The sequence below is a fragment of the Paenibacillus hubeiensis genome (assembly GCF_032334105.1).
Lineage (GTDB): Bacteria > Bacillota > Bacilli > Paenibacillales > Paenibacillaceae > Paenibacillus > Paenibacillus hubeiensis.
Map to the genome: position 1 here is coordinate 57,672 of NZ_JAVYAE020000005.1, position 57,671 is coordinate 115,342.

General features: G+C 49.2%; 51 protein-coding genes (2 of these 51 cut by a window edge). 14 read left to right on the forward strand and 37 right to left on the reverse strand.

Annotation, left to right across the window (positions count from 1 at the left end; all coding sequences use genetic code 11):
* Nucleotides 1-661, reverse strand: the start of a protein-coding gene (locus tag RSX24_RS15560; RefSeq protein WP_343261104.1) for a methyl-accepting chemotaxis protein. It extends 815 nt beyond the left edge of the window; only the first 661 of its 1,476 coding nucleotides appear in the window; its start codon is at nucleotides 659-661; its stop codon lies off the left edge, out of view.
* 308 nt (nucleotides 662-969) lie between these two features.
* Here RSX24_RS15560 and RSX24_RS15565 point away from each other — a divergent pair, with 308 nt between their 5' ends.
* On the forward strand, nucleotides 970-1,569 hold the full coding sequence (locus RSX24_RS15565) for a hypothetical protein (RefSeq protein ID WP_343261105.1): 600 nt from the start codon (nucleotides 970-972) through the stop codon (nucleotides 1,567-1,569).
* 38 nt (nucleotides 1,570-1,607) lie between these two features.
* On the opposite strand, the gene RSX24_RS15570 is transcribed toward RSX24_RS15565, so the two are convergent.
* Both RSX24_RS15570 and RSX24_RS15575 read right to left on the reverse strand, forming a co-directional pair.
* Nucleotides 1,608-2,015: a hypothetical protein gene (locus RSX24_RS15570; protein ID WP_343261106.1), complete on the reverse strand. Its 408-nt coding sequence runs from the start codon at nucleotides 2,013-2,015 to the stop codon at nucleotides 1,608-1,610.
* Between the two features lie 95 nt (nucleotides 2,016-2,110).
* Nucleotides 2,111-2,752, reverse strand: coding sequence for an SMI1/KNR4 family protein (locus RSX24_RS15575; RefSeq protein WP_343261107.1), 642 nt, complete (start codon nucleotides 2,750-2,752; stop codon nucleotides 2,111-2,113).
* 281 nt (nucleotides 2,753-3,033) lie between these two features.
* Here RSX24_RS15575 and RSX24_RS15580 point away from each other — a divergent pair, with 281 nt between their 5' ends.
* A complete protein-coding gene (locus RSX24_RS15580; protein ID WP_236415748.1) occupies nucleotides 3,034-3,411 on the forward strand; it encodes a PilZ domain-containing protein in 378 nt (125 codons plus the stop codon).
* 148 nt (nucleotides 3,412-3,559) lie between these two features.
* Here the strand turns inward: RSX24_RS15580 and RSX24_RS15585 are convergent, their stop codons facing one another.
* The 4 genes from RSX24_RS15585 to RSX24_RS15600 form a co-directional block, all read right to left on the reverse strand.
* Nucleotides 3,560-4,012 (reverse strand): collagen-like protein, encoded by a 453-nt coding sequence (locus RSX24_RS15585; protein WP_236415747.1) that lies wholly within the window; start codon nucleotides 4,010-4,012, stop codon nucleotides 3,560-3,562.
* 220 nt (nucleotides 4,013-4,232) lie between these two features.
* On the reverse strand, nucleotides 4,233-6,128 hold the full coding sequence (locus RSX24_RS15590) for a beta-glucoside-specific PTS transporter subunit IIABC (RefSeq protein ID WP_343261108.1): 1,896 nt from the start codon (nucleotides 6,126-6,128) through the stop codon (nucleotides 4,233-4,235).
* A 130-nt stretch (nucleotides 6,129-6,258) separates the two neighbouring features.
* Nucleotides 6,259-7,110, reverse strand: a complete 852-nt coding sequence (licT, locus tag RSX24_RS15595; protein WP_236415745.1) for a BglG family transcription antiterminator LicT — start codon at nucleotides 7,108-7,110, stop codon at nucleotides 6,259-6,261.
* Nucleotides 7,111-7,585: 475 nt separating this feature from the next.
* Nucleotides 7,586-9,043, reverse strand: a complete 1,458-nt coding sequence (locus RSX24_RS15600) for a glycoside hydrolase family 1 protein (RefSeq protein ID WP_236415744.1) — start codon at nucleotides 9,041-9,043, stop codon at nucleotides 7,586-7,588.
* Between the two features lie 723 nt (nucleotides 9,044-9,766).
* Between RSX24_RS15600 and RSX24_RS15605 the strand changes: the two genes are divergently transcribed.
* From RSX24_RS15605 to RSX24_RS15615, 3 genes are all read left to right on the forward strand, one after another.
* Nucleotides 9,767-10,831 (forward strand): suppressor of fused domain protein, encoded by a 1,065-nt coding sequence (locus tag RSX24_RS15605; protein WP_236415742.1) that lies wholly within the window; start codon nucleotides 9,767-9,769, stop codon nucleotides 10,829-10,831.
* Between the two features lie 17 nt (nucleotides 10,832-10,848).
* Nucleotides 10,849-11,604 (forward strand): LuxR C-terminal-related transcriptional regulator, encoded by a 756-nt coding sequence (locus RSX24_RS15610; RefSeq protein WP_236415741.1) that lies wholly within the window; start codon nucleotides 10,849-10,851, stop codon nucleotides 11,602-11,604.
* 112 nt (nucleotides 11,605-11,716) lie between these two features.
* Nucleotides 11,717-12,535: a hypothetical protein gene (locus RSX24_RS15615; protein WP_236415740.1), complete on the forward strand. Its 819-nt coding sequence runs from the start codon at nucleotides 11,717-11,719 to the stop codon at nucleotides 12,533-12,535.
* A 157-nt stretch (nucleotides 12,536-12,692) separates the two neighbouring features.
* On the opposite strand, the gene RSX24_RS15620 is transcribed toward RSX24_RS15615, so the two are convergent.
* A complete protein-coding gene (locus RSX24_RS15620) occupies nucleotides 12,693-14,438 on the reverse strand; it encodes an ABC transporter ATP-binding protein (RefSeq protein ID WP_339273997.1) in 1,746 nt (581 codons plus the stop codon).
* 146 nt (nucleotides 14,439-14,584) lie between these two features.
* Between RSX24_RS15620 and RSX24_RS15625 the strand changes: the two genes are divergently transcribed.
* The 4 genes from RSX24_RS15625 to RSX24_RS15640 all read left to right on the forward strand — a co-directional run bounded on the left by RSX24_RS15625 (nucleotide 14,585) and on the right by RSX24_RS15640 (nucleotide 20,034).
* The gene (locus tag RSX24_RS15625; protein ID WP_236415738.1) at nucleotides 14,585-16,027 is read left to right on the forward strand and encodes an ABC transporter permease; all 1,443 of its coding nucleotides are present in this window, start codon (nucleotides 14,585-14,587) and stop codon (nucleotides 16,025-16,027) included.
* 12 nt (nucleotides 16,028-16,039) lie between these two features.
* Entirely contained in the window at nucleotides 16,040-17,554 is a 1,515-nt protein-coding gene (locus RSX24_RS15630; RefSeq protein ID WP_339273999.1) for an ABC transporter permease, read from the forward strand.
* Nucleotides 17,555-17,670: 116 nt separating this feature from the next.
* Nucleotides 17,671-19,500, forward strand: a complete 1,830-nt coding sequence (locus RSX24_RS15635; protein ID WP_236415736.1) for an ABC transporter substrate-binding protein — start codon at nucleotides 17,671-17,673, stop codon at nucleotides 19,498-19,500.
* Between the two features lie 333 nt (nucleotides 19,501-19,833).
* Complete coding sequence (locus RSX24_RS15640; protein ID WP_236415735.1) at nucleotides 19,834-20,034, forward strand: hypothetical protein; 201 nt, start codon at nucleotides 19,834-19,836, stop codon at nucleotides 20,032-20,034.
* 226 nt (nucleotides 20,035-20,260) lie between these two features.
* On the opposite strand, the gene RSX24_RS15645 is transcribed toward RSX24_RS15640, so the two are convergent.
* From RSX24_RS15645 to RSX24_RS15660, 4 genes are all read right to left on the reverse strand, one after another.
* Nucleotides 20,261-20,998: a cyclase family protein gene (locus tag RSX24_RS15645; RefSeq protein ID WP_343261109.1), complete on the reverse strand. Its 738-nt coding sequence runs from the start codon at nucleotides 20,996-20,998 to the stop codon at nucleotides 20,261-20,263.
* Between the two features lie 323 nt (nucleotides 20,999-21,321).
* Nucleotides 21,322-22,536 (reverse strand): cation:proton antiporter, encoded by a 1,215-nt coding sequence (locus tag RSX24_RS15650; protein WP_343261110.1) that lies wholly within the window; start codon nucleotides 22,534-22,536, stop codon nucleotides 21,322-21,324.
* A 3-nt stretch (nucleotides 22,537-22,539) separates the two neighbouring features.
* A complete protein-coding gene (locus RSX24_RS15655) occupies nucleotides 22,540-23,046 on the reverse strand; it encodes a cation:proton antiporter regulatory subunit (RefSeq protein ID WP_343261111.1) in 507 nt (168 codons plus the stop codon).
* Nucleotides 23,036-23,509 carry a GreA/GreB family elongation factor gene (locus RSX24_RS15660; protein ID WP_236415729.1) on the reverse strand — a complete coding sequence of 158 codons (474 nt, stop codon included), beginning with the start codon at nucleotides 23,507-23,509 and terminating at the stop codon, nucleotides 23,036-23,038. Before RSX24_RS15660 ends, RSX24_RS15655 begins: the two co-directional genes overlap by 11 nt.
* Before the next feature lie 392 nt (nucleotides 23,510-23,901).
* Between RSX24_RS15660 and gdhA the strand changes: the two genes are divergently transcribed.
* Nucleotides 23,902-25,278, forward strand: coding sequence for an NADP-specific glutamate dehydrogenase (gdhA, locus tag RSX24_RS15665; RefSeq protein ID WP_236415727.1), 1,377 nt, complete (start codon nucleotides 23,902-23,904; stop codon nucleotides 25,276-25,278).
* An 831-nt stretch (nucleotides 25,279-26,109) separates the two neighbouring features.
* On the opposite strand, the gene RSX24_RS15670 is transcribed toward gdhA, so the two are convergent.
* The 4 genes from RSX24_RS15670 to RSX24_RS15685 form a co-directional block, all read right to left on the reverse strand.
* On the reverse strand, nucleotides 26,110-28,047 hold the full coding sequence (locus RSX24_RS15670) for a beta-glucoside-specific PTS transporter subunit IIABC (protein ID WP_343261112.1): 1,938 nt from the start codon (nucleotides 28,045-28,047) through the stop codon (nucleotides 26,110-26,112).
* An 87-nt stretch (nucleotides 28,048-28,134) separates the two neighbouring features.
* Complete coding sequence (gene eutH / locus RSX24_RS15675) at nucleotides 28,135-29,232, reverse strand: ethanolamine utilization protein EutH (protein WP_236415723.1); 1,098 nt, start codon at nucleotides 29,230-29,232, stop codon at nucleotides 28,135-28,137.
* A gap of 2 nt (nucleotides 29,233-29,234) precedes the next feature.
* Nucleotides 29,235-30,278: a Gfo/Idh/MocA family protein gene (locus tag RSX24_RS15680; protein WP_339274005.1), complete on the reverse strand. Its 1,044-nt coding sequence runs from the start codon at nucleotides 30,276-30,278 to the stop codon at nucleotides 29,235-29,237.
* A gap of 66 nt (nucleotides 30,279-30,344) precedes the next feature.
* Nucleotides 30,345-31,619, reverse strand: a complete 1,275-nt coding sequence (locus RSX24_RS15685) for a glycoside hydrolase family 140 protein (protein ID WP_343261113.1) — start codon at nucleotides 31,617-31,619, stop codon at nucleotides 30,345-30,347.
* 309 nt (nucleotides 31,620-31,928) lie between these two features.
* On the opposite strand from RSX24_RS15685, the gene RSX24_RS15690 reads away from it, so the two are divergent.
* Nucleotides 31,929-32,972 (forward strand): LacI family DNA-binding transcriptional regulator, encoded by a 1,044-nt coding sequence (locus tag RSX24_RS15690; RefSeq protein WP_236415717.1) that lies wholly within the window; start codon nucleotides 31,929-31,931, stop codon nucleotides 32,970-32,972.
* A gap of 47 nt (nucleotides 32,973-33,019) precedes the next feature.
* On the forward strand, nucleotides 33,020-33,898 hold the full coding sequence (locus tag RSX24_RS15695) for a pentapeptide repeat-containing protein (RefSeq protein WP_343261114.1): 879 nt from the start codon (nucleotides 33,020-33,022) through the stop codon (nucleotides 33,896-33,898).
* A 582-nt stretch (nucleotides 33,899-34,480) separates the two neighbouring features.
* Here the strand turns inward: RSX24_RS15695 and RSX24_RS15700 are convergent.
* The 3 genes from RSX24_RS15700 to RSX24_RS15710 all read right to left on the reverse strand — a co-directional run bounded on the left by RSX24_RS15700 (nucleotide 34,481) and on the right by RSX24_RS15710 (nucleotide 37,888).
* Nucleotides 34,481-35,458, reverse strand: a complete 978-nt coding sequence (locus tag RSX24_RS15700) for a diaminopimelate dehydrogenase (RefSeq protein WP_343261115.1) — start codon at nucleotides 35,456-35,458, stop codon at nucleotides 34,481-34,483.
* Between the two features lie 437 nt (nucleotides 35,459-35,895).
* Nucleotides 35,896-36,885: an alpha/beta fold hydrolase gene (locus RSX24_RS15705; RefSeq protein WP_343261116.1), complete on the reverse strand. Its 990-nt coding sequence runs from the start codon at nucleotides 36,883-36,885 to the stop codon at nucleotides 35,896-35,898.
* 247 nt (nucleotides 36,886-37,132) lie between these two features.
* Entirely contained in the window at nucleotides 37,133-37,888 is a 756-nt protein-coding gene (locus tag RSX24_RS15710; RefSeq protein WP_343261117.1) for an exodeoxyribonuclease III, read from the reverse strand.
* A 778-nt stretch (nucleotides 37,889-38,666) separates the two neighbouring features.
* Here RSX24_RS15710 and RSX24_RS15715 point away from each other — a divergent pair.
* Nucleotides 38,667-39,035, forward strand: coding sequence for a VOC family protein (locus RSX24_RS15715; protein WP_343261118.1), 369 nt, complete (start codon nucleotides 38,667-38,669; stop codon nucleotides 39,033-39,035).
* 382 nt (nucleotides 39,036-39,417) lie between these two features.
* On the opposite strand, the gene RSX24_RS15720 is transcribed toward RSX24_RS15715, so the two are convergent.
* The 5 genes from RSX24_RS15720 to RSX24_RS15740 form a co-directional block, all read right to left on the reverse strand.
* Complete coding sequence (locus RSX24_RS15720; protein WP_339274010.1) at nucleotides 39,418-39,930, reverse strand: hypothetical protein; 513 nt, start codon at nucleotides 39,928-39,930, stop codon at nucleotides 39,418-39,420.
* Nucleotides 39,931-40,247: 317 nt separating this feature from the next.
* The gene (locus RSX24_RS15725; protein ID WP_339274011.1) at nucleotides 40,248-40,538 is read right to left on the reverse strand and encodes a YfzA family protein; all 291 of its coding nucleotides are present in this window, start codon (nucleotides 40,536-40,538) and stop codon (nucleotides 40,248-40,250) included.
* A gap of 336 nt (nucleotides 40,539-40,874) precedes the next feature.
* On the reverse strand, nucleotides 40,875-41,957 hold the full coding sequence (locus tag RSX24_RS15730) for a nucleotidyltransferase domain-containing protein (RefSeq protein WP_343261119.1): 1,083 nt from the start codon (nucleotides 41,955-41,957) through the stop codon (nucleotides 40,875-40,877).
* A 156-nt stretch (nucleotides 41,958-42,113) separates the two neighbouring features.
* Nucleotides 42,114-42,380 (reverse strand): CD3324 family protein, encoded by a 267-nt coding sequence (locus tag RSX24_RS15735; RefSeq protein ID WP_236415708.1) that lies wholly within the window; start codon nucleotides 42,378-42,380, stop codon nucleotides 42,114-42,116.
* A 307-nt stretch (nucleotides 42,381-42,687) separates the two neighbouring features.
* The gene (locus RSX24_RS15740) at nucleotides 42,688-43,566 is read right to left on the reverse strand and encodes a hypothetical protein (protein ID WP_343261120.1); all 879 of its coding nucleotides are present in this window, start codon (nucleotides 43,564-43,566) and stop codon (nucleotides 42,688-42,690) included.
* 125 nt (nucleotides 43,567-43,691) lie between these two features.
* On the opposite strand from RSX24_RS15740, the gene RSX24_RS15745 reads away from it, so the two are divergent.
* Nucleotides 43,692-44,633: a zinc-binding dehydrogenase gene (locus RSX24_RS15745; protein WP_343261121.1), complete on the forward strand. Its 942-nt coding sequence runs from the start codon at nucleotides 43,692-43,694 to the stop codon at nucleotides 44,631-44,633.
* A gap of 373 nt (nucleotides 44,634-45,006) precedes the next feature.
* Here the strand turns inward: RSX24_RS15745 and RSX24_RS15750 are convergent, their stop codons facing one another.
* The 13 genes from RSX24_RS15750 to RSX24_RS15810 form a co-directional block, all read right to left on the reverse strand.
* Nucleotides 45,007-45,375, reverse strand: a complete 369-nt coding sequence (locus RSX24_RS15750; RefSeq protein WP_343261122.1) for a hypothetical protein — start codon at nucleotides 45,373-45,375, stop codon at nucleotides 45,007-45,009.
* A 65-nt stretch (nucleotides 45,376-45,440) separates the two neighbouring features.
* Nucleotides 45,441-45,956 carry a nucleotidyltransferase domain-containing protein gene (locus RSX24_RS15755; protein ID WP_343261123.1) on the reverse strand — a complete coding sequence of 172 codons (516 nt, stop codon included), beginning with the start codon at nucleotides 45,954-45,956 and terminating at the stop codon, nucleotides 45,441-45,443.
* 117 nt (nucleotides 45,957-46,073) lie between these two features.
* Nucleotides 46,074-46,649, reverse strand: a complete 576-nt coding sequence (locus RSX24_RS15760) for a GNAT family N-acetyltransferase (RefSeq protein WP_343261124.1) — start codon at nucleotides 46,647-46,649, stop codon at nucleotides 46,074-46,076.
* 414 nt (nucleotides 46,650-47,063) lie between these two features.
* A complete protein-coding gene (locus tag RSX24_RS15765; RefSeq protein WP_343261125.1) occupies nucleotides 47,064-47,693 on the reverse strand; it encodes an SDR family NAD(P)-dependent oxidoreductase in 630 nt (209 codons plus the stop codon).
* A gap of 248 nt (nucleotides 47,694-47,941) precedes the next feature.
* A complete protein-coding gene (csaA, locus tag RSX24_RS15770; RefSeq protein ID WP_343261126.1) occupies nucleotides 47,942-48,274 on the reverse strand; it encodes a chaperone CsaA in 333 nt (110 codons plus the stop codon).
* A gap of 95 nt (nucleotides 48,275-48,369) precedes the next feature.
* Nucleotides 48,370-48,693: a putative quinol monooxygenase gene (locus RSX24_RS15775; RefSeq protein ID WP_343261127.1), complete on the reverse strand. Its 324-nt coding sequence runs from the start codon at nucleotides 48,691-48,693 to the stop codon at nucleotides 48,370-48,372.
* Nucleotides 48,694-48,810: 117 nt separating this feature from the next.
* Complete coding sequence (locus RSX24_RS15780) at nucleotides 48,811-49,902, reverse strand: FAD-dependent monooxygenase (protein WP_343261128.1); 1,092 nt, start codon at nucleotides 49,900-49,902, stop codon at nucleotides 48,811-48,813.
* A 49-nt stretch (nucleotides 49,903-49,951) separates the two neighbouring features.
* Nucleotides 49,952-50,803: an SDR family NAD(P)-dependent oxidoreductase gene (locus RSX24_RS15785; protein ID WP_236415694.1), complete on the reverse strand. Its 852-nt coding sequence runs from the start codon at nucleotides 50,801-50,803 to the stop codon at nucleotides 49,952-49,954.
* Nucleotides 50,804-51,140: 337 nt separating this feature from the next.
* A complete protein-coding gene (locus tag RSX24_RS15790) occupies nucleotides 51,141-51,716 on the reverse strand; it encodes a TetR/AcrR family transcriptional regulator (RefSeq protein WP_236415692.1) in 576 nt (191 codons plus the stop codon).
* Nucleotides 51,717-51,951: 235 nt separating this feature from the next.
* Nucleotides 51,952-52,299: a winged helix-turn-helix transcriptional regulator gene (locus tag RSX24_RS15795; RefSeq protein ID WP_343261129.1), complete on the reverse strand. Its 348-nt coding sequence runs from the start codon at nucleotides 52,297-52,299 to the stop codon at nucleotides 51,952-51,954.
* Nucleotides 52,300-52,459: 160 nt separating this feature from the next.
* Nucleotides 52,460-53,206 carry an SDR family NAD(P)-dependent oxidoreductase gene (locus tag RSX24_RS15800; protein WP_343261130.1) on the reverse strand — a complete coding sequence of 249 codons (747 nt, stop codon included), beginning with the start codon at nucleotides 53,204-53,206 and terminating at the stop codon, nucleotides 52,460-52,462.
* Between the two features lie 460 nt (nucleotides 53,207-53,666).
* Nucleotides 53,667-56,579 (reverse strand): beta-galactosidase, encoded by a 2,913-nt coding sequence (locus RSX24_RS15805; protein WP_343261131.1) that lies wholly within the window; start codon nucleotides 56,577-56,579, stop codon nucleotides 53,667-53,669.
* Nucleotides 56,580-56,683: 104 nt separating this feature from the next.
* Nucleotides 56,684-57,671: the 3' portion of a glycoside hydrolase family 30 protein gene (locus RSX24_RS15810; protein WP_343261132.1), read on the reverse strand. It continues 506 nt past the right edge of the window; 988 of the gene's 1,494 nt are visible here — the last part of the coding sequence; its start codon lies off the right edge, out of view; the stop codon is at nucleotides 56,684-56,686.

Consider the following 57,671-nt stretch of genomic DNA (forward strand, 5'->3'; position numbering starts at 1 on the left):
CGCCTCTCGCCACTTCGGTGAAACCGATGGTCACCTCATTGGTGATGGAGCCTGTTTCTTCGACCTTGCGTTTCAACTGCTCCGTAAAGGTCGACAGACCCGATACGGCGCTTTTGACATGCTCCAGCATTTCCTCCACCCGCTCCCGGGATTGCTGCATTTCAGCCCAGCGTTGCTCGCTTTTCAGAAATAATCTTTGATTCAAGTGAGACACCATGAACAGAATAGCTCCCGTTATGGCAAGCAGGCCCGCGTTAATGGCATTACCGGTCCATTGATCTGCCGTAGCCGTCGGAACGATCAACAATTGAAGAATGTTGCCTGCAAGGGCAACCACAAAACCGACCGCAAATTTTTTGTTATCCGGATAGATCAACAGAATGGACGAGATCAGAATGCTGACCAAGGGATCATTGCTTCCCCATCCGGCAAATACGCCGCTTAACGATATAAGAACGGTAACCAGCCAGGGAATCAGATGGATATGTTTTTTCTTGGCGTTCGCATAGGTGATCCATGCCGTGAACAGAATCACGACAACGCTGGAAACGATAAGTTTCGGTTCCATAAAGGCGAGCGAGGCTCCCAGAACCAGGACGATCCATAGGATGATGGCGATTATTTTGTTTCTTTTCAAGATGATTTCATCAAAACGATTCATTCAAACCCCGTCCTTCTGGTAAAATTGAAACTGCGATTGTAGGACGCTTTCCCTTACATCGGTTGACCTAGGCCGATTCGCACGTTCCCTGCTTCTCCCGAATCAGTCCGTATTTCTTAATCGTCTATCGTTACTTCACAAAGATGAAAGCAGCGCTACATACCTAATATCGGAATGTGATTCGCAAAAATCAATATTCTGCCAAAAATCACTTCTACCCATAGCGAAAAGGAACAAGCTATCTGAGAATTGGCCTGTTCCTTTCTAAAGTTCAATGTTTATTCAACTTATTTCTGGAGCTGATATTCATGAGATTTCAAAGAAGCATTATTTGTTTGATTGCTGTTTTTTCTATCGCTGTTTCAACAGGATGTGGTCAACAGAGTGAAAGCCTTCAGGGTCACAAAGAGACTACTTCTAATGACATGCAAACAGAGAACCCTACTGCTGCTTCAACAGCCGACAAAGTTGGTAGCAAAACTCTTCTCTATTCGAAAGAGTTTAATCAACAAAAGCCTGAGCTCTCTAATTTCAAAGAAGGGATCTCGTTTAACTTATCCGAGCATGTCGAGGATTTCTTCACAGCTGACCTATCTAATATGATTAACAACAACATGGAAGCAATCGTGAATCACGACGAAAAAAAGTTTAAAGAAAACATGCTCGATGCGGATTCCATTACATTTAATATGGATTGGTTCAATTATAAATATGAAGAAGGTGTCAAATACGAATTTAAAGAACTAAATGAAATCTCTTTCGATGAAGATGCCAAGCGTATCCAAGTTGTGGTGACTTTCGATAGAAACATAAAAAATGAAGAAATGGAACAGGGAATCATGACTTACTCTTTATTAGAAGACGCAGGTAGCGGAGATTGGAAAATTGCAACTATGGATGGAAGTTGAATGTTAGTGCGGAGCATGGCTTGGGACGATGCGCGATTCTACAAATTGCCTTCCACATCGATCCCGTCCGCCGTCTCAAGCGTTTTCGAGGCCCATGCCACGAATCGGTCCATGAACGATCGCAAATCCGGTTCCTCGAACGTTTGCAGGTTCAGTTCGTCCAGCACGCTGAGCCATACTGCTTTGCTTATCGGATTATCGAAACAATGGTCGAAGCTTTCCATCATCTCTCCGCGATGCATGTCCTCCAGCGGAAAATATCGTTCCAACACCTCCAGAATCGGCACAAAATCTTCCGCGTAGATAAACAACATTTCTTCTTCTACCACCTGGGACTGAGCCTGTTCATCCATATACAATGGGGAGAGGGTATAACCGATATTCCTGCCAGGTCCCTCGTAACGGTATAAAAGTACAGGTATTTGCTTCTTTGATTGCCGTGTCATGGGCAAGTCCCCCCCCCTATCTCCGAGTTTTAACCGTATGCCTAGTGTCGCATCCACAATCAATGGATCGCTTTAACTGACCCTATCACAGCTCATTACGGCTCTTCAACAGCCACATTTTCGTCTTCTGTCATTTCTTTTAGCGAGCGGTCCAGCCATAGCTCATACCAGTCCAAAAATCCAAGCCGCTCCGCATTGCCGAAATAATGGTCAGGATAAATGCCATTGCTGTTGCCGCGGTCATCCGTCCAGATCTCGCCGTAAGACTCGCCTCTGACGATCAGATTGATCGACACCCCGCAGCCGAAATTGCTGATTCGCAGCATGCCCGCAGACCACTTCGGATCATAATATTCGTGCTCCAACGCGGCCCATTCGTCTTCGTCCTTGCTATCATCATACCAGTCATAATCCCAGTTCCATGCTTCCGTGAACAGAAAAGGATCTGAGATCGCATTCAGCTCGTCCGGGTAATCCAATACCGCATACACGCCATCCTCCGGCTTCTCCAGGCCATAGAACGGCCCTGCTCCGCCAGCGCCAATCGTCGAAAGAAACTCCCTGTACCCGTCAGGCAGCCGGATGTCCCACTTCCGTTCAAATGCTGTGATCTGCTCCTGAGTCATGACAGGCAGCATTTCATATTCGTGATGATCCGCCCCGAACAATTCAAGCTCAGCATCAAGCACTCTTAAAAGACTCCATTTCTCGCGGATGCGCGTCAATTGTTCATTCATCCAATCCTGCCTCCCCAGATTCAACATCTCCCAAAAGGAGCCCTATGTATGCCTGACTCTTCCAACATCCTGTTAAATCCGGATGCATTCCTTCCATTAATTATCATATCGTTTATTATATCAAGCCACCCGCTTCGGTTAAAGGAACTATGGAGCTATTCCCCGCTTGCCCCGGATTACCCGCATTCTATTTTCACGGATCATGCCGCATCTCTTCATTTCCTTGATAAAATTGACGATATATCCTATACTTACTTTTTTTGAATCTGGTGGAGGAAGCCATGTCGATCAACCTTAGAAGAGAACCGTTTCGTTATACTTTAAAAGAACCACTCGACTTTGACATCTATATTCTCAGCATAAACGGTGTATCTGCGCCGCATAAACCGATTCAAGCCGAATTATGCGATATTAGCCGTTCCGGATGCCAATTGTCGTTCCCGCTCGCTCTGCACGTCGAGAGCAACAACATCCGAATCGGAATGGATATGACTTTGTCCGAGGATCCCATCCATTTGGAAGGCCTGATCCGTTGGGGCCAGCAAATTGACGGCAAATGGCACTACGGCGTGCAGCTCGATATGACCGAAGGCAACAGCGAACGTTTCTATAAAGAGATGCGCATGCTTGCCGGCCAAGGCCGAATCATCGTCAAGTGAGTAACACGCGGCATGTCGCCACCCTTGATCTTAACGAAAATCAAGTCAGCTGATTGCATTTGTTGGATTCGGAGCAAATGCGAAAACCAGCGAGCATGAACACCCTGCATACGTTGAAGTCGTATGCAGGGTGTTTTGGCATTCCGGGTTAGAAACAGGTAAACGAGCCGATCTGCTGCAGATCTATGCCAGTGTACATCCAGAAGAAACCGGTCCAGCGGAAGCCGGCTACCGAGTTTCTGCCGACGAATATGGGGTACATCCAGAAACCGGGACCGCGAGTCGGCCAAATGTACGTATAACGGAACAAGCACCCGGATATGGCTCCCGGATCTACCGCGAACGCCGAAACAGGCTGCTGGGGAGTAAACGAAGGCGGCGGCGAGGTAGGAGCCTGCACGCCTTGCGGTCCGCCACCACCACCGCCAGGGAAAAACGGTGGCGTTGAAGGACCACCGGGACCGCCTGGTCCAAATCCTCCAGGACCACCAGGTCCAAATCCGCCGGGGCCTCCACCAGGACCTCCGGGTCCAAAAATTCCTCCAGGTCCTACACCAGGTCCGCCCGGTCCTCCGGGTCCAAAAGGGGGAAACATTGCCATGCAAAATCACTCCAGTTCATTAGGCTAATGCATAGTATGTAGGCACCCGTGTAGAGGAACCGGGCAAATGCCCATTTATATGCCGAAAAAAAAGTGAAATCCAAATGTTTGACCTGCTGGAATCCGCCCCTTCCGTTGGATGCTTCCGTCATTCTCGTCGAAAACAGCAACAGCGGCACTTCCCGGTAAATCCGGAAGTACCGCTGTTGCCTTAGGTCGTTTATGCTTTGGCCGTGTAGATCAACTCTTTTTCTTTGATCATTGTGCGTCCAGCCGATTCAATGGTGGAGTATTGGTGCATGTTGGTGATGATCACCGGTGTAATCGTGTTATATCCCGCTTTTTCGATCTCTTCGCGGTCAAACTCCATCAACACGTCGCCAACGGTCACCTTCACGCCAGCTTGTACTTTTGGCGTGAAAAATTGCCCTTTCAATTTCACTGTATCGATTCCGATATGGATCAGCATCTCTGCCCCTTCGTCACTGACAAGACCGATGGCATGTCCGCTCTTTGAAAGGGAGAATACGGTACCATTGACCGGCGATACAGCACGACTTCCAGCAGGCTGGATCGCAAAACCTTTACCCATGATTTCTTCGGAGAATGCAGGGTCAGGCACCTCGCTAAGCGATTTGACTTCCCCATCCATCGGGCTGAAGATTTGTGCAGCTTGAACCGTGCTTGGAGCTTCGACGACAGCTGCAGGTGCGGAAGAAGTGCTGTTGTCCGCAACCGGTGCAGCAGGTGCAGCCGCCGGAGCGTCTTCTTCTTTGATTCCCAAAATGTACGTAATCAGCGCTGCGGCCGCCATCGCAATCAGACCGCCGACAATGGCCAAGATCAATGTGCTGATCGCCGGACTAATGAAGGCAGCAACGCCCGGCAAACCGACCAGACCTGTAATGACGTAAGCTTTGACATGGAAAATCCCCATAAATGCACCGCCGATCGCTCCTCCAAGCAGAGCAGCAATAAACGGCTTTTTATATTTCATGTTTACGCCATACATGGCAGGTTCGGTGATCCCCATAATCGCCGTCAACCCTGTAGAGAAGGCCAACGATTTGGATTGCAGGTTTTTGGCGCGGAATCCGACACCGAGCGCACCGCCAGCTTGAGCCCAGTTGGCTACAAACATCAGCGGTATGATAAAGTCATAACCCAGGCTTGTAATGGAGCCGATAACGATCGGCGTAAGGGCATAGTGCATCCCTGTAATAATGAGCAGCGACATCGTTCCGCCAATCAGAATGCTGGCAACGATAGACATGTTATCGAACAGCCATGAAATACCGCCAGACAACCCGTTACCAATAATGGAACCCAGCGGCCCAATGGCAATCAGCGTGAGTGGAACCATGATCAACAGCGTTACCGTAGGTACAACGATCAATTTCAGCGAAGCATGCGTGATGCGGTCAACCGCTTTTTCCACGTAGGATGCGATCCAGATCGCAATAACGATCGGAATCACCGTGGATGAGTACGTTGCGGCGACGACTTTAATGCCTGCGAAAGACGAATCACCGTTAGCAAGCAATGCCGTAATCGTCGGGTGCATGATGCCCGCGCCCAGAGCCGCGCCGATAAACATGTTGCTGCCCAATTTTTTGGCTGCGCTGACCGCCAGAATGATGGGCAGGAAGTAGAATGCGCCATCACCGATCGCAGACAAGATGATATACGTGGAGCTGGAATCGCTCATCCAGCCAAGGGCTACCAGGATCGCCACGATCCCTTTGATCATACCCGCGCCCGTGATGGCCGGCAGGATCGGCGTGAACATCCCCGCGATGAAATCAAACAAAGCACTTACGGGATTTCTTTTCTTTTTTGTTCCGGTCGAAGCTCCTTCTCCTGTCGGAGCCTTGCTCATATTACTCACAAGCGCGTTGTATACGACGGGTACGTCGTTCCCGATGATGACCTGGAACTGTCCGCCGTTTTCCATTACGCCCATAACGCCCGGTGTATTTTTCAGCGTCGCTTTGTCCGCTTTTTTGTTGTCGTTCAAGTTGAATCTCAATCTGGTCATACAGTGCGTGACTTGGTCAATATTTTCTTCGCCGCCAACCAGCTTCAGGATCTCTTTGGACAATTGTTGTTTATCCATTGCGTATTGCTCCTTTGATGTGTAATGAAAGGTGTAAAAAAAACCTAAACACTGGATAATGAGAGAGCCCCCGGCTTATCATTATTCAACGTTTAGGTTTTGCCTTTTTTGGTTAGTAACAATCCCAATGTTATTCGATTGTTTGTTCATTGCGGACGACCCGTTCAATATGAATCGTCAAGTACAGCACTTCTTCCTTGGAAAGGACCCGGCCATAGATTTTGCGCGTATAATCGCTGATCTTCACCGCACAGGCATGCGCCTCGGGGTATTGCTTGCTGACCAGATCATGAAGCGGATTGTCTTCCACCTTGTCTTCGATCGACGTGCCTTGCAGCACGCGCTGGGCGAAGAACTTCAGATGGGTCAAAAAACGATAATAGCTCAGAGAGTCCTCATCCAGTTCCACGACAAAGCTCCGTCTGACAATGTTAAGAATATCTTTCACGATATTCGTAATGCTGATCGTTTCGCGCATCTCGCCGTTCATTTGGGCATTTACCAGATGCATGGCGATAAATGCACACTCGTCTTCAGGCAGCAACACGCCTAACGTTTCCTCAATAATCTGAAGTGCCTTAAGCCCGATCGCATATTCCTTGCGGTACATGCGCTTGATCTCCCAAAACAATGCGTTGCGAAGCTGCATACCCTGACGATGGCGATCAATGGCGAAATGAATATGGTCGGTCAGCGAAATGTAAATGCTCTCATGCAATTTCTCGCCAAGCACCGTTTCCGCATAGCGGATAATCTCGTCCGAGCACTCGACATATTCGACAGGAATATCGGACAGAAGCGTTTTCAGTTTCTGGGATACTTCCTTGCTTTCCAACGAGAATATTTTTTCGACCAGACTTTCGTCAATCGATTCACCTGTATGCTTTTTGAACGCAATTCCACGTCCCATGACAACAAGCTCGTTGCCTGCGGGATCAACCACGGTAACTACGTTGTTGTTCAGCACCTTCTCGATTTTCATTTCTTCACATCACCTTGCACCGTCAAAATAGTAAAAGGCAAAACCCCGGCAGGGCAATAAGATGTCCCTGCTTCTGGTTTTGCCTGATTGAACAGTAACAATCCAGTATTCATTAGCCTTAGGCCCATACTACCATACATTAATGAATCTGACAAGGTTTTTGTGAAAGCGGTTAATGATGCGGAAATGTATGCGTGGAGATGCTCTTCAACCCACCCCAGAAAACCGAATGAGTCAGATTATTGCTTTTTCAGGCTTGCGCCATTGGTACTATGGACCTCTTTTCATCTCGGCTGTCGATACGCTCCCCCCAGGTCGAAGCAGCTCCCTGTCGAAACGCAAAAAACGGGCAAAACGCCAGCCAAAAGCAGGCTTTCGGAGCACGGCTCCATAAGCGACCTGTTTTCGCATTGGGTTTTGCCCGCCACTATGCGGTTACAATCCATCTATAGTATAGAGAAAGTTATTTTTGCAATTACAGCTGCTCGCCATTGCTTGCAATGACATTTTTGTACCAGTCAAAAGAATCCTTTTTCGAACGGGCCAGCGTACCATTTCCTTCATCGTCCAGATCAACGTAGATGAAGCCGTAACGTTTGGACATTTCGGACGTGGACATGCTCACGAGGTCGATGGGTCCCCATGCCGTAAAGCCCATGAGTTCAACGCCGTCTTTAACGGCTTCCTTCATTTGTTCGATGTGTTTTTTGAGGTAGTCGATGCGGTAAGAGTCATGGATGGAACCGTCCTCTTCCACTTTATCGTATGCCCCAAGTCCGTTTTCAACGATAAATAGCGGCTTCTGATAACGATCCCAGAAGTTGTTGAGCGTTATGCGCAGACCGATCGGGTCGATTTCCCATCCCCAGTCGGACGCTTCCAAATAAGGGTTTTTCACGCCTCCGGTCAAGTTGCCGGATGTTTCCGCTTCGGTCGCCGACGCCGATTTGGTCACGGACATATAATAGCTGAAGGAGATGAAGTCCACGGTGTTGTTCTCCATGATTTCTTCGTCGCCTGGCTGGATGTCGATCACAATGTTGTTTTCTTCGAAATAACGCGCCATGTAGTTCGGATATTTGCCGCGAGCATGCATATCCGTGAAGAACAGGTTGATTTGGTTCTCGAATTGCGCCAAACGCACGTCAACCGGATTACATGTGTTTGCATAAGTTTCCATGCGAGCCAGCATGCAGCCCACTTTTACGTCAGGAATGATCTCATGAGCCAATTTCGTTACGGTTGCACTTGCTACAAATTGGTGGTGCAGTGCTTGATACGTCGTTTGCAGCTTATTATCCACTTTATCGATCAAGATGCCCCCGCCAGTATACGGGCTGAAGAGCATCACGTTGATTTCGTTGAACGTCAGCCAATATTTGACTTTGTCTTTGTAGCGTTTGAACACCGTTTCAGCGTATCTTACATAATGTCCGATGACTTCACGGCCAGCCCAACCGTTGTATTTCAGGGTCAAACCGAGCGGAGTTTCATAGTGAGACAGCGTAACGAGCGGCTCGATGCCATGTTTCAACAATTCATCGAACACTTCATCGTAAAATTTCAGACCCGCTTCGTTCGGTTCCGCATCATAACCGTTCGGGAAAATGCGCGCCCAATGGATCGACATACGGAACACTTTGAAGCCCATTTCCGCAAACAAAGCGATATCTTCTTTGAAACGATGGTAGAAATCGATGCCGAAGCGTTTCGGGAAACGTTCTTCGATTTTGCCCGCCAGGATTTCTTCGATCCGGGAAGAGGAAATTTCCATGGCGTGCCCGCCTGTGCGTTTCTCTTTCGGCACGTGGGCGATCATGTCTGCCGTGGACAATCCTTTGCCGTCTTTATCAAAAGCACCTTCCAATTGGTTCGCCGCCGTTGCGCCTCCCCAGAGGAAATTTTCAGGAAATCCTTTTCTTGCTGTAATCATGAGCAACAACCTCTTTTCAGATAGATATGCATGATGGTTTTGCCGGAAAACAAGAAAAACCTAAACTCAAGGTAAAATAGCGCCTAATAAAAGGAGCGTTCATTTCACCATCAGTTTAGGTTTTGCCTGTCTTCGCAGTAACAACCCATCACACGATGTTATGGATCATATGTTGTTTTTAGCTGTGATGTAAGCGTAACATAATTGCTTTTCGAAATCAACTTGTCCTTCAGCATGAACTTGTTCAGGACTTTTTTTGGGACCTGAGTCACCGGAGCATCGCAGCATGGCAGCTCTCGGCGTATCGATATCCCGCCAATTAGTTTAGTTCGTTTTCAGGACTTTCGTCGCCCTAAAAGCCGGGATGCTTTGCGTGGCCAATCCAGCGTGCGCTCTCCCATGCCCCATAACAGCACTGGTTTATGTCGTCCAGAATTCCCCGCCCTGCCGCCTGTTCTAGCCGTTCTCTCCCAAGGCCCAGGCTCTGTTCTTCAAACAACGCTGCGAATGCATCCTGATGTTTTGAATGGTTTTGAATTACACTCTGCAAGGTAAATATCTTTCATACTCATGTAAGTGTCCTTCCTGTTTTCTGGGGCCATCCACCCCATCTGTTCGATTTGCGGATTTCATTCTTAAGCTCCTTGAAACAAAACTCTCAAATAGTAGACTATTCTTTAACGTGTTTTCATAGAGATATAGAGAGTCAAGGAGGAAGCAGCAGTGACTGAAGAAATAAATACATCCGGTTGGGACGCCATCGAAGCAGCCTGCACCGAAGTATACGGAGCTCAGGAGCCCAAACATTATGGCACGGCCATCCCTTACATGCTTGGCGGACCTGATCCGCTGGATGGCATTAGCGTCTATCAGGCCGAGGCGCCTGTCCCTCATTGGCATTTCGTGACCTATGGTTTTTCCGAGCTTTATGAGAAGGAATCGGAAAACAAGGAATGGAGCGGCTATGGATTCGAACTCACCTTTCGTCTGCTGAGAAATGAAAATGACACCGAACCTCCTGCCTGGGCGCTCAATCTTTTGCAAAATATGGGACGCTACGTCTTCAATAGCGGGAATGTCTTTCATGCCGGGGATTACCTGGATGCCAACGGCCCGATCTGTCTCGGATCCGATACGCTGCTGACAGCGCTGGCTTTCGTGGAGGACGAGGATCTCAAGGAATGCTCCAGTCCCAACGGGCGAGTGCAGTTTCTGCAAATGATCGGCATCACCGGACCGGAACTCGAAACGATGCAAACGTGGAATACGCGTGGATTTCTTGCCGCCTGTAAAGCGTATGTGCCGAAGTACATCACGGATTTGGCAAGAAACTCGTACGAACAGCTCCCTTCGGTGGCGAAAGCCGTGCAGCAAGGCATTGCGGAGGAAGGATCAAGCACGGCATTTTTGTACATTCAACAGCTTGGTTGGACTGCCGGACGGAAGCGTATGCTGCAAAAGAATATTCCTGCAGAACTGCAGCTCGGAGCCAAACAGGCCGGTTTGATCGGCAAAATATTGCACAGCCGCATTTCAAAAAAAGCGCCTCTGTCCCTTATCGGTCCCGACCTCAACGTAACCTTCGAAGCCGGGGAGGATGCCTCGATCCATGAGGATGAGGGCCGGATAACGATAACGGTTCATGAGCAGGCCGTTGCGGAACTATGCGAACAATTGCGACCCAAAGCACGGACATTCGAGCTCGCCTCGCTGCCGGGCATTCTTTTCCGCATCGAACCGACGGAAATCAAAGATCAGGAAGGTCGCGTCGTCGAAACGATCGGTTAATCAGCAAGGAGGAAAACATGTCATCCAACACAGCAACTTTGAGGAAACGATGGGCATGCCCCGGTAGTTCTTCGAAGCCAGCCATACAATATGTAACTCACGACCATCTCAACGTTGTAACTCAAATCAATCATGTTCTGATTCAAGCCTTCCGGGACAGCCTCTCGGCAATCAAAGCAAACTTGACCGCATCCCATCTCTTTCTCTTAACCGATTCGGAAGGTGTATTGCTGGATCTGGAATACAGCAGCGACCTTGAACAGGAGGTTTTACGATCACCGATTCGCAAGGGCATGGTATTTACCGCCGAAAGCTGCGGCACTAACGCCATTTCGGAAACGATGGACTTCAATCAAGCGACCTTTTTGCCTCCAGAGAGGCATGAGAGTCCTCTGTTTCAACAATGGCATTGTTACGCCACACCATTGTCCATAGGCTCGGGGCATGCCGGATATTTGGACGTATCGACCATCGATGCGCACATGCAAGGTGAACTGATTGCCATCGCCAAGCTGATTCCGGCTCAAATGCAGAACTGTTACGAAAACCTGGCAGCGCAAGAGGGAGTCGGCGAAACGGGCATAGAATTCACGGAAAGGCAGCGCACCATTTTGAAGTTGATCGCCCGGGGACTGACGGTCAAGGCGATTGCCCTCAAGCTCAAAATCAAGGAATGCACCGTCAACCACCATAAAAAAGTCATTTTCAACAAATTGGGCGTTCAATCGAGCACGGAGGCCGTTTCGCTGGCGAGCCGCCTTTCATGCCTGTAAGCCACCTATAGATTTCTATAGGTGTGATACGGGAACGTTTGTTGCTATACTTTTTGCATGGAATCGCCTAACAGGGAAAAAACAGGCATATTTATTTTTACAGGAGGGTATTATGTTTACAACCAAAAAGATGTCTTTGATTGCCATGCTGATCATGGTTATGCTCGTAGCTGCCGCTTGCGGCGACAAGGCGAAGGAAAGTAACAGCGCAGAAGAAAAGGTCCAAACGGAAAACGCCGCAAAGACGGACAATGCTGCCACCGATGATGCAAAGAAAGAAGCAGCGGATAACGAAACAGCCGATAACGAAGCAGGCGAAAGCAAAGAAACATCCGCAGAAGCTTCCACGGACGAAGACAAAACCAAAAACGTCGAGCTGGGCACGACCGAAAAAGGATCTTATACGAATGATTACTTTGGCGTATCCCTGAAATTTCCCGAAACGTGGGAGTTCCAGGACGCTGCCGGAATGAACGAGCTGACGAATGCTTCTTCCGAAGCGATTGCCGGCGACGATGCAACGAAGAAGAAACAGATGGAGCTGTCGATGCAAAAAACGTTGAACCTGTTGATGGCATCGGAATTGCCGCTCGGTGGTCAAGAAGTTGGACCGTCCGCGATGGCCATTGCCGAGAAAGTAAGCCTGCTGCAAGGTATTCGCAACGGCAAGGATTATCTCGAAGCCACCAAAAAATTCATGCAGGACAGCCAGTTCCCGTATGAATACAACGATATCACTACCGAAACCATCGGCGGCAAAGAGATGGATCTGATGAAAATCACGATGGATGCCGGCAATGGCACCACCCTTACGCAGGAATACTACAGCACCATTCTTGAGGGCTATGCGTTCAACTTCATCTTTACGTATTTGGATGACAAGAGCAAAGCCACCATTGATGAAATCAAACAATCCGTGCAATTCAAATAATCGTTTGAAGCAAACGCACATGCAAGCTTGAAGCAGCCCCGTGTCCATGATCGGCAACGATCGGGACCGGGGCTTTTTGTTTAGGATCACTCCGAATGCGAATGCATAATGCTATGCTGCAATAACGTTCAAATTCACCCCACTACCCTCGGCCCTCTTACCCCGACATCGCTACCCAGTGTCCTTCCGTGACTTCGACCCAGCGGGATTGCTCCAGGTTGTAACGATCTCCGCCGTTTTCCCCGGCATTGTCCTCTGCGGCAATGCGTTTTTTCTTCGACTCCACGGCCGGATCGGGTACCGGAATTGCCGAAAGCAGCGCTTTGGTATAGGCATGCTGCGGGTTGGAGTATAATTCCTCGCTTTCCGCCAGCTCCACGATTTTGCCTTGATACATGACGGCCACGCGGTCGCTGATATGTTTGACCATCGACAGGTCATGCGCAATGAACAGATATGTCAGGCCAAGGCGCTGCTGCAGTTCCTGGAGCAGTTGCACGATTTGGGACTGAATGGATACGTCGAGGGCGGACAGGGGTTCATCGCACACGATAAACTCCGGCTCCACGGCCAATGCCCGGGCGATGCCGATGCGCTGGCGCTGCCCGCCCGAAAATTCATGCGGATAACGATGCGCATGGGACGGATCTAATCCCACCAGTTCCAGCAATTCTTCCACCCGCTTCTCCCGTTCGGACGTACTGCTGACGAGTTGATGAATATCCAGCGCCTCGCCGATAATGTCCATGATTTTGAATTTGGGATTGAGCGATGCATAAGGATCCTGGAATATGATCTGCATATGGCGTCTCATCTTTTTCATTTCCTGCTTGGAAAGACGGCTCATCGGCACGCCTTTGAACAATACCTCGCCGCCTGTAGGTTCGTGCAGCCTTAGAATGGCACGGCCCGTCGTTGATTTGCCGCTGCCTGATTCCCCGACCACGCCTAACGTTTCCCCTTGCCGGATGTGGAAGCTGATATCGTTGACGGCCTTCAGCGTATTGCCCTTGCCGAGATTGAAATGCTGGCGAAGCGATTGGACTTCAAGAAGCGGCGCTGCGTCCTCTCCATGGCCCGCTACAAGCGAAGCGGGCTTCGGTTTTTTCTTTTCGTCCAGCCGCGGCAGCGCATTCAGGAGCTTGATCGTGTAAGGATGCTTCGGATGGGCAAAAATTTCAGCCGTCGTGCCCGTTTCCACGATTTCACCGTTTTTCATAACGACGACGCGGTCGCACATCCCCGCCACAACCCCCAAGTCGTGCGTAATGAGAATGATCGACGTGCCAAGCTGCTCCTGCATATTTTTCATCAAATTCAGAATCTGTGCCTGAATGGTCACGTCGAGCGCCGTTGTCGGTTCATCCGCAATCAATAGCTCAGGGCGGCAAGCCAAAGCGATGGCAATCATCACCCGCTGGCGCATGCCTCCGGAAAATTCATGCGGATATTGGTTATATCGTACCTCGCTATGCGGAATGCCCACCAATTTCAGCATCTCGATCGCTTGTTTCTTCGCTTCCCGTTTGGATAAACGCTGGTGTTTGATCAGACTTTCCGCGATTTGTTTTCCGATCTTCACGGTCGGATTAAGCGAGCTCATCGGGTCCTGAAAGATCATGCCGATGTCGCGCCCGCGGATGCTTTCCATTTCCTTCTGCGTTTTGTGGGCCAGGTCCGTGCCTTTGAACAAAATCTCCCCGCTCTTCATCTGCGAAGGCGGAGACGGAAGCAGCCTCATGATCGAACGCGCCGTGACGCTCTTGCCGCTGCCTGATTCTCCGACGATGCCCAGCGTCTCGCCCTTGCGCACCTCGAACGACACCCCTCGGACCGCATGGAACTCGTCTTCACCTGAATGAAAAGAGACGGAAAGATCATTGATTTTCAATAAAGGCTGCATGCCGTCACCTGCTCTCTTTCAATTTATGGATTGCACTCATATGTACCGATTTCCACGTCTTGACAATGTTTGAACCCTGAAATAATATATACTATATTCATCGGAATAATGCAATTTAAACTTCAGCGAAAGGGGGATTACTACATTTGAACGTTGCAGAAGGCAGCAAAACGTCACGGCTAGCGGACACCTTGGGTTTCATTTACGGCAAAATGCTGCAGCACCCCTCGTACCGATATGTTCTGTTCATACTAGGTCTGCCGATCCATTTGATCGTGCTTTTTGTATGGCTTAAGGAACGAAAGCAGGATGGCTGGCTCGCTGCCGAGCAGGCCGCAAAGCAGGATTTGCTCGACCCATCCTATCGCGATTCGTTGCGCTCCCGGGTGGAAGATCAGCTCAGGCGCAAGCACCTGTTCTTCAAACAGCAGGTCAGCGAGCAGGAATTCAAACGCCAGGCTGATGAGTGGATGGAAGAAACGTTTCGCAAGGAACTCCGGGAACGTACCGCCATTCGTCTTCAAGAGCAAGGACGGCAGCGGTTAACTTTGGCGGATGCGTACCGCTCGTTGATCAGCCACCGTTGGTTTCTGGCGCTCTCGATCATTCCGGGATGTCTGATGTATCTCATGTTGTTCTTGTACGGGAATTCGTACCTCAAGTACATATTCGAAAGGATTTTGATGACGGTATTCGTCATCTTCGGCGTAGCTACGCTTGTCTTCACCATTTTGTACCTGTCCCCGTTTAACCCGGCGGCGAACATCTTGGGCGAAACAGCGACGCCGGAACAGATCGCGAACTTTAATCGCGTGTATGGGCTGGATCAGTCCTACCTGTCTCAACTGTGGAACAACATCAAGGGAATCGCGCTGTTCGATTTGGGCAAATCCTTCACCGGGAACGAAGACGTCACGGCAACGATTGCCAGAAAATTCCCGATCACGCTGACCTTGGCGGCCATTTCGCTGCTGCTGGCACTGGTGATCGCTCTGCCGATCGGCATTATTTCGGCGATCAAGCCGAATTCATGGTTCGATTATACGTTTATGTTTATCGCACTCATCGGGTTGTCCATTCCGAACTTTTGGCAAGGCCTTATCTTTATTTTGAATTTTTCGATCAAAATGCAGTGGCTGCCCCCTACCTTCAATCCGCAAAATTGGCTATCCATCATCATGCCAACGATTGTGCTGGGAACGGGACTGACGGCGGCGGTGGCCCGTATGACGCGTTCTTCCACCCTGGAGGTCATTCATGAGGATTACGTCATGACAGCCCGAGCCAAAGGTTTGAACGAACGCACCGTCATGTTGAAACACGCCGTTCGCAATGCGCTCATCCCGATTATCACGGTAGTTGGCTTGCAATTTGGGGGCATGCTCGGCGGAGCGGCCGTCACGGAAAAAGTGTTCAATATTAGCGGACTCGGCAGCTACATCGTCGACAAACAATTTATACCTGATATTCCGAGTATAATGGGCGGAGTAGTATACACTGCCATTACGATTTCCATCATCAACGTCATCGTTGATCTGTTGTATGCCTTCATTGATCCGCGTGTACGTTCCAAGATGAAACAATATTAAAGCAGGTGCATCATGACAAAATCGGATTCTACCCTATCGTCCATGCGCTTCCGGCTGAAGTCTTCGCAGGAATACCGTCAGGCAGGCTTCGCCTGGATCGCCACCGTATTGTTGACTTTGCTGCTGCTGTTGAACAGTTACGACTGGAGCCTCGGGGAGATGAAGCCCTTTGTGCTCACGGCAGCGTTGGTTTATCTGTTTTTCGTGCTCGTCCAGACCTTGCTGACGCTGAAGCTTCGAGGCGATTTGCTCCAACATGGACAGGTCGGCACGCTCGTTCGCGGACTGGCCTGGGTTCAGCTTCTGGCCGCGTTGTCCGGCAACATTTTCATCGCTGCGTCCGCATTCCATCTGATCCGGAAGCAGAAGAGCATCGAATATACGTTTGCGGTGTATATGCTGCTCACCCAACTATTCGTGATCGGCGTATCCGCATTGAACGTGTTCAAACCGTACGTGTCCGATACATTCCTGCCTTCGATGGGAGCACTGCTGGGGCTGCTTGCAGCCGAGTTGGGCGTGCTCATTTGCATATCCCGTTATCCCGTTCAACGCCATCTTCCGCGTTGGATGACATGGCTGGGTATTCTGCTGATCCTGATCACCGTCACGGGCAATCTGTTCGCGCTGCTGCTCGGCATTTCGATCATCGGCCGCATCCGTCGGCAGGGAAAACAGAAATCGAACTTCTGGAACGACCTGTGGACCAGGCTCGCTTCCAATATCACGGCAATGTCCGGCCTGTTCTTCATCGTCTTCCTGTTCGCGATGTCGATCTGCAGCCTGTATACCTTTGACTATGGCATGGCCGTGGAAAATGACTACTCGGCGCTCTTGCAGCCGCCTTCCCTGGCTTATCCGCTCGGGACCGACGATTTCGGGCGCGACCTGTTCTCCCGCATCGTATTCGGAGCCAGAATCTCGCTCATCGTGGGCTGCTTGTCAACGCTTATTCCCGTCGTGATCGGCGGCGTATTGGGCGCTGTCTCGGGATTCTACGGCAGGCATACGGATAACATCATCATGCGGCTGCTCGACATTCTTTATGCCATTCCGGGCATTCTGCTGGCGATCGCCATCATTGCCGCCTTCGGCGCCAATACAGTGAACCTGATTCTCGCGCTCAGTCTGGGGGCCATACCAACGTATGCCCGTACGATGAGAGCCAGCGTACTGTACGTCTCCACGTTTGAATTCGTGGAAGCCGCTCGTGCGCTCGGTTATAACAACCGTACCCTAATTTTCAAACACATCATTCCGAACTCGCTCGCCCCGATGATCGTCAAATCGACCCTGACCATCGGCGGCGCCGTCATCGCAACCAGCAGCTTGAGTTATCTCGGACTCGGCGTGGAGCCGCACATTCCGGAATGGGGCAACATTCTCAAATTGGGCAGCACGTATCTGGAAACCCATTCGTACCTGGCGATCTATCCGGGGCTCGCCATCATTCTGCTGGTGCTCTCATTCAATTTCCTGGGTGACGGATTGCGCGATGCCCTGGATCCAAAGCTGGAAAAGGCGTAAAGCCAAACGACCCGCTTAGCCAAAAATGAGCAATATCCTTTGTTTCGATATTTGCGGAATCAAGCATAGGCATGAATCATCTTTCTTTTATCTGACATTATCGTGGAGGTTATGACATGAAATTAAACAAACGTACGCTATTCTCGCTGCTGCTCGTGCTGGTCATCGTGATTTCCGGCTGCAGCGTCAAAACCAAATCGGATGCCCAAACAACGGAGACGCCTTCCAATACGGCGGAAACGACGGATCAAACGCCGGTTGACATCGAATTGCTGGCCCAAAGCTCAAGCGAAAACGACGTAAACATCATTCGCGATCAGCTGACCAAAAATGGTTTCAACGTCAAGTTGAACCTGCAGCCCGACTATGGCAGCTACAAGTCCCAGCAGGACGCCGGAAACTATGACATCGCCTTGTCCAGCTGGACGACGGTAACCGGCAACCCGGATTACGCGGTTCGTTCCCTTTTCAAAACCGGCGGGGATTACAGCATTCTGGCCGACGAGGAAGTCGACAAACTGATCGACCAAGCCGCCACCCAAACGCCGGATCAATACAAAGAAACGTATAAACAATTGGAGCAGCGTCTGGTGACGGACCAAGCCTATATCGTACCGCTGTACAATTCGTTGAAAAGCCAAGCCTTGAATCAAGAGGTCCTGAACGCGGATACGGTACGTCTGTCCAAATCACGGGCCATGGCCTGGGAACCGATTGAGTTCAAAGACAGCTCTCTGAACGCCAAACAGCCTTTGATTCTGACGCAAAGCGCGTCCGTCCTGACTTCCCTTGACCCGATCAAAGGCAACGACGGTTCCATCAACCAGTTGAACACCAACATGTATGTGCGTCTGGTGAACTTGACGGACGATGACCAAATCACGCCGGAAGCCTCCCTTTCCCATAATTACAGCATTGCGGACGGCAATTCCGAATACTATTTCATCCTGCGCGACGACATCAACTTCGCGAAGATCGAAAACAAAAAAGCGGTGGACACCGGCGAACGCGTAGGCGCGGACGATGTCATCTTCTCCCTGGATCGCGCCAAAAATAAAGATTCCGTGCCGGATCACCGGACATACAGCCTGCATGAGCATATCAAAACGGTAGAACTGGTCACCGATCTGGCCGCGCTCGAATCGACGCAGCAATCCGGCGGCGGCGGCTCCGTCAAAGACGCACTGGAGAAAGGATTGGACAGCAAAATCTCCGAACTGGTATCCGACAAAACCAAGGCCGACAACAAAGCCGGAAAATATCAAGTGGTCAAATTAACAACCACCGAGCCTTTCCCGCAAGTATTGAACTACCTGGCTCACCAATCGGCAGGCATCGTGTCCAAGAAACAGGTCGAAAGCATCAATACGTATGATGTGGCATCGTTTGACGTGAACAAGGACATTCCTTACGGAGACCAAAATACGGTAACCGAAGGCGCGGCTTACAACAATACGCTGTACACGAGCGGTCCTTACATCCTGTCTTACAAAAACGACTACGAAGGCGTGTTCCTGAAAAATCCCGGCTATCGCCCCGGCTCTGAATATGCGCCTAAAATTTCTCAAGTCAACGTTCGCTTCATCGCCGATGCGGACAGCGCCCTTTCCGCCCTGCGCAGCGGCGAGATCCACGTTTACTACGGCGTCCCTGAAACGAAGTACGACATTATCGAAGGCGACAGCAAATTGAAGCTGCAAAGCATGCAAAGCAATGCCGTGAGCTACCTGTTGTTCAACACGGCCAACCGCGATGTAGCCAAAAGCAGCGATCTGAGAAAAGCGGTCCTGTATTCCATCAACCAGGATGACATTCTGCAATTCTATAAAAACAACAAACTCAAAGCTTACTCCACCGTTAGCCCGCTCGTTCAAACCGGAAACGAATTGAAGGCCGACCCGGCAAAAGTGAAAGAGTTCCTGGCCGCATACAAAGCTTCAAAGTAAGCCTCATGCAGGGCGGTTTGATCAAAGCCGCATCTCTGGCCCTGCCGAACCCGGGCTAATCCCCGTCTGATCCTTTGGACATCAAACAGCCTCTCCCGCACGCCATGTCGGCTCGCAGGAGAGGCTGTTTTTCACATTTACATCGTTTGATCCAATCGGTCTTCATTACATATCGGCACTTCCCGAAAATATTGTGTCATAAGCACCCCGCTCCTCCTGTGCTCTATTTCACGAAAACTTCCCCGGGCAGAAAGATTAACATGGAAAAACTTGATAACGGAACATATGTTCGCTATAATATAAATACTATCCTGTACATACGCGAGGCATAACATGGACGAAAATTTTATCAAGGAACTGCGGGAAACGAGCCGCGAGGACAGAAGAAGGTCCGAACTGATTATTTTGGGCATGAAAGAAACGTTAAAGGTCAGGAAGGAACAAGGGCGTTTAAAGCGATGGCTTGGATTCAAGAGAGCGGAGAAGAGAATACTGCGACGATTCAACGACTCCCATTTTACTGATTCCAAATAATCGAAAAGGCAAGCACATTAGCGCGAACGATATGTAAGGCATTCCATGCCAAAGAACGTTTCGACATTTGTTCAATAAGAAAAACAACGATTCGCAATTTTTCTTTTGCGGTCATAGCCTTGTTCAACTTTAACTTTGCCAAAAACGGGTACCATTCCATAGGTTAAATTCAAAACAGGAGGCCGGGGCGGCCTCCTGTTCTTCATTCCGTGTTAATGTAATGGAGTTATGGCAAGATTGCGAAGGAGCGAACCGGGAAGCCGGATGCCTTTTCGGCCTTGGGCACGATATTAAAGATGACGGCTCCCTTGGCAGGCACTTGGTCCAAATTCTTCAGCAGCTCCACCTGGTATGTATCTTGAGCAAGCACGTAATACTCTGCCAGCAGCGATCCGTTTTTCTGGTAATCGACCGCCGCATCCGTATCAAACGTTTCGTGGCCGATCGCCTGAATGCGGCGCTCCTGGAACAAAAACTCCAATGCCCCGACAGACCAGCCCGGTGCATGGCTGTTGCCTTCGGCATCCTTGTTGTCGAACTGCTCATGGCTTGGCCAGCGTTTGCTCCAATCGGTGCGCAGCGCCACGAAACTGCCCGGCTCGATCGTCCCGTGCTCCTCCTCGAATGCGAGAATGTGCTCCACATTCAGCGTAAAATCGGGGTTCGCCACAACCGCTTCGGATTGGTCAATAACAACGAGCGGCAGCACAAGCTCCTTCAAATCCAGCTCTTCCAGATATCGAGTATCCCGAACGAAATGGATTGGCGCGTCCAGATGTGTGCCGTATTGCCCAGGAAATGTGAAGCTTTGCGCGAAAAAGCCCTGGTCATGATTGAACAACGTATCAAATCGCGCAGCATCAAAGGCGGAGAAATGCGGTGATTCCGGACCGAAGGTATGGGTCAGGTCAACCCATTTTTTCTGTTTCAATAGCTGCAAGGCTTGCAAAAGTTCGTTCGACATTTGAAATCACCTCATGCGTATATTGGAATAAATTTCTCCTATTATATCCCATCCCCTCGGATTTGTGGAGTATCCCCATGTGGAATATATGAAATAAAAAATTCCAATAATGTTCGGTCATATGTCCCCACAAGCGAAAAAGCCGTGCCTAGGGCACGACTTTCCCAACAATATGATGTCTTTCCGTTGTCTTTGGGGTCTGTACACATCTCCCCCGTATCCAAGCAAGACTCAGGGTATTTCATCTGCCACCTTATTTCTAGTACGCTTCCTTCTACGCTTCTTTATTTTGTTTCTTTATTTTGCTTCTTTACTGAGATTTCTCACTGAGCTTCCTCACTTTGCTTCTTGCTGCCCCTTTTCCGAAAACGCTCGTATTGCTTGTAAACCCATGGCGACTCCTTCGTCAGAATTGGGCCAAGCACGGCCAGAATCAACACGTACAGCACGGCAAACGACTGAATGGAGGCCATTAGGCCTCCCGCTTTGCCGATGTTGGCCATGATGATCGAGAACTCTCCCCGCGACACCAGCGTAAATCCTACGTTCAGCGAAGCTTTGGGCGACATGCCGGACAGCCTGCCCGCAATCATGCCGGCACCGTAGTTGCATACGATGGTCAGCACAACGGCGAGCACCGTCATGCCCACCGCTCCCCCAAGCGAGGCAGGTTCGATCGTCAAGCCAAACCCGAAGAAAAAAATCGCGCCGAAAAAATCTTTGAACGGCATCACCTGATGCTCGATCCGGGAAGCATGCCTGGACTCACCCAGCACAAGCCCCATCATCAGCGCACCGATGGCTTCGGCAACATGCAGCGTTTCGGAGAATCCAGCCACGAGAAACAGCAAGGTCATGACCGTTAACAGAAACAGCTCCGATGATTTGATGTTCAGCGCTTTGTCGATGTACTTGATGCATTTCCGTCCAACGACGAGGAACACCACGATAAACAGCAGTGCCGACAAACACACCAGCAGCACGCTTAAGAACGAAGTCGCTCCGCTAAGCACAAGACCTGTCAAAATGGAAATATGAATGGCAATGAACAGATCATCGAACATGATCATGCCCATGATGATTTCCGTTTCCGGATTTGCGGTGCGCTTCAGATCGACCAGTACCTTGGCCACGATGGCGGTAGAGGAACTGGTCATGATGCCGCATACCACCAGCGTTTCTTTCAGCGGCAGATCCGCCAGCCAGCCCAGGAGCAGACCTGAAGCAAAATTCAAGCCCACATAGAACATGCCCCCGGTCAGAATGGCTTTGCCCGACTTCATGAGCCGGGACACCGAAAATTCCAGCCCAAGATAAAACAGCAAAAACAGTATGCCCAACCTGCCCATAAATTCGATAAAGGTTGAGCTTTCAATAAAACGCAAATCCACGATGCCCCACTGGGGGGCATGCGGACCGACAGCCATGCCGATCAGAATATAGAACGGAATGACCGAAAAACGCAATCGTGCGGATATAAGCCCCGTAAGTGTAATCAGCGCAACGGCAATTCCCACTTCGAATATGAGCTTATCCATGGGCTACAGCCCTCCGGTGGCGAGCAATTGCTTCAGTTGCCTGATCTGATCCCTCTCTCCTGCAACAACGACGGTTGTTCCAGCCGCAAACGTATACTCTGGCCCCGGATTAAATTGTTTGGTGCGGCTTCGCTCTACTACGGCGAGCACGACGGCACCCGTCTCCTGCCGGATATTCAGTTCTCCGATCGTTCTGCCTATGCTTGCCGAGTGCGGCTCGATTCGCAGCCATTCGATGAGCAGGCCCTCCAGCATGACTTCACGTTCATTCTGGAACTGAGGTTTGTAGGTCATGCCGCCAATAATGGCCGCGACGGCGCGTGCTTCATCATCATCCAACGTTACGAGCGAAAGCATGTCGCCCAGCTCTTCCGGATGGTCCCCTGCTTCCATATGAAAGAGATCCCGCCGCTCGTCGTTATGCACGACGATGACCAAATGTTCGCCGCTGCGGGTATGAAGCCAATATTTCCTGCCGATGCCCGGCAGGTCCGTTTCCTTAAAGTGCATGGTCGACACCTCCAGCCGCCGGTGTATCCGGCACTGGGTCAGACATGCTGATCTGCGTGATCCGTATGCGCATGGAGCCCGATGGCGTGCTGACGGCCCTCACTTCTCCTTTCCGCCCCAGCAGCAATTGGTGGCCTACCGGGGACAAGAAGGAGATGCGCCCTTGGTCCGGATCGGCTTCATCCGGCATCGTAATCATGAAAGAGTCCGAAGTGTGAAAATCGATGTACTCAAAGCCCACGCTGCTGCCGATGAGAACCATCGAATCCAGCTCGCCATCCGGCTCCTGTAACAATTTCTCAACGCACTGCGTATACGCCTTCAACAGCCGCTCCATGTGGGTACGTTCCGGTTCGCGCACGTCAAAATAGGCGTCAAGAAACGCTCGTTTCTCTTCACCCAGCGTAATCAGCTGCGCAACCAGCTTCTCTCTGCAATTTTGCACTTGAGACCTACGGTTCATAATAGATCTCACCTCCAATCCACGCCTTTCTCTCCACGTTGCTGCCCGAATGTTGATTTTTCATGCTGCTTTTCCTCCCTTTTTAGCATTAATGACCCCGGAATCCGTGGTCGTAATACCATCTTACCAAATTGAATTTTTTAATCCAGCCTATTTCATTTAACTTCACGTTATCAACACAAAGTCACTTGCAATCATGAGGTACATCACATGTATCCTTGACATCGCATGACAGTTTCATAGAAGTTTTTAATTGCGTCATAAAAAACATTTTATGGGTTTTCATCTCGTATTTTTATGATCTTTACTGTATATTTAACTACAAACTTTTATGCGATTTATGCAAAGAGGGATTCGTATACTTTAACACCACAAAGGAGTGCTTCGAAAAAGTGTCTACGATTACTACTGCTTCAAACCAGTCCACTGCCGCCCAGTATGTTCAATCCGTATATGAATCGGTCATTGCCCGTAACCCGAATGAACCGGAATTCCATCAGGCCGTCAAGGAGATTCTGGACTCCCTTATTCCTGTCATTGAAGCTCATCCAAAATATATGAACCAGGCGCTGCTCGAGCAGCTCGTTGAGCCGGAACGCGTCATCACTTTCCGCGTACCTTGGGTCGATGACCAAGGCAAGGTACAGGTTAACCGCGGTTTCCGCGTGCAATTCAACAGCGCTATCGGACCTTACAAAGGCGGCCTTCGCTTCCATCCGTCGGTATATGCCGGCATCGTGAAGTTCCTCGGCTTTGAGCAAATTTTCAAAAATGCACTGACCGGCCTGCCGATCGGCGGCGGTAAAGGCGGCTCCGACTTCGATCCAAAAGGAAAATCGGATCAGGAAGTCATGCGCTTCACCCAAAGCTTCATGACCGAGCTGTACAAATACATCGGCTCCGATGCCGACGTTCCTGCAGGCGATATCGGCGTAGGCGCGAGAGAAATCGGATACATGTTCGGACAATACAAACGTATCCGCAGCGCTCATGAAGCCGGCGTTCTGACAGGCAAAGGCCTGTTGTACGGCGGAAGCCTTGCACGCAAAGAAGCAACGGGATACGGATGCGTATACTTCGTCAACGAAATGCTGCAATCCAAAGGCCTTAGCTTCAAAGACAGCACCGTGGTCGTTTCCGGTTCCGGTAACGTATCGATCTATGCGATCGAAAAAGCGCAAGAGCTGGGCGCCAAAGTTGTGGCATGCAGCGACTCGGGCGGTTACATCTATGATCCGGAAGGCATTAACCTCGATACGGTTAAACAGCTCAAAGAAGTGGATCGCCTGCGGATCAGCGAATACGTCAAAGCTCATCCACATGCAACGTATACGCCAGGATGCGAAGGCATCTGGTCCATTGCTTGCGACATCGCACTGCCTTGCGCAACGCAAAACGAGATTGATGAGCAAGCGGCAGAACAGCTCGTCAAAGGTGGCGTAAAAGCGATCGGCGAGGGCGCAAACATGCCTTCCACGCTGGCAGCCATCGACGTATTCCTGAAAGAAGGCGTTCTGTTCGGACCTGCAAAAGCAGCCAACGCAGGCGGCGTTGCCGTATCCGCGCTGGAAATGTCGCAGAACAGCATGCGTCTCTCCTGGTCCTTTGAAGAAGTGGATGCAAAGCTGCATGACATCATGCGCAACATCTATGCAAGCTGCGTAGACGCTGCGGATCGTTACGGCTGTCCAGGCAATCTTGTAGCCGGTGCCAACATCGCAGGCTTCCTCAAAGTCGCTGACGCCATGATCGCTCAAGGTATCGTGTAATCCGGACCGGACAACGGGGTGTACCGGGTTCATTTACAGCATAAGCCGTCTTTGCGGCCTGGGTCCATTAAGTGGCGGCCCTTAACCGGCCGGCTCTGGTAACTCCCTCTGATCATACAAGAGGAGTATCCCTTATTGTCATGAAAATGGCATGGGATACTCCTTTTTGTGTGCTTAACCGCACGTGCGATGACTCGAGTGACACGGAGGAAGAACAATCTGCCGAAGACATCCACTGCACCGAATACTTCTCGTTCTTTCGCGACCCTCTGGCACATGTATGTAATGCCCCGTGCATACTTATAAAGTCTGTAACGAACCTGAGAGAGCCTTATTTCCCCCTATCTACGCTTGACCAAATTCTAACGAATCTCACGCACGTTATTTCAATGATTTCGGGGCATCATTCCTCTTTTCACGTTCCTAAGGGTTTCTAATGTTCGTTAGCATTCCTAAGCCTCCAAAATCACCCTAATAAGGTGTTTAAGATTCGTTAGCGCTCGAGCGGGTGAAGCTCAGGATTATCGTTGGCACTGCGGCATGAACATCGAGCACCTGCAACATTGAGCTCTGGTATGAGCATCCGGCGTCATCAGCATTCGTATAGAACACCGAAGTGAGATTTGAGCACCAATATGAGCATCAAGCAACCGGCATTGGCAGCAGCAGCATTTCTCACCATCGCATAACAAAAGAGCGAATCATCCGGCAATTCTCGTCCGGTATCATTCGCTCTGATTTCATTCGCTCAATTCATCGCTGGATATTCTATTATAATGTAGAAACTCAATGACTTGGCTAGAGCACCTCAGTGCCCTTTTCAACCCAAAGTTACTTCACCGTCATCAATGCATCGCCAGGTTTAATGTCGCCCTGAGATTGAGCCTGAATATCGGTGAACATCGCCGTATTGGAGACGATGACGGAAGTGGTGGTATCCAATCCGGCTGCGGCGATGGCATCCAGATCGAATTCGACCAGTTTGTCGCCCTGGCGCACCGTGTCGCCGTCTTTCACGAACGAGGTGAAATGTTGACCTTTCAGGCTGACGGTGTTAATGCCCACGTGAATCAGAATCTCAACGCCGTCTTCGGACAGAATGCCGATGGCATGTTTTGTTTTGAACATGGTCACGATGACGCCGTCGAACGGAGCGTATGCGACACCTTTGGCAGGCACAATTGCAGCACCTAGTCCCATGGCTCCGCTGGAGAAGGCCTCGTCCCCGACTTTAGTCAAAGGAATGAGTTTGCCTTCAAGCGGGCTGTATACGATTTTAACTTCGTTGGTACCTGTCGTCGTTTGTACTGCAGAAGCCGTATGGCTAGACGCAGCGGTAGCGGATTCCGATTTGCCACCGGAACCTTCAGCCGATGCACTCGATGCAGATGCGGATGCCGCTGCTGGAGCATTTTTGTAACCAAAGAGGTACGTCAGAATGAAAGCGGCCACAAATGCTACGACCAGCGACAGCAGGAAGCCGACAAAACCGCTATCCATGCCTTTTGGATTGATAAACAACGGAATACCGAACACTCCGCCGCTCGCAAATCCATAAGCCGTCGAGCCCAAGACACCCGCAACGGCTCCCGCGATTGCACTGGCGATGGAAGCCATGATGAAAGGTTTTTTGGTCGGGAGGGTAACCCCATAGATCGCCGGTTCGGTAACCCCCATCAGTCCGGCAATCGTGGAAGACATCGCGATCGGTTTCAAGCGTTTGTCACGGGTTTTGAGCGCAACCGCAAATGCCGCGCCCGTTTGTGCAAATGTCGTACAGAACAGCATGCCGTTAATCGGGTCAAATCCATTGGTCACGATGTTGTTGATCAGAATCGGAATGAATGCCCAGTGCAAGCCAAAAATGATGACCGTTTGCCAGATCCCCGCAAGAACCAGACCTGCAACAACCGGGCTCACTTCGTAAACCCACATGGCCCCTTTGGCCAAGAAATCACTAATCAAGGTAGCTACAGGTCCTACGGCCAGGAATACCACCGGCGTAACAATCGCCAGCGTGGCCAGCGGGACAAAGAACATTTTAATGGAAGAGGGCGCAATTTTCGTCACCCATTTCTCGAAAACAGCTGCAATATATGCGGCGATAATAATCGGAATGACGGATGACGTATAGTTGATCAGAACAACCGGGATCGTCAGGAACGTCATGGCCGTTCCGTCCGTAAACGCAGCGGTCATCGTTGGATAAACGAGAGCCGCACCGATCGTTGCCGAAATGAACGGATTACCTCCGAATTTTTTACCTGCAGAGAAGCCGAGCAAAATCGGGAAGAAGTAGAACAACGCGTCCGCCGTTGCAAACAGGATTTTGTACGTGCTCATCTCTTCCGTCAACCAACCGAGCGTAACGAACAGAGCAAGCAATCCTTTTAAAATACCTGCTGCGGACAACACCCCTACGACAGGCATAAATACGCCGGAGATGACGTCCACGAAACGGCTGAATAACCCTTTTTTCTCACCCGCTGCTTCCGAATCGGCATTTGCCGCCATCGAATTGGTGCCACCCATTTGCTGTACGAGTGCTTCATACACTTTCGGCACTTCATTGCCGATGACTACCTGGAACTGACCGCCGCTCTCCACCACCGTAAGTACGCCGTCGATGTTTTTGATCTCTTCCTTGTTCGGGCTTTTCATATCTTTCAGGTTAAACCGGAGCCGGGTCACGCAGTGAACGACGTTATTGATGTTATCATTGCCTCCGACGGCGTCCAGAATTTCCTTGGCCGTTTTGCCATGATTCATGGTAAATCCTCCTTTTGCGCAGGTGCCTTCATATAATGTGTTAATTCATATCAATTCAACCAAATAACGGGTGTGTATTTTACGTTGTTATCTGATTTTTACTCCCATTTTTTGATTCGCTTTCATGGAAAACGATGCAGCCATCGCGGCGCTGATGCCTCCGGCCAGCTTGCCAACGATCATGGCGGTGACCATCTCTTTGTTCATCCCCGCCACAAATCCAAGGTGTCCCCCCAGAACGAATGAGCCGCTGACCGCAAAAGCGATGCTGACGACTTTGCCGCGCGGGTTCATGTCCTTGACCAGGCGGAACGTCGGGATGTTATGCGCAAGCGCGGCGACAAGCCCGGCCGTCGTTGAAGCATCCAGATTAAACCATTTGCCTGCCCGCTCCAATGGAGCTTTACAGGTCCGGTTGATGACCTCCACCATCGGAAATGCGCCTGCGAGCACGATCGCGATCGTGCCTACGGTCATAATGCCTTCGGAAAAAGGCGCCATGTCGGGAACCAGCTCCCAACCGGTCAGCGTTTTGACGGCGATCGCCACCAGCCCGATCAGGGACAACAAGGTGATACCGCTTCCAAATATTTTAAACAACCTTACCGTCTGATTGGTGAAAAAGCGCAGACCCAGCATAATGAATATGGACAACATCACCGGAATGATCAGGTTTTTCAAAATGATCATGATGTCGATGCCGGCCGTCAATCCGCCGGCCAAACAGCCGATGGGAATGGTGCTGATGCCGATCAGAATGCCTTTGGCAAAGTACGGATGGTCCTTTTTCTCCACAATGCCCAGCGCAACCGGAATCGTAAATACCAGTGTCGGGCCAAACATCGTACCCAGCAGCACCCACGAAAACAGGGCCGCCTGCTCACTCTGGGCCATCTGTCCTGCCAGCGCATAACCACCCATATCGACGGCCAAAATCGTATTGGCAAAGGAGGCAGGATCGGCTCCGATGGCTTCATACAGAGGAGAAATCAACGGAACCAGCAGGCTGGCCAGGAAGGGAGCCAATGAAACGATCCCTACCATAACCAGTGCCAACGTGCCCATCGCCATGATGCCTTCCGTGAACGCGTTTCCGAGTCCCCATCGGTTCCCGAACGCTTTGTCCGCAGCTCCCAGTACCAGAAAAAAGGCAATGACAATCATGACTAGATCATTGATGGACATGCTTAAGCCTCTTCATACAGCTTCACCTGATGGGTGGCTGCACTGTCATACGTATCGAACACCAGCTGCAGGGTCCGGAGATTATCCACCCCGCTGGTCTGGAATTCCTCGCCCGTGTTCAGGCAATCAATGAAATGGGACTGAAGTTTGCGATGGCTGTCCTCATAGTTCAATTCCGTATGCTCGGCGACCACCGTTTCCACGCCGGCATTGTCGATCAAGGTCAATCGACCGGTATGGTACAATTTGATCGTTGCTTTGTCGCCTTCGATGATCAGCTGCTCTTTATGATCCGGCAGGACCCGATCCGGCAGAGGTTCGCTCAGTTCGCGGCGCGTCGCCCAGCTCATATCCATCAAGCCGACATAATCGGAATATCCAAGCATCACCATGCCGCTGTCCTCGCCGACCGTGTGGCTGCTGACCTTTCTCGTTTCGGCATACAAGCGCTCCGGCTCGCCGAACAGGAACCGCCAAGTATCGAACCAGTGAACGCCCATCTCGTAGAACAGCAGACGAGGCATATCCCTGAAGAATGGCTGAGGCAGTTCGTTCTCGGGCGCAAAGCGCGGCGAGTAATAATCGGTATGAATATAGCGGATCGTATTCAACTGCCCTGCCGCTCCATCCACCAGCAATTGTTTGATCAGCTGGAATGGTTGCAGCCAGCGCCAGTTCTCGGTAACCATCAGGCGCACGCCAGCTTCCTCCGCAATGCGTACCATCTCCTGCGCTTCCTCGATCGAACGGGCAAACGGCTTCTGGCACATGATATGTTTGCCTGCCGCCGCAGCCAGCTTCACCAGCTCCAGATGTGTTTCCGGCGGCGTAATAATATCAAGCACGTCGATGTCGGCCTGCTCAAGCATCGCTTCCACATCCGTATAACGGATGTTTGCGGAGAGATCGAAACGATCCGCCTTGTCATTCAAGGTCGCTTCGTTTCTGTCGCAAATTCCCGCAATTTCGGCATCGGCAATGAACTGCCAAGCCTTAATGTGTTTTTCCGACCAGTATCCCGTACCCACGATACCGATTTTCCACATACGTTCCACCTCTTTTACAAAATCAATCCCTGTCAGGGCTTAAGTCCTTCGATTCGGACTTTCATCTTACTTCCGTGTACCCACAATGACGACGTCATGCTCGAAAGCATGCATCGGCAATACGCCGTATCCGTTCTCGCGCACGGCATCCGTTTGGGCGAAACGACGGTTCACCAAATCGATTGTCGTGAAGTCGTACTCTTCCACCAGGAAGTCGAGCTTTACTTTCGTGTTCACCGGCACGTACAGCACCACGGTATTTTCGTTGCCAGCAGCGCGAATTTCGCGCGTCTTGTTCTGCACGATGTCCAGCGGTTGCAAACCTACCAGGCCATAGTTTTCGAACAGGTACTTAATGAAGGAATAATCCCATGCTCCCTCAAAACGCAGAGCCGATCTCCAATCGTAAGGGCTGTCGAAGCCTTCTCCCTCCACGATGCCGAACGATTTTCCTTTTTTGTGCCAGCTCCAGATGCCATGCGCTCCGTACGTCACTCCGGCTCCTCCGCCAGCCAGCAAGCTTTGCCATGCAGCTTTGCGTGCATCCGCGGCAGAATAACGTCCGTACACGTTGCGGCTGTAACTGATTTGCTCGTAGCACGGCTCGCCGTTAATGACAGGACGAACAGGCGTTTTATTATAGAAATGCTCCGCAATTTCGTGAGCCATGTATTGGAACTCCGAGTTATGACCCGATTGGTACATATAAAAGTCAAGTCCCTCATGCTCCGTGAACACTTCGGGAATCTCCCGCAGCCTTCCCTGAATGTGGAGCGTCGTCACGCTTGCCGGGCTAATGCGTTTCACGATTTCCAATGCGGCCAGATAATACGCGTTCGCCTCATCGGAAGGAAAATCCGTGTCGCCGCTCACCAGATAGATCGGGTCATACTTCGAGAAACGCTGCACGACATGGGTGACATACGGTTCAACCGCTGCGATCGGCATCTTGGCATTTTTCTGCAACGGCGTAGCCCATGTATCCGGCACATAGTTGCACCACAACAGGACAAGCGCAGGCGTGAATCCTCTCTCCGCGGCCATGCGTACCATTTGTTCGGCACGGTCGAAATACGCCTCGTTCAGTGCCGCATAGTCGTAAGATCCATCTTCTTGTAAATGAAAGGGTTCCCAATTGAGATCCGATCCGCTGGCGTCCCATTGACGAAGCACGTTCATCTGCAGCACGTTGAATCCCTGCATTTTGCGATAATCCAGGTATTCCTCCCACTCTTCCAGCGTAGCGTTCGTAAACGCGCTCCAGACCGTATCCGCCAGGTAAAACATCGGTTTGCCATGCTTCTCCAGCGTTCTTCCGTTTGCAGCAACCGTTATCGTCATTTCTTCTGCTCCTTTCGATTGAAGATCAGCTAAATGAATATGGATCAGAACTAAACAAACAAAAAAAACATTAGATTAACAAACTAAACTAATAATTGTAATTTAACTTAAATTAATATAATTTCAGTTCTGAATGCAAAATGAATACGTTTTACAATTGCATATTAGCACTCAATTCATAAACAGTCAATGTTTTTTTCAGTTTTGTTTTTATGTATTTTAGTTAAGTTTAGTTTAGTTGAAGGACTGAAAGTTTAGATGAAATCGTGGTATACTGAACATATGCATTTCATGGTAGGAGGTTGTACGTTGAAAATCGATGATATCGCGAGGCTTGCTGGCGTTTCCAAAGCAGCTGTGTCTCTTGCCTTTAACAATAAACCGGGTGTAAGCGAACAGACCCGCGAACATATACTGGACATAGCCCAGGCCCATGGCTACAAACCAAGAACGATCAAGACTGGCAGGGAGTCCCATAAATCGCATGCCAATGCTATTATTCGTTTCGTTGCCTGCAAAAATACAGATATCGTCACCGAGCATTACGATACACTTCCGTTTTTTAACGAATTGATCCACCACATTACGGATCAGGTCAAACAGCATGGCAGCACGCTCGTCATCTCTTCGATTGACGTAAACGACCTGGAACAGGAGCTGCCTAATCTGGAAAAGGATCAGCCTACCGCCGGCCTGTTGGTGCTGGGAACCAACTTGACGCCGCCCATGATTGAACGGATTCAAGACATCCACCGAAATGTCGTCATTCTGGATACGTGTTTCGATCATTTGGATGCCAACTTTGTCTCCATCAACAACTCGCTTGGGGGATACCAGGCGGGCAAACATCTGATTGGATTGGGCCATCGCCGCATCGGTTATGTGAAATCCCGAGCTCGCATTTCCAATTTCACGAAACGGGAGGAAGGCTTCATGGCCGCGCTTGCCGAGCAGCAATTGAAGGTCGACGACGCGTTGACTTTCGAATTCGAACCGATGATGGTCATGCCGCAGGACCGGTTCCAGCAGTCCATCCGGGAGCTGAAGGAGCTGCCGAGCGCGATTTTCTGCGAAAACGACTACATGGCGATCAGCGTCGTCAAATCGCTGCAAAACGTGGGGCTTCGCGTCCCTGAGGACATTTCGGTCATGGGCTTCGACAACATCTTCGAGGCCAAAGTGATCAGCCCCGAACTGACGACCGTGCATGTCAAGAAAGACGCTTTGGCGCAAACCGCCGTAAGGCTGATGATGGACCCTCTGAATCAGACGGCCAATGTCGCGAGCAGAGCCCATATTTGCGTGAATACCGAAGTGGTCGAGCGCCGCTCGTGTGCCCGAGTAAGCCGTTAACTTAGCCACACCATTGATATTGATACGAACTAAAGGAAGTGTTCCCATTGTTGAATATCCGTTCCGCTACGAGCGGCAATCCACATTTGGCGTCCGATTGCGAGCAATGTTTCGGCTTGTGCTGCGTGGCGCTGCCCTATGGCAAATCCTCCGATTTCGCCTTTGACAAACCGGGCGGCACGCCCTGCACCAATCTGGGACAGGATTATCGCTGCGGCATCCATGACCGGCTTCGGCAGAAAGGCTTCAAAGGATGTACGGTCTATGATTGCTTTGGCGCCGGGCAGAAGTTATCCCAAGAGACATACGCAGGCAAGGACTGGAGACAACATCCGGAACTGGCTGCGGAGATGTTCGACTGCCTGCCGGTCCTGAAACAGATTCACGAGATGCTCAGTTACGTGCGGGAAATGCTTCAGCTTCAGGACACCCGTTCTATTCATGCCGAGCTGCAGCACGCTTATGAAGAAACAGAGAAGCTGGCCAACCTGGAGCCTGCCGCAATGCTGCGGCTGGACCTGCCTGCCCATCGCTCTGTCGTGAACGACCTGCTGCTGCAAGCCAGCGAAATGGTCCGTGCCAAAGCCTATTCCGATGCAGGCGCAGGTGGTCATCGCTCGGGCTCCGGGAAAACCAAACGCAAAAAGCTCTCCGGTTGGGATTTCCTCGGTGCCAAGCTGAAGGGCGCCGACCTTCGCGGGACCAGCTTCCGCGGTGCAATTATGATCGCGGCGGATCTGCGAAATGCCGACATGCGAAGAACGGACCTGATCGGCGCGGATTTGCGCGATGCCGACCTGAGTCATGCCGATTTGCGGGAGAGCATTTTCCTTACCCAATCCCAGATCAATTCGGCCAAAGGCAGCCGGGAAACCAAGCTGCCGACACATCTGAAACACCCTGAATACTGGCTGAAGAGCAGCTAGGAGTCGGCTGTAGGCCGATCCTGATGTATCTTGCCGCTGGCGAAAAGATGGGACATCGGACCACGGAGATAGCCTCGCTTGGTACGGCTCGTCAGATGTGCCTCACACGAGTCCGGAGGACGCGTACTGACGTTGCACAACATACGAGAGACACTCGCAAGTGGCAACATCTCCGTGGATGCTGCCACCCGTACGGGTCATGTTCACGTCATGGAAATTTTTCGACCTCAAAAAAATCTAACGAACCCTAGACACGCTAATTCGCCGATATCTTGCCCATAATAACCCAAACATCCTAATTAAGATGTCTCAGGTTCGTAAGACGATCGACCATCGCCCATACAACCTGATAAGGTGCGTGAAGTTCGTCAGAGCGGGAACGTACCACGCGTGCGAGTTATATTCGAGTGCGCCGAGGTACCTTTGAGCTCGATCCGAGGAAATTGAGCGACTACGCTAAATCCCTATAACACAAAAGGAGCAAACCTCACCCGGATATGCTTGTCCGGCAAGGTTCGCTCCTTTTTGATAGAGAGAAGTGCTTTTAGCAACTCATCCCTATACTTGTATGAATATCGACGATTACAGCAAGTCGCGACGAAGCTCGTCCGCAGATTTCGGGGACAGGTGGCCCAGCGGAATGTCAAATACCGTTTTGGCTCCCTTGTGTCCTTCGCCGCTCAAACGATGTGCCGCTCTCGCATATGCAACCAGAACGCTGGCCGTGAATTCGGGATTGCTGTCCAGCTTCAGGCCAAACTCGATGATTTGCTTCGAGCCTGCGCCTGTAACTCCGCTGCGAATAACGAAACCGCCGTGCGGCATGCCTGCATGCTCGGATTTCAATTCTTCTTCGGAAATGAACGTTACCGTTGTATCGTAATCGGCAAAATAGTTCGGCATCGAAACGATCGTTTCACGAATCTCGTCTTGGTTCGCGCCTTCTTCGGCTACGACGAAACATTGTCTCAAATGTTTCTCGCGCGTAGCAAGCTCAGGCGTTTCGCCTGCCCGAATGCGGTCGATGACTTCTTCTACCGGAACGGTGTATTGCACGCCGGCTTTGACGCCAGGTACGCGTCGGATCGCATCGGAGTGTCCTTGGCTTACGCCTTTGCCCCAGAACGTATACTCTTTGCCTTCAGGCAAAATGGATTGTGCCAACAGGCGGTTCATGGAGAACAAGCCCGGGTCCCAACCCGTAGAAATCACGCTGACATGTCCGCCTTGCTCTGCTGCCGCGTTTACAGCGTCATAGAACTCAGGGATTTTGGCATGCGTATCAAAGCTGTCCACCGTATTGAACAGACGCGCAATGACAGGTGTTTGCTCCGGAAGATCGGTAGCGGAACCGCCGCACAGAATCATGACATCGATTTTTCCGATGTATTGCTCGGCTGCGGAGATATGTTCGAAGTGAACAGCCGGACCCTCGGCAACCATTTGTTCCGGGTTACGGCGTGTAAATACTGCGATAAGCTCCATGTCCGGGTTTTGCGCGATGGCTTTCTCGACGCCTTTACCCAGGTTCCCATAACCTACAATCCCTACTCTTACCATTTGCGATCCTCTCCCTGTCTTCATCTATAGTTGCTTTGCTATGTAAATGGAACAAGTCCGATTACCGTTCAGTCCAAGGTTCGATTTACATACTATAAATATATAACATACCATGTGACTTGTCAGGTTTCCAGTTTAAATCGCCATTTTGCAGAAAAAAAATTTTCCGCGTTACCGGAGGAAAGGGTTAAGGCGGCATCGAGCATTCTTTTTCGCTGACAGGTGAGTTTGTTGGCCCAAGGTCGATCTGGCAAATAAAGGACCCTCATTCGTTATCAATGAAAAAGCCCTGAAACCCAAAACAGCCTCGATGCTGCCATGGACGCAGGACATGTTTCAACCTCAATCTTGTTCACCGCTTGTTCTTGCTGGTCATTAATGAGATACACTCCTTGCTCGATTCATCACGGCAGCTTGCGCGCAGCTCCAGCTTCCCTTTAAATGCCGCTGTCGCCTCGTATATTCAGCATTCGCAAAATTTCGTTTACAACCACATCCGGATGGCTGTTGTGCAAGCCATGATCTGCATTCGGGATAAAAACTTGCTTGCCCTTTCCGGACCAACCGGCAAAATCGGCTTGATCCTTTCTCCACGCTACGCTCTGATCGTCCGCATTCTCGGGATCTGCCGTCAGAATCGTCAGCGGAAACGAAAACTCCGTTCGCTCGGCCAGCACGCGCCTTGCATTGTTCTGGGCATTCCACATTTCTTCCATCATGTTTTCGTTATAAGCAAGCTTCAAGGTGGAGATGGTCGCCGCCTTTCGCATCGGCTCCGTTACCGAACCGGGATCGATGACCCACTGGCTCATCATTTTGTCGGAATGAAGCAATGCACGGACCACGCCCGTTTTGATCAACGCGCGGGCCGAATCGAAATACCACTCGGGCATCTCCATCTCCTCGGAGCAGTAATAATTCGGACTGCCCCCGTCGATCATGACGATGCCGGCGACTTCATCCGGATACATCTCCGCATACCGAATCACCTCCAGCGACCCTAGGGAGTGCCCCACCATGATAAAAGGCGGACGATGTCCTGCCGACTTCAGCAATTGGTGAATCTCCCGGGTCATCGTATCGATGTCGCGCGGCGCATCCGTATAATCGCTGTAGCCATACCCGAACCGGTCATATACCGCAAGCTTTGCATACGGTCTTAACCCTTCGTATAGCGGACTGAAGTCAGCATAAGGATTCGGCGTTCCCCAGCCCGAAGCAAAAACAACCGTTGTTTTACCCGTTCCTGTCGTGTACAAATGCATATTGCGTCCGTCGACTTCGTACAACTTTCCCGGCGGAATGTAATCCCTCAGATCCTGTCTCGACTGATGAACTTCATAGATCATGCCGATCACGAGCAGAACGCCCATGGTCAAAATGAATCCGCCAAATAACTGCAAACCCCTTCCCAGCCATTTGCCCATGCTTTCCCTTCCCTTTACCCCATATTCGATGGTTTCTCTGTTGTCTCATCTTACCTAAAACAGGTCCGCTTCCGAAACATTCCAGGGTCCAGTTCGTTCCCCAACCAAAGTCCAGTTTCGATCTCATACCTTCACCCAACATAAGGGCTCAACAAGTCACATCGTTCCAAGTCAAAACAAAAAACCGCAAATCTCCGGCGAACGGAAATCTGCGGGTTAAACGCATGAAATGCAGTTATGATGACAATTATAGTCGAAGATTCAAACCAACCGGGCAATGATCGCTGCCCATAACGTGGCAGTCGATCCGGGCATCTTCAACCAATGGCAGCAGTTTGCCCGACACCAGGAAATAATCGATGCGCCATCCCACGTTGCGCTCTCGCACCTTCGGCATGTACGACCACCAGCTGTACACATCCGTACGATCCGGATATAAATGGCGGAAACTGTCCACGTATCCCGCTGCCAGCAAATCGGTCATCTTGCCGCGCTCCTCCAGCGTAAAACCGGAGTTGCCCTGGTTAGACTTCGGATTTTTCAGATCGATCTCCTGATGGGCCACGTTCAAATCGCCGCACACGACGACAGGTTTGCGCTGTTCCAATTCCAGAATGTACGCCCGAAAACGATCCTCCCACTCCAATCGATAAGGCAGGCGGCTCAGATCGCGCTTGGCATTGGGCGTATACACGTTGATCAGGTAAAATGCCTCGAATTCCAGCGTAAGCATCCGTCCTTCCGGCTCGCTGTCTTCTTCCATGCCGTAACGGACAGAGAGCGGTTTAATCCGGGTGAACACGGCCGTGCCGGAATATCCTTTTTTAATGGCATAGTTCCAATATTGATGGACACCCTCACCCAGGTCCAGCTCGATCTGACCTTCTTGCAGCTTCGTCTCCTGGACGCAAAAAATGTCTGCTTGAACCTCGTTGTAATAATCCACGAATCCTTTATTGACGCAAGCCCGCAGGCCATTGACGTTCCATGATACCAATTTCATCGTTTTTTCCACTCCTCACGTCCCCCAATATAGCATGGGAGATTCGTAAGGACAAGGCCGAACATGACGATGATTCCGGACTCGTTATTCCAATGGATGATAAGCTTTTCGTGCTTCAAATCTCCTTTTAATGAATATATAACACTTCCTTCTTCCGCCACATTAGACTCTCCTTCATTTTGAGGATATAGCGCTACTTTTTTGGTAATTCCCCTTTTCGAGGAGTTGAAGAAGCAAAGGACCCATTATATAGAAACTACTGAATCTAAAGAGGACGGTTACCATGTCACTTTTCGTGTCCGTCAACCGGAAGAATGGCTGAGTTGGATTCTTGGGTGGGGGCATATGTGGTAGCCACTGAACCTGAATCATTCAAAAAACGAGTAAGAGAACAAATCGAGAAAATGAAAGTACGCTACTGACATACTGTTGGCAATAGGAGGCTTGTATAATCAAGATATACAAAATGAAAGCGAGGTTATTTACATGACTTTGAAGATTGGAAATGCTTATTTTGAGGCGATGGCGCATCGAGATGTTTAAATGGTTATTTTTCTCTCAGCTAATGAGGTCAATTGTACTTCCCCTGCTGATGAGCTAAAGGGTACCGCATCTTTTCATGAATTCCATGAGAGATTTGCACAAATGCTTAACAAACTCACGTTAGTTGATGCTTTCGGCAATGACGAAAAAGCAGTTATCATCTACGATGTTTGTCAGCATTACGAGTTATACGAATAACATAAACAAGCACATATACAAAGGAGGACATTACATTATGTCAGCAATTGGACCCGACTTCATTTCACTTCAAGTGAGTAATCTTGAAGGCTCTGCGGAATTCTATCAAAACTATCTCGGACTGGTCCGCTCACAGGCGGGACCATCTCATGCTGTGGTCTTTGAAACAAAGCCTATTGCATTTGCTCTTCGTGATCTAATACCAGGAATTGAACTCGGCTCAGGTACTCAGCCAAGACTTGGTGTCGCTCTTTGGCTTCATGCCCCTGATACGCAAGAAATCCACGATAAACTTGTTGCAGCAGGTGTAAAGATTACATCTGCACCAATAGATGGACCATTCGGGCGAACCTTTACATTTGCCGACCCAGACGGTTATCTAGTTACTCTTCACAGTAAAGCCTGATACGCAAATCTATTGATATGCTCCCCATACGGTAGACAGGTGAAATAATAAACCCTGTTACTGTGAGGGGAGTTTTTTCATCCAAAAAACCTTGACCGACTGGTTCGTATTCCGGGAATCGCGGGCAAATGCAAGTCCTCCAAACACGTAAAGGCAACAAATATCTTCGATCCGCACTCATCGAAGCTTCTCACTCCATACGAGGATCTGATCATGATCTCGGTGCCCAGTACAGGCGAATGCAGCTCACAAAGGAAGGCAGCGTGCCGCTTTAACCTTCTCAAAAACCAAGAGGCGCAGCTTTTTTTAAAAATCTGTAAGCTGCGCCTAGCTTCGTTTTGTCTTTTTTAGAGTTACGCCATGAGTTAATTTTCAGGGTAGTTTAATAAGATAGATGAACAATATCGTCCGGGTCTGAACCAGCTGATCCCCATACTTCCCCATCAACACGATAACCACCGCCACTCCATTGAAGTAAGTAGTCTCCGGTACGCATTCCTTGTTCGAAACCTTCAAAAAGATTTATCCAATCCAAAGATTCCTCGGGAGCCATCGTTTTAACGAAATACAGTTTATTCGTATCTACGTGCGTTAAACTAACATTGACTTCATGGCTGCTATTGTTCTTCAGTAGAAGTTTTATATGTCCAACTCCCGGCTTTACTGAAAAAGGTTGCTGTACAACTGCGCCCCGAGAAGCAATATAGTGTGAGGGTTTATTCTCTTCTTCACTTAAAGAATTAGTAAGGGTTGTAATAGCGGACTTGCTTGATAATAAACCAGACTTTGGATTAGACGTATTCTCTTCACTTGGGTTTGTTGAATCACAGGCAGTTACGGTCGACGTTATTATAGATAAAAATAAAATGGCAAAGAAAAGTCCCTTTTTATTCACCTTGATCCCTCATATTCTCTTTTAGTAATTATTGTAAAACCTTTAAGACGTTTCTCGTTATTAATAACGCTATCCGTCAACGAAAGTTACATCTTAAATTTATAAATGGGACTGAAATAACTTGCCCGCTTGTTGAACAAGAGCAGCCGATCACTTTGATCGGCTGCTTTCTTGGCTTTATTAAGCTCCAGTTTCCCCGTATTTTAATGATGTACATTCATCAAAGTGCTTTGCATCATGCTGTTAAACCATTGGGCACATCACAATTCGAACTCAGCAAATGGTATTCGCTTTCCTAAAGTGTATGTAAGGTTCACTTAGCGAGAAAAAACCTTTTTTATCACACTCACTAATCCAGGAACAAGAAAAAAGATGCCAAAAAAGACAGTGAGTAAATTATATTGGGGCGTTTCGTAGAAATTAAACCATTCAGTGAAAATAGGAGTGTCAAGAATCCTTCCAAATATCGTTCCATTCGTATCTCTGTAGTTAAGTTTCCAACCTGTTGCTTCAGATGTGAGAAAGAATATTTGTGACAACAAAAACACACCAATAGAAGATACCCAATATCGTTTCAGAAATGGTACAGCATTTTGTTTCCTAGCCAAAGTAACCCCATCCTTATTTAGTACTATTTTCTTCACATTATAAAGTTTAATACGGATATTCAGGGATTAAGTTCCAAAATTGATGTATTAAATTGTTGAAAAATTATGTTTTAATTTTAATTCAACAGATCCTTCTATTCCTTCTAACCTGTCCGTTAGTGAATAAAAGCAGCCGATCACTTTGATCCGCTGCTTTGTTGTTTTACTCAAACGTTTCCCGTTAGCTTAATACTTCCGCCTTTTTGCTTGTTCATACTCTAACCCGTAGTCCTATTTTATCAGATAGAGTGTCTACAATCCCGTTTCCGCGGACTTCTTACCAACTGGGGTGTAAGGTCAATGATTCATATAATGGGCATATAGTTGCTCGAAGGTTGTAAAACGTTCGACTTCTCTGCCGACCTTATCATACTCGACTAGATATTCATCCATCACTTCAAGGAACTTCTCTTTCATAACTGGTAAATCACTTGCATCAAAGTACTGCATAAGATCAAATTTCTTGGTTCCTTTCTCCACAGCCATTTCATCAAGATACCCTTGGGCTCCAAAGGCCGAAAGAAAGACATAGGAAGCATCGTTCGTTATAACGCTGTTCAACATTTTATTGCGGTAGTTGCACCATAATTCTTCGTATGTTCCCCTCAGATTATCAAAGGTCGGAACAGGTTTAACAATGAAGTTATCACTCATCGTGCGATGTAACTTCGTAACGCTTTTCAACATGTTAAAAGACGCTATACGGATATCTTCAATGGTATGAGCTTCGATGATTGACATGTATAAGGATTCGAGATCATCCGGAACATAGCGCAACGAGCGGATCTCTTCCAAATATCGCTTGATTCCTCTTTTGATGCATGTGTTATTCATACTGACCAAGGCATTGACCAGATTGTACAGAACGCCCGCAGATGCCTGTCGCACTGAACCGATATCTTCACCGAGCATCGTATCGCTGTATGCTTGCTTAGCCAGGTCGATCCATTTATTTGCTCGATGAAGACACGCTTCTCCGATCGGGTTCGAAAGTGCATCTAGCGCTTTTTGCCTGAAGTCGTTCAATTTTTCCAGATCCTCAGGCTTTGCATAGTAGAGTATTTGGAGCTCGGTTAGGCTCGATACGTCGGGACGCTCCAAGGTGGATTGCTGTTGTATTCTTGAATCCCATGGCGTGCAATAGATGTCATATCCGACGTCATCCAAGATGAAGCAATCGGATATTTCCCATCCCCTTTCTGTATTATTAATGATAATCAAATCAAGATCGCTCTTCTCATGAAAGTCCCCGGTGCTAAATGAACCCGTAAGCCCAATAATTGCGATATCGTCTAGAAAATCTCTTTTTGCGCGTTCGATCACCATGTTAATGAGCAGTTCATTTTTGGCCAGCAGCTTCTTCTTTATGATTTCGTTCATTCGGTACACCCCTTCGTATAATCCGGCCGTCCTTCATCACAACAACCTTAACTTGAGTCTATTGATTTAGAGGTGCGGTTACTATGTATAAGTTGATTTAATTCATCTTTGCACAAAATCCGCTAAACCGTCGATACGACGATTTAGCGGATTTCATCAGTTCTTTTTATAGACAATTTTCTTTATGCTTTCGCAGGACAAGAAATACCGGCCCGCCAACTCCTCTATCCTAACTCCATTGCGGAATAAGGATTTAATCTCGGCGTTTCGAGCAGATACCCTATTTTTGCTGTGAGTTTTCTCGCCCCATTTTAGGTGTGCCTCTTTGGGTTTTGGGATATAAACCAATTCGCCTTGAACGTATTCTTGAATGGTACGTAGCAATTCTTCCGGAAAAACAGACTCGGCTTTTGAATATTTCATGGGCCTCACTCCTTATTTAATCAATCAATAAGGTGCAAAGCCAGTTCGTAGAATATTACGATTCGTCGTTGGCAATGTGATTGTTTCTAAGCTCTATGCAAAGCATTGCCATATCCTTCACTGGCTTTGCATAGAGCGATGCATGTAAGAATCCTACCCCGATGGTTTTCAATATAGCTTCACCTCCATAGAAAATAGATAGCTGCTATATGCTTATTATATCAGAGCTTGTTGTTCAAGATGTGTTTTTGAGGCTGACACGATTGTCGCTATAACTCTTTGGTTTCATCCTCTTGGTCGTGTTGGGTTAGACAAAACTACAATCAGCCGGACATCCCAGGTTCTCGAAAACGGTACGTGCAGCAGCATCTACCGGGAGGAAAACTACAATTTGCGGATATAATCGGCTGCCAGCGGAAATCGAAACCTGTCTGTAACGTATGGGAACAAGCTCTCCGGAGCTTTCCATCCTGGCCAGTATGGTTTGTGTATGATCCATCTTTGGCTCTGCATCCGCCCCATTCAGAACTTCGTCCACGTTATATTTCTGGACTTTATCCAACAATTTTTGATACCACGCATCATAACGCGAAAGCATGTGCTCCCTCTTAAAGGCGTGGATCCCGTTTATGGCATGCTCCTCCCACTGCTCAGTCGACGCTTTGTCAAAAGTGGAGCGGGGCCGGATCGGTAAACCGGAATTAAAATGAAAATCGATCCTATTCAATAAACCGTCATATGAACGGTCAAGAGGAATATCGAACAAATGACGAAACGGCTCATTTAACCCCTGGATGTCCTGTGTATGAGCTACGATCATGGCGGGAAAAGGAATGCTCCTCATCGTTTGCTGAGCCCACTCCAATGCACGCTCCAACGACCTCCCCTCCAATTCGGTCCGGATCGGAAGATAACCGGCCGCCAATAGCAAATCGTTCCGCTCATCGGATGTACATTCAAGATATTCTGCAATATTGATAATCGTCTGACGAGCCGGTATGCGCCGGGTACGTCCAATCAGCAAATTTTTATACGAAGGAAAAGCCTCGTCGTTCAACTCTTGTTGAGTAAATCGTTTCAAGGACGGATGAGGCCGATCGGCAAGCTTTTGCTGGCGTTTGACCCGCAGCGCTTCAATTTCTCCCATTACGATTCGATGTCTGGAATTCTCCGCATCTATATCCATCCTCTCTTCCCTCCTCTTATGAAGTGTAGTTCTGCACTTGGGATGAAAATATATTTAAAGTATACTCCTCATTGAAATTGAAAGTCATTAAATGACACATAAAGATACATGGAGGAGAAACGGATATGATTCGTACCATTGTAGTGGATCCGCTTGCCCCGTCACATTTGGCGTTCAAGGAAGTTGACGCCCCGGAGGCCAAGCCTTGGGAAGCACTTGTGCAAGTGAAGGCCTTCTCTCTCAATCGCGGTGAAGTGAGCGACGCTGAGCATCAGGAAACATCCAGCCGTCCCGGCTGGGATTTCGCCGGAATTGTCATCGAGCCGGCCAGGAGCGGCGCAGGTCCGCAAAAAGGGGCCAGGGTTGTCGGTTTGCTTCCGATGGGAGCCTGGAGCGAGCAAGTGGCTGCCCCCGTATCGATGCTGGCCGAAATTCCAGAGAAGCTCACTTTTACGGAGGCGGCTACCCTCCCCGTAGCAGGGCTTACGGCTCTTTATGCGCTCCGTAAAGGCGGCATGCTGCTCGGCAAACGCATTTTCATTACAGGCTCTACCGGCGGGGTTGGGCTATTCGCCCATCAGCTTGCAGCCCAATCCGGCGCATTTGTCGTAGGCACGGCAAGCACGGAGGAGAAAGCCAAGATTGTTCGGGAGGCCGGATCCGATGAAGTGATCATTGGATATTCCGCAATTTCTTCAGCCCATAAGTTCGGGCCGTACGATCTGATCATCGATTCAGTAGGCGGCAATACACTGGCGGCATTGCTGCCGCAGCTGGCGCCCCAAGGGGTTTGCGTTGCGGTAGGATTTTCCTCTTCGAATACCGCAACGCTCGACATGATGAATCTGGTGACCAGCGGAGGAAAAACCTTGTACGGCTTTTTTCTAGGTGAGGAACTCACTCGTCAATCCGTCGCGGACGATCTGAGTTTGCTGGCCCGGCTCGTCACAGACGAGCGGTTAGTCCCCCGGATCGAAGTCGAGGCGCCTTGGACCGAAATAGATACCGTTGCCCGTAATCTGCTGGAACGGAATTTCTCCGGCAAAGCGGTGCTTCATATAGGTTGATTAATACGTTTGCAACGATAATGCCAGAAATCTAAACATGCATCCAAAAAAAACAGCAGCAGTATTCCCTGGCTCGCTTCGAGCAGAGAGTACCGCTGCTTTTGAATTTCATTGCTATACATGTCATTTTCTCTCCTGATCCTGCCCGTTGGCCAACCATGCCCCTCTCGGGGCACAGAATCATGAAAATTTCATGCCCTACGTCTATAGTATTCTTACTGCTTGCGAGGGAGGTCGATAACGTGTACAGTCTGTTCGCTCACCCTTCGTTTTATTGTCCAAAGGCATTCTGAAGTACCTCTCAGGCTGCGCAAGAGAATCTCTCATGTTTTAAATACGCAAACGTTTACCTGCAACCTTTGCAGATCCAAGATTACTTTTTTTCTTCTTGCAAAGTGGCTTCCCCGCCTACGAAACAGGGAATCTCAATATCATCGATGTCCACCATCTTATCCTGTTCTGCATCGTAATACTCCCCGAATAAAAATAGCGACTCATTTTTCCTACTCAATAAATAAGGGATAATTTTTTCACAAAATTCGGTAACACTTTGAAACATACTCCCTGGTGCAATCCCCGATTCATCGATAACTAACAATTCTTTGTGAACAATACGAGCAGGGTTGCGATTTAAATGGTACAGTTGAAAAGAGGTATCCTTGCGATACTCTTTATAAATCGGTATTTCTATCTTTTCTATGAAATCTCCATCCGTATAATTCAAGATCAACTTTGCGGTCATCTCCATTCTCCTTTTCGATCCGAATAACTCTTCAGTTTGTGAAACAGCGTATCTTGTTCCAAAGACTAATTTAACTCTGCTATTATACGATACAATATATTTTTGCTATCTTCATCCTTGGGTCGAGGTACTCTACCGTTTTGTTCGTAAACCTCCTTTTCCTCTAAAAGTTGCCTCGGGTGTAAGACATGGGCTGATATTCCGTTTAACATAAAGCTTTTTGATAACAACGAGTCCTGTCGCCATACCCACTCTGGTAAGCCATTCATAATAATACTTCCATCATGGGTATTCGTTATATAGCCAAATGTAATATCTACGCCATCTTTGCTAAAATCAGACTGTCTCCCGCGAAACTGCTCTCTCACAGAAATCTGTTCATAACCAGCTTCGACAAGAGCAAGCTCTAGCTGCTCTCTGTGCTGTATCCATGTTACCAAGTCTATATCGTCATGTGGACGGGTAACCTTTCCGAGTAAAAAATCGATTGCCCATCCACCGCGCAACCAGAATCTGCATTCAATAGTTGCACAAATTGCACTGGGTTGCTCTGTTACAACATTATCGTTCCCGAAGTTCATTCTCAGTCGGGGCTATGGAAGTGCCTACCGCAAAATCATAAGCTTAGAGTAAGAAAAAGATGTCCCCTTAGCTGCCAAACCACTGTAATATCAAAAAACTTAGCTTTACTACAAATGTTAAACCGAGTCATCATTCAGCGAACTTGCCCCGTTAGCAGAATGAATCGTTACCCATTCTTCTCTTAAAATTCCCATTCGAATGGAATCATAATAACTTCCATTGTAGAAACGAACCTTTCGAATTCGCGCTTCATTTTGCATCCCTAGTTTTTCACCAACTCGAATCATTCTTTCATTACCTGACCATGTAGTAAAACCTACACGAACTAGCGGCATTGTATTAAATAAATGATCCATCCATAATTTTAATGCACGTGTTCCATTTCCTTTCCCCCATGAACTGCTCTCATGAAATACAATTCCCATTTCAAGCCATTTCGAAGGCTCATGTTCCCAATAATAAGAAACCATACCTCGTACAATTCGATCTACTTCGATTACCCAAAGGTTTGGTTGGTTGATCCAGCTTTCACCGATAGGTAAAAATTCTTCATACGTTTTAGAGTGATGCGGATAATAAGGAGCATCCCATCTTTTCCACTCAGGTTTATCATCCTTATACACTAATTCCCAAATACGATAAAGATCAGTATGTTCAATTGGCCGAATTAACAAATTCTCATCATGGTACATATAAGTATGTTCCTCTTTTCAAATAATTTGGTTTATTGATTCCGATTGAAAAGAGTCAAAGGCAAACAAACTACTTTTCAATCACCTTTGTTACATATTTCATACGAATCATCTCCTTCGTTCTAGATTAGTAACATAATACTATAATACCAATGATATCATGTAATTCTTACCATTTATATTTATTGTGAAATTGGAATAAGAAAATTTCAGAACTTAATCATGAGTATTATTTATTGCCCTAACCTGCCCGTTCGTTGAACAAAAGCAGCCGATCATTTTGATCAGCTGCTTTGTTGTTTTATTGAGCTAATGAATTATCGAACTCTATAGTAAGGAGAGAACATATTAAGATATCAGTAAATAAAGAGCCCCGTTTAGAAGTTCAAATTTAATTTATCGAACCATTGCGGTTTAAATCGTTTTAATCATATTCCCATCAATAACATAATCCGCTCCGGTAATCATTGAAGCTCGCTCCGAAGCAAGGAAAACTGTAAGGTTCGCAATATCTCCGGCTTCTGCAAATTTCCCCAATGTTATACCAGCCATTTTAGGTAGCTCTTCAAAAACTTTTTCTGAATCCATCGCTGCAACTGAACCGATTGTTTTGGCCATTCCGTTGTCAGGGTCTTGCCACAAAGGTGTTACTACCGGTCCAGGTGAGATCGAATTAACTCTAATATTACGAGGTCCAAACTCACCAGCCAGCATTTTCGTCAAATTATTAAGTGCCGCTTTGGTGGTGCCATATATAGGCAATAGCAATTCGGGCATCCGTGCATTTACTGAAGAGATATTTACAATTGCACCCTCATTGTTATTTAGGATAGAAAGTTCAACTGTATTGCGTTCCATATTGACATCAATAGGTAGATGTTTGACTGATTTATGTTCAACAAGATCAGCCAATTCCTCCGTTAAAGTCCGACTTACCGCGACGACACTTGCCCCTTCCTCGATAAATTTTCGAACGATAGCGAGTCCAATTCCTTTACTTGCTCCGGTAACGACAGCTACTTTGTTGGCTAATTTAAGATCCATGTTTATCTCCTAAAGCTAACGCTTTTAAAGTTTAAATTCCTTTATTTCCAAGCATTATTCCTTGATGAAAACAATGTTTCGAAGCGATACGCTGTGCGATCTGAATTTGCATCAATGAAGTGTTTGAGAGCTTAAAGATATGGATCATACCAGCATCCCTATTCCCAAACTTTACAATGGCCCCGTACTCAGCTAAATAATCAGCTTTACAACTAATTACATCGCCCAATTTAGGTAGATCCTTATTTTTACGAAATAGGCGTACCATTAGGCATTTCAGTATCCGGCTTTAAGAGAATAACATCTCCTTTTTCCGGGACTCCTCCCAAAACTAATACCTCCGATTTGAATCCCGCAATGCGCCGAGGAGGAAAATTGACGATTCCTATAATTTGCTTCCCTACAATTTCCTCAACCTTATAACGCTTAGTTATTTGTGCACTTGAAGATTTCGTCCCGATCTCCGGTCCAAAATCAATCTTAAGCTTTATCGCAGGGACCTTTGCTTCTTCAAAAAACTCCGCTTCCTTAATCGTTCCGACACGAATATCTAGTGCTGCAAAATCATCGATCGTTGCCAACGTTTTGCCTCCTCCACTAAAGTCTTTAAGCGCTCACGAAAATATCTCTCACGCTTTACGGACAGAACTTAATGAGTTCCGCTCGGTGTTGCATTTTATTGCGCTGGGCGGAACGGCTTCAGGAGTCGAATCCCTTCCTCAATAGATCCCTCCATCAGTTCTAAGAGCTGGGGCACCAGTTCCTGCATCCGCGGGGCGTTCAGGTGCCGATCGAGAGCATCCCGGTTTTCCCAGCGCTCGTAGATGATGAATGTACCGGGCTGGCCTTCTACCTCGTGAGCCTCGTAGTCAATGTTGCCCAGGTCGTTGCGCGACGGAGTGACAGCAGCAGTCATAAATGCCTCCATCTCTGCTTCTCTCCCTGCCTTAGCTCTCGCCTCCCAGAGTACAGTAACGTAACGGTTCTTTGTATCGTTCATGCTAATTCCTCCTCAATTTATAAATACTTCGTATTTTGGCTTTAGCATCTTCTCATATGGGCAAATTCCCGGTTTATGCTTAAAATTCCAATGTATCTATGGCTTAGCTTAACGCTGTTATAGGCGTCCAAAAGTACGATTAAAGCCTTGGCCCGCAAGAACATCTCGACGAACTATATCTAAACGGCATGTTTGGTATTCACTCAAAGCATTTATTATCGAATTCGGATACTTTTTAATGGCATCCATTATGGCAACCGTATCATCAAGTGAGTCATTAAAGCCTGCGCCCGTCATTGGCGACATGGTATGAGCTGCATCGCCGATCATGGCTATTCTTCCTTTTGACAATATATTAGGGAAGTATTCATTTACAGGTGCCCCGATTAAACTGCGGTCCTTAATCGCGATTTGTAAAATGGCATCCTCTTCTTTACTCCAGTTGGCTTGGCTGGTTTGTGATAGTTCTTTCAGCAGCGAATCCGGAACAGCTTCACCGTACAAAGAATGCTGGGCAATTCCGTCCTTTAACACTCCTAATTCAGACAGCAATGGATTATGCGAATGATCAAACCAGCAAAAACCTATCCATCGCTGGCCGGGATGGGTTCCCCCCTCTTTCCCTGGCATTACCGCAGTTGTCAATTTACCGGCGGCACTATCGCTGAAATAAGCGCTCGAAAGCTGCCGTTTTTTCCAGTCTGTTTTTGGCAGCAAATTTTCATCCACTTTCCCTACCCAAGCCAGATAGCCGGCATAATCTGCAAATGGTTTGTCAGGGCTTAAATAACGGCGGACAATACTGCGATATCCATCTGCACCAATCAAGAAGTCTCCTTTAAACGTATGCTCCTCTTCACTGATCGCCCAAGCGGATGATTCATTTTGCCCAACACTAACAATTCGTGTATGGTGCTGAAGGGTAATACCAGGTTCTTTAGCGACCGCGTTGCGCAAACGTTCTTGAATGGCTGACCAGGCTTCAACATTGTTGTTACCATTGGATGCCAAGTGTCTTAATTCTCGTTCAATTTCACTATTATGATAAGGCTTTGTGTGCAAGCGAATAAAAGCACCATTTCTTAATGATGAATCTGCACGTTCAAGAATAGTCACTGTATAACCAGAACGGGATAACGCAAGCCCCATCATTAGACCACCTAAAGATCCACCTACAATAATGGCATGTTCAACCTGTTGTTGTGACATGATTCATTCTCCTGTTTTGTAATGGGGCATTCGTAAAAATATCCATCCGTTACTGCAGCTTCATCTGGCTGCGGAGCATCCGATCGAGGAGTTTGTCCGGGAGAATACGGACCAGTCGGGTCAGCAGTGCCGAATCGCGGCCGACCGTATAGCGGGTGCGTGGCTTACTTACGTGGATGGCTCGTGAAACCACTGCTGCCACTTTCTCGGGGCGGATACCGTCCGTGGCCCACGTTTCAGCCTGAGCCTTCACGGCATCAAAAAGACGATCATGGCGCCGGTGCTGATCCGGCGTCATCAATTTCGCCAGTCGCTCCGCTGTCGTAATCCCTTGCTCCGACAGGCCCGTGCTGACGCCACCCGGAGTGATCATGATGACCTTGAGGCCAAACGAGAACATCTCCCTGCGGAGACTGTCATTGATCGCTTCCATAGCATACTTTGCAGCCGAATAAATTCCGAACCCGGGCATGGAAACCTTGCCCCCAAGCGAACCGATATTGACTACTCGCCCGCCGCTGTTCAGCAAGGCCGGGGTAAGTGCCTGAATAACCGCGACCTGTCCGATCACGCTGACTTCGATCTGGCGGCGAAATTCATCCAGCGGAACCATCTCGAGAGGGGCATTAACGGCGATGCCGGCATTGTTGACCACGGCCCGCAAAGGGCGACCAAGCGGATCTTGCTCCACCCGTTCGGCCAGCGCCTGTAGTGTGTTGATATTGGTAACATCGACGATCACCGGTTCGATATTTTTGCGTTTGATTTTGTCGGCGTCTTCCTGACGACGAACCCCCGCCAAAACATGAAATCCTTCAGCGGCGAGCTGCTCCGCAGTAGCCCTGCCGATACCGCTGGACGTACCTGTGACGACGACCAGCTCTTGAGTTTTAGATGGCATAGTAACCCTCCTGAGTTTGATAAGATGTGGACCACGGTATAGCACTGTTATACGGATATTATAGCACCGCTATACAAAACCGTCTATAGCGGTGCTATATTTTTTTTCGAAGTATCGTTCTGTGGTCTGAACATTGCTTTGACGGGCGTTGGTAATGCATTCCGCGTACCACATTTCACCGTCACGCAACAGGAATCCAAGAGAACGAATGCTCGCATCCTCCAAACATAAAAAAGATCGCCATCCTCCTGGAGGTCCAGGTTGGATACGCGATCTTTTTTATGCGTCTCTAAATTAGGGCTTTGCCTGGGGTCGCCAGGCTCTGTCATCGAATTCCTCATTTTGAATCGGCTTCCGGCCTCTGGATCAAAATGATCTGCATTACGCTTTCCCGAATGAGATCAACGACGTCTGGCTGGGGTGGGGGTGTCTTACGAACCTGGGCCGTCACATACAGCCAAGAGGCCGTATTCGCAGAAGCCCAGACCAGATCTGCCGCAGCCTGAGCGGACACAGCCAGTTTGCCTTCGTCGGCGACTCTCTGAACATTTTGCACCAATGCTTGGTACGACTGATCTGCCGCCTCGATATGGGCTCCCTCGAGCAACCGCCCCATCATCGCCGCATAAATCCGAGGACGGGCTGCCGCGAAGCGGACATAGTCATCCCATCCTTGACGAAGAGCCATCTCTGGAATGGTCGACTCCACCGCGGCAATCTTGCTTTCAAATAACTGTTTGAACGCTTCCACTATAGCTGCACTCAGAAGTCCATCGGCATTGCCGAAATGGTGGTAGAGGGTAGGTGCTGTAACCTGCGCGATCGCAGTTACGGCTCGCGTCGAAAATTGGGCTCCGCCCTCCTCTTCGAGTACCTTAAGAGCAGCTGCCAATATTTTGTCATATGTGTTCATACTTCTATTATAGCAGTGCTATATACGAATGTCCATTAGGAAGGTTGTACACTTGTGATCATAATTCCTGTATTGGTGACCAGATATTCAAATCGAATCGGATTATGTTCTTGTCCTTTACGGCAATCGGTACAAGTTCTTGTCTTGGGTTCGGGACAAGAACTTGTACCGATAAAACAAAAAAAGCCGCTAAAATAGCGACTTCAAATGGGACTATGCTCTTGTCCCCCAACAGTTAATCCAGATACAAAATCTCAATCTCGCCCGGAGCGAAGGATTGCTCTGCGTAATTCCCCCCCCAATCACAAAGCGATCTCAAAATGGGTTCAAGTGATTGACCCAGTTCCGTCGTTGAATATTCGACCTTAGGCGGTACCTGATTGTACATCCTTCTGCGAATTAATCCGTCTGTTTCCAGTTCCCGAAGAGTTTGAATCAGCATCTTTTGCGATATATTATGAACGAGTCGCTTAAGCTCTCCCGTCCGTTTAGGTCCTTTTATTAAATAGTACAGAACAAGCCCCTTCCACTTTCCTCCGATAACCTCTAGTGTAATTTCCAGTTCACAGAAAAATGTTTTCATATCAATGCACCATCTCCCTACCTAAGAATATCCCCTTCATGTATCGCTTGATCCTTCAAGGATTACTGAAGGAAAAATTGAACGTTACATGGAGGGGATAATACAATCGCATTTAAGTTGATTTAAAAATCTTTGTCGTTTGAAAATGATTATGTCCTGGTTAAACTTGAGCTACTCCGCCATCTACGAATAATTCAACGCCGTTCATATAGCTGCTTTCATTAGAGGCCAGGAACATGACAGCATTGGAGATCTCTTCAACCTGCCCCACTCTGCCGAGCGGAATATCATTTTTTGCCTGTTCCAGGATATGATCCAGTTCAGAGCCAAATAACTCATCGTACGCCGGCGTTACGATGGTTCCCGGACTAAGGATGTTTATACGAATTTCGGTCCCTCTCATATCAAGAATCCAGCTGCGGACGAGCTGTCTGATCGCTGCCTTGGATGCACCATAGATACTAAACGCTGGCATCCCCGTCGAGCCAGCAGTGGATCCCGTTAGAATAATCGAACCTCTTTTATTTGGAAACAAAGCTAATGCTTTTTGTACTGTAAAGATGGTTCCTTTCACGTTGACATCGAAAGTCTTGTAGTATTGTGCTTCTGTAATTTCTCCTAATGGAAGGAATGACCCTAATCCGGCATTTGCAAAGAGAATGTCCAAGTGTCCCTTTTCTCGCTTAACTGTTTCGAATAATATATCTAGATCTTCCGATTTAGATATGTCACCTCGGACACCTGTAACATTCTTTCCGATCTGCTTTACTGCTTCATCCAGTTCACGTTGTCTGCGTCCCGTGATAAAAACGTAAGCCCCTTCTTTTACAAACTGTTGTGCCGACGCGAGACCGATGCCGTTTGTACCTCCGGTTACAACTGCTACCTTCCCGTCAAATTTCCCCATTCTATTACACTCCTTTTATAATGATTTATATGGTGTAGGATGCTCTGTCTGCCTCATGAACCTCCTATGAACGATAGTATGGGGGAAAAGTTACAAGAAAAACAGTACCCACTTTTTAGTGATATAGTCACCAAAAAGTGATAATTGAGGCGGCACAAGCGTTTGTTTTTACAGCCTAACAGATGGAAGTGAGCTCCATTAATTACTCACCACATGATACCACGTATTTGAACTATCCTGCCCGTTAGCTTGTTAGCTTAATGAATTAACTGGCGATTACCCGTTAGACATATGCCTAATCGGTACAAGGTCTTGTCCTTGGCTCGGGACACAAACTTGGAATGAGAATATATAAAAAAGCCGCTAAAATAGCGACTTTCAATGTTCTCATCTTCGATATTACAAGAAAATGCTTACCCGCAATTAGTCATTCTGCCCCGGCTCTATCCAAATGTACCGATTACTCCACCTGCACCCATGGATAACGCGATGGCGCATCGTACAATAAGCGTACCCGTTCCGGCGAAGCGCCTTCCTCATCGAACAGCAGCAGCTCGTTCTCCTCCTTCAACCAGGCCATCGGAATTTTGTAGTCCTCCTGCGGCCCGATCTGCCAGTAGCGGCCCAGATCATGGCCATTCAGGACCACTGCGCCTTTGCTCATGCCGGTCAGTCGGACCATCAGGTTGGCATGGTACGGCTCCGGTACATCTGGTTTTTGGAAGCTGAAACGGTACCAAACAGGCCGACCATAGGCAGCTTTGGCCAAAGGATGGCCAGTCAAAGCAGACGAACGTTCTTTCTGCATGGAACGGTCCCGCCCGTCCGCAGATGAACCCTCTGCTGCATACGGCTGCCATGAGCGCGGCAGCAGCTGATCGCTGCCGGCCATCTTCCACCCGGACAACTCGTCGGTGCTGCGGTAAAGGATGAGCTCCAGCCGGGCAAGCGGCGATGCCCGATACGGCATTTCCAGCGCATTCGTTCCTTGCTTCACGTATGGCGACAGATCCAACGTGGTGAAAGCAAACCAGTCATGGTATCCATCCATCGGTACTTCCACGCCATTCATACGAATCCCTTTGCTCACTGCACCGACCAGGATGGCCCGATCCATGCCCTCTTCCAGCACAAAACTGCGACGGATGACCGAAGATTCCGCATCGGGATGGACTTCATCCAAATGGATCGTGCCCTGCTCCGTCTGCCAATCGCGGCGGATATCCTGCACGGCACCTCCCGCAGCCACCGGCCCGAACAACCCTTTGGATTCGCCCAGATACGGAGAAAAATTAAGCCGGCCCATCTGCTGCACGAGAACTTGCAGCTTGTTATGACCACTGACCGTGCGAATCGGCACGGCAGCCGCGCCGACCTGACGCACCAGCGCCTGCTCCACGCCGTTCACGTAAATTCTGGCGCTATCCTGCACGCCCGTCATGATCAGATGAACGGCATCATCAGCCGTTTCACGTTGAAATTCGCACTCGTAGAGCAGATATCCAAAATCCTGCCCATAATCCGAAAACGCCTCCGGTTGCCCGGTGCGGGAAGCATATTCCGCCGACAGTTCGACCAACGATACCTCTGGAGCCGACAGCTTAGGCGGCACAGGTAAAGCCCCGGCTCGCTGCGCCGACGACGCATTGCAAAGCTCATGTCCGTTCAGAGAACGCTCGCCGTTCTCCCAGCCTCCGAGCAGCAGAATGGTGCGATCCGCATCGGCCAGCATGCCTTGAACCTGCCCGGAAGGCAGAACCCGTACATCGTCGAATCCAATCGCGTACCGTACGACATCCCCTGAAGCCTCACCCTCCAATCGCCAAGTACGGTTCATCGTCTCCATATCCAGCACGATCAACCGGAGGCACGTATTTCCGCACTGCAGCCGGATCACGCCCGGTTCGCGGAAATGGGCCAGATCGAAGCGGTAGGCTCCCTTTGCCGCATCATGCGTGTACAACGCAGCCATAGTGCTGTCCAGCACGCGAAGCGAAGGTGCCTCAAGCTCCACGATGGACCGCTGGCCTGTGTCAGCAGCAACGAACAGCGTCAGCTCACCGCCCACTTGCTCGTTGCCCGCAATGAATGTGCCACCGGTCAGATGCACATCATCGGTAATGTGCATGCGGTCGAGCAGCGGCATGATCTGCCCCGGATGCAGCGATATCGGCAACGTGCGGCCATCTTCCAGCGTGACCTGCACCGTCTCCCGTTCCTCCTTGTGACTCTCGACAAACAAAATACGTTGGTCGCCCGCTGCCCTACCGCGTACGGAAATGCCGGAACCGTGACGGACCTGCAGCTGTTCCTCCGGAATTTCTTCGGCTTGCAGCAGCACGCTGTCGAAGGCATTCACGAAATACGACCATCTTTTGGTGACATCATACTTGGCCGTCCCGCGTCCGTATTCGTTCAGCGGCGCATCGTAATCGTAGGACGTAATCATGAAAATGTCGCTGCTGCCCACCGTCCGGCCGCCATAACCGCCAAAGTTGGTACCGCCGTAAAACATGTAATAGCTGATCCCTGTATATCCAGCGCGCAAAATCTCCATGATGCGTTTTTCAAGCAAAGGCGCCGTCTTCTGAATGGCGGAAGCTCCGCCCCAATGTTCGAACCATCCCGTCCAAAATTCCGTCACCATTTTCGGCGTATCCGGCTGTTTGGCCCGCAGTTTGGCATAATGACCATCGGCTCCCGACCAGAAGTTGGCCCCTTCAATGGTGCCTTCCGCCCCACCCACGCAGGTAATCAGCGGAACGTCGATGCCGCGCTGCAGCAGCGCGTCGCGAAGACGGTCCATATGGGCGCTTGCCGCATCGTCGCCCTTCAGGTAACCATACTCGTTCTCCACTTGAACCAGAATGACGGGGCCGCCGGCGGACAGCTGGCGGTCGCGGATGATCGGTATGATCCGGTCAAAATATGCATCCACATAGTGCAGGTAGACATCGTTGTTCTCCCGGAAGGCGATATCCGGTTTCGTTCCCAGCCAGTACGGAAATCCGCCGAAATCCCATTCCGCACAAATGAACGGCCCCGGCCGCGCAATCACCCACATGCCGAGCTCTGCGCAAAGGTCCAGAAAGGCGCCGCAATCGCGGTCGCCTTCGAAGTCCCATTGCCCTTCCTCCGGTTCGTGCACATTCCAGGCAAAATATGTGTCAATGCAGTTCATGCCCGCCAGTTTGGCTTTCAGCAGCACATCGCGCCATTCTTCTTTCGGCATGCGAAAATAATGAATCGTCGCGCTGTTCAGAAAGATCCTCTCTCCATTCAGCCAAAAACTTTGCCGGTCATAAGTCAGTTCCAAAGCATGTTGGTTCAGTTCGGTCTGTTGCCCTTGTATAAACGTTGGATGTTGCGCCATTAGTCGCACCCTCTCTCTATTCAACATGTCATTTCATATGTCATAACGTCAAAGCACTGAATCTAGTTATAGCCCTCTGCAAATTCAGTCCAGCCATTCTCATTCTACTGCGATTTCAAGTCGACGCCTTCCAGCACAACGGTTGTGATCGAATTGTCGCCAATCTCTACCTTCAGCCCATTAGCATACACCGGTATGTCCTGCAGCTGCTCCATGTTGTGCTCCGGCGAGGTTTGATACACTTGAGCGGTATCAGCCTCTGTAAGCTCAAACGGTTCGAGCGAAAATTCCTTCGTTCCGGCCGACATTTCGTTGCGGATGACCAGCACCAGCCGATGGGCGTCTTGATCATACGCGGCAAGCGTCCGCCCTTCATCCGTCGGAATGATGATGGCTCCTGGACGGATGAATTTGGTGAATTGCACCATGCCGTAATACTGTTTCGTCATTTCGTAATGTTCTTCCCCATTGAAATTGGCATGAATGAAACCCCAATTGTTGTTTGCGCCTTCGTCCTCCACGGCCTGCCAATATACCCATGCGGACGGCTGCATGATTTTCAGGTCAAACATGATCCGCTCGGCCAGTTCCTGCACCGAAACCATATCTTCATGGCTGTGGGGCTCGCTGCCGCCTGTGCCGTACTCGGACATCCACAGTTTTTTCCCGTGTTTCTCCGCCAGCGCGCGCAGCTCTTCCATTTTGCTTCCATTATAGGAATGGGTGTTGATCTGCGCCACCGCATCCAGCGTGTCTTGGTCGTAGACGCTGAAGTTGGCCACCGTTTCGTCAATGCTGTTGTCGTCCGCCGCGCTCACGACCGTGCCGTCCAAGCCTTTGCTTTTTAACGAGGCTGCGACCTTTTTGATGATTACCATCTGTTTGTCGACGCTGAAATGGCTGCCTTCCTGCATATTGCCCTTCTTCCACCAATCGGAGGAAGGCTCGTTGAGCGGATCAAGCGTGCGGAACGTGATGCCCCATTCGTCGCGGAAATGCTTCACGACCTCTGTCAAATAATCGGCAAAGGCATCGTATTGGTCTTCCTTCAGGTTGTTGCTCCCGTCCTCGGCTCCCGTAACCGATCCGCTG

Excerpts from the sequence above, each read along its gene's own strand:
- RSX24_RS15565 (WP_343261105.1), top strand. The coding sequence starts at position 970 with ATGAGATTTCAAAGAAGCATTATTTGTTTGATTGCTGTTTTTTCTATC.
- RSX24_RS15570 (WP_343261106.1), bottom strand. The coding sequence starts at position 2,015 with ATGACACGGCAATCAAAGAAGCAAATACCTGTACTTTTATACCGTTAC.
- RSX24_RS15575 (WP_343261107.1), bottom strand. The coding sequence starts at position 2,752 with ATGAATGAACAATTGACGCGCATCCGCGAGAAATGGAGTCTTTTAAGA.
- RSX24_RS15580 (WP_236415748.1), top strand. The coding sequence starts at position 3,034 with ATGTCGATCAACCTTAGAAGAGAACCGTTTCGTTATACTTTAAAAGAA.
- RSX24_RS15585 (WP_236415747.1), bottom strand. The coding sequence starts at position 4,012 with ATGGCAATGTTTCCCCCTTTTGGACCCGGAGGACCGGGCGGACCTGGT.
- RSX24_RS15590 (WP_343261108.1), bottom strand. The coding sequence starts at position 6,128 with ATGGATAAACAACAATTGTCCAAAGAGATCCTGAAGCTGGTTGGCGGC.
- licT (WP_236415745.1), bottom strand. The coding sequence starts at position 7,110 with ATGAAAATCGAGAAGGTGCTGAACAACAACGTAGTTACCGTGGTTGAT.
- RSX24_RS15600 (WP_236415744.1), bottom strand. The coding sequence starts at position 9,043 with ATGATTACAGCAAGAAAAGGATTTCCTGAAAATTTCCTCTGGGGAGGC.
- RSX24_RS15610 (WP_236415741.1), top strand. The coding sequence starts at position 10,849 with ATGTCATCCAACACAGCAACTTTGAGGAAACGATGGGCATGCCCCGGT.
- RSX24_RS15615 (WP_236415740.1), top strand. The coding sequence starts at position 11,717 with ATGTTTACAACCAAAAAGATGTCTTTGATTGCCATGCTGATCATGGTT.
- RSX24_RS15620 (WP_339273997.1), bottom strand. The coding sequence starts at position 14,438 with ATGCAGCCTTTATTGAAAATCAATGATCTTTCCGTCTCTTTTCATTCA.
- RSX24_RS15630 (WP_339273999.1), top strand. The coding sequence starts at position 16,040 with ATGACAAAATCGGATTCTACCCTATCGTCCATGCGCTTCCGGCTGAAG.
- RSX24_RS15635 (WP_236415736.1), top strand. The coding sequence starts at position 17,671 with ATGAAATTAAACAAACGTACGCTATTCTCGCTGCTGCTCGTGCTGGTC.
- RSX24_RS15640 (WP_236415735.1), top strand. The coding sequence starts at position 19,834 with ATGGACGAAAATTTTATCAAGGAACTGCGGGAAACGAGCCGCGAGGAC.
- RSX24_RS15645 (WP_343261109.1), bottom strand. The coding sequence starts at position 20,998 with ATGTCGAACGAACTTTTGCAAGCCTTGCAGCTATTGAAACAGAAAAAA.
- RSX24_RS15650 (WP_343261110.1), bottom strand. The coding sequence starts at position 22,536 with ATGGATAAGCTCATATTCGAAGTGGGAATTGCCGTTGCGCTGATTACA.
- RSX24_RS15655 (WP_343261111.1), bottom strand. The coding sequence starts at position 23,046 with ATGCACTTTAAGGAAACGGACCTGCCGGGCATCGGCAGGAAATATTGG.
- RSX24_RS15660 (WP_236415729.1), bottom strand. The coding sequence starts at position 23,509 with ATGAACCGTAGGTCTCAAGTGCAAAATTGCAGAGAGAAGCTGGTTGCG.
- RSX24_RS15670 (WP_343261112.1), bottom strand. The coding sequence starts at position 28,047 with ATGAATCATGGCAAAACGGCCAAGGAAATTCTGGACGCCGTCGGAGGC.
- eutH (WP_236415723.1), bottom strand. The coding sequence starts at position 29,232 with ATGTCCATCAATGATCTAGTCATGATTGTCATTGCCTTTTTTCTGGTA.
- RSX24_RS15680 (WP_339274005.1), bottom strand. The coding sequence starts at position 30,278 with ATGTGGAAAATCGGTATCGTGGGTACGGGATACTGGTCGGAAAAACAC.
- RSX24_RS15685 (WP_343261113.1), bottom strand. The coding sequence starts at position 31,619 with ATGACGATAACGGTTGCTGCAAACGGAAGAACGCTGGAGAAGCATGGC.
- RSX24_RS15700 (WP_343261115.1), bottom strand. The coding sequence starts at position 35,458 with ATGGTAAGAGTAGGGATTGTAGGTTATGGGAACCTGGGTAAAGGCGTC.
- RSX24_RS15705 (WP_343261116.1), bottom strand. The coding sequence starts at position 36,885 with ATGGGCAAATGGCTGGGAAGGGGTTTGCAGTTATTTGGCGGATTCATT.
- RSX24_RS15710 (WP_343261117.1), bottom strand. The coding sequence starts at position 37,888 with ATGAAATTGGTATCATGGAACGTCAATGGCCTGCGGGCTTGCGTCAAT.
- RSX24_RS15715 (WP_343261118.1), top strand. The coding sequence starts at position 38,667 with ATGTCAGCAATTGGACCCGACTTCATTTCACTTCAAGTGAGTAATCTT.
- RSX24_RS15730 (WP_343261119.1), bottom strand. The coding sequence starts at position 41,957 with ATGAACGAAATCATAAAGAAGAAGCTGCTGGCCAAAAATGAACTGCTC.
- RSX24_RS15735 (WP_236415708.1), bottom strand. The coding sequence starts at position 42,380 with ATGAAATATTCAAAAGCCGAGTCTGTTTTTCCGGAAGAATTGCTACGT.
- RSX24_RS15740 (WP_343261120.1), bottom strand. The coding sequence starts at position 43,566 with ATGGATATAGATGCGGAGAATTCCAGACATCGAATCGTAATGGGAGAA.
- RSX24_RS15745 (WP_343261121.1), top strand. The coding sequence starts at position 43,692 with ATGATTCGTACCATTGTAGTGGATCCGCTTGCCCCGTCACATTTGGCG.
- RSX24_RS15750 (WP_343261122.1), bottom strand. The coding sequence starts at position 45,375 with ATGACCGCAAAGTTGATCTTGAATTATACGGATGGAGATTTCATAGAA.
- RSX24_RS15755 (WP_343261123.1), bottom strand. The coding sequence starts at position 45,956 with ATGAACTTCGGGAACGATAATGTTGTAACAGAGCAACCCAGTGCAATT.
- RSX24_RS15760 (WP_343261124.1), bottom strand. The coding sequence starts at position 46,649 with ATGTACCATGATGAGAATTTGTTAATTCGGCCAATTGAACATACTGAT.
- RSX24_RS15765 (WP_343261125.1), bottom strand. The coding sequence starts at position 47,693 with ATGGATCTTAAATTAGCCAACAAAGTAGCTGTCGTTACCGGAGCAAGT.
- RSX24_RS15775 (WP_343261127.1), bottom strand. The coding sequence starts at position 48,693 with ATGAACGATACAAAGAACCGTTACGTTACTGTACTCTGGGAGGCGAGA.
- RSX24_RS15780 (WP_343261128.1), bottom strand. The coding sequence starts at position 49,902 with ATGTCACAACAACAGGTTGAACATGCCATTATTGTAGGTGGATCTTTA.
- RSX24_RS15785 (WP_236415694.1), bottom strand. The coding sequence starts at position 50,803 with ATGCCATCTAAAACTCAAGAGCTGGTCGTCGTCACAGGTACGTCCAGC.
- RSX24_RS15790 (WP_236415692.1), bottom strand. The coding sequence starts at position 51,716 with ATGAACACATATGACAAAATATTGGCAGCTGCTCTTAAGGTACTCGAA.
- RSX24_RS15795 (WP_343261129.1), bottom strand. The coding sequence starts at position 52,299 with ATGAAAACATTTTTCTGTGAACTGGAAATTACACTAGAGGTTATCGGA.
- RSX24_RS15800 (WP_343261130.1), bottom strand. The coding sequence starts at position 53,206 with ATGGGGAAATTTGACGGGAAGGTAGCAGTTGTAACCGGAGGTACAAAC.
- RSX24_RS15805 (WP_343261131.1), bottom strand. The coding sequence starts at position 56,579 with ATGGCGCAACATCCAACGTTTATACAAGGGCAACAGACCGAACTGAAC.